Origin of the sequence: Yersinia enterocolitica (assembly GCA_002082245.2) — a bacterium.
GTDB lineage: Bacteria > Pseudomonadota > Gammaproteobacteria > Enterobacterales > Enterobacteriaceae > Yersinia > Yersinia enterocolitica_E.
Genome location: NBTC02000002.1, coordinates 173,014 through 230,684, shown reverse-complemented (window position 1 = coordinate 230,684; position 57,671 = coordinate 173,014). Strand labels below are relative to the sequence as shown.

The following is a 57,671-nucleotide window of genomic DNA, read 5'->3' as shown; positions in this document are numbered from 1 at the left end:
TTTTAAAAATCCACCATCAGTAATTAATTTAGAGACAGCAGTCGCCACCTGATCAAACTTCTCACTGTCAGCATCAATATTCGCGGCAGAAAGAACACTCATTAATTCCCGCTGTAAGGTGTTAAACCATTCAGCCGGTAATATCGTTGGGGGAACGCCGCCGGCGACATTGCCGTCGGTAAATTCGCCATTATTGTCGGCGCGTGAATTAGGAATATCTCCAATTTTTTGCATAGTAATACCTCACCAATTAAGGCGTTTTAAATTAATAGAAATTGATTAGTTAGCTAACGTAGCCAAACTTCAGAATGCTATGAGACGGATTTAACACCGCAAACCGGCATTCAAGTTGTTTATTTCCCCATGACCGCAGCGGATCATTGCAATAAGTGAGGCCACATTGAGCATAATGAAGCGTGGTTTCGGGTGCAGTAATCAACCACGTGAATGGCCACTCGTCACCGTTCAATGCATCACGACATACCGACATACCTGCGCATGCTTGTCGGTATTGGGTGATAGCAATGGAGTAACCCAATGCCTTGGCCACACGGATAAAATAGGCCGCAGACTGGCCGCCGATGCCAAACAATTTCGACACCACTGCCCGCTGGCGCTGGATCATGCTGTCTACTTCACCAATGGCACATAGATCCGGTAGCCCCACAGTGGCTTCCCACTCAGGTAACATAGCCGTCGCCGTTGCCGGGAATGCCGCAGACAGCAAATCTTGCGCATCTTCATCGCTACGCTGATACGCATTCGCCAGCGCCCGCAAGACATCAGTCTGCACACCATCCGGTCGCCGTGGCCAGACTAATCCCATCGGCATTAATGCTTGCAAAGCGGTGGTATATTCACTGACAGAGTAGCGACTCATAGGTAGCTCACCGTACCCCTAATGGGGAGTTTGCCAGTTTGTAACTCAATATTGGCCGCCGGAGATTGCATAATAAAGCCCCCGGTTCCCGGGATCTCACCAATTGCCAGTAATAGTGATGACCACAAGATTTTGCCACCGGGTTCACCTTCGCTGAAAAACACCTCATCGATAGCGGCATTGATGGCGGTCGTGGTAGCACTGTCGGCATGCGATATCCCACTAATAATAAAATCAATGGGTTGTGCAACTGGCGCACAAACATAGACCAGCGCGATGATCGGTTGCTGTGGATAAATATTATCTGCCACCCGCTGTTGATCACCAGTGGCTTTTACCGCACCCCATGATTCCAGAGATGAAATACCGTCGCTACCTTGCGGAAAACCGTCGTGGTCGTTGTCATCGCACATAATATAAACCCCGACAGTCCCTGCCCCCATCAGCCGCCGTTTTACCCAACAACGGGTCACTCCCGGTACCCTTAATGCCCAAGATTGATAGTCGGTATCATTACCACCTTGCGGGATATTCTGGTAAGCCAATAGCATACGGGAACGAAATGCATCCTCAGATTCAATATCCGCACCGCCGGAAATTTTACTCAGTGCCGTGGCGGTGGCCTGAACACCATCAATAGCAATATCTAGCGTCAGCAGGGTGCCAGCCGCACTGTTACCCCGGCTACCGCCGCCAGTCGCATCCTCTAATGGACGGGGTAAAATGGCAGTAATAGCTCCCAGGACGTGGCCATCTGGAGAAATCTTCACTTCATTATCAAGCCGATACTGATAGCCGTCGGCCCGATTAAGCAAGCGGCCAGCAGGAATAGTTCGTCCGGCTATCCCACTAAAGCGAACGTCAGTCGCAGTAGCCGGATTTGCTGCTTTACGAAACACGTCTTTCAGTGCCGCCCAAGCCGCAAGGTACTCGTCGGTGGCATGGTATGGCGTGGCTTGCTGGGCGATATAATCCAGATAGCCATAGTGCAGGTGTGCCATCCCCGCATCTGCGTCACTGATAACGCCAATATTGGAGAAACGCAGTAAGTTGCCGCCGGTTTTCAGTTCCGATTGAATATAAGACTGATTGCGTTGTCGCAATTCACTTAACGTGGGTCGATTAAATGGCATGAATTACTCCTCCCATACCCATGAAAATTTCACTGAAGATTGGGCTTTACCCGGTTGTTGGTAAGCAATAATCAACAGCAATGTATTGGGGTAAATTATTTGTGCCCGGGTGTTTATGGCCGCCACAACACTATCCTCGGTCAGCCACGCCAATGCTTCTGCCGCGTAGTCCTCGGCTTTGATCGCAACCTGAGTGGTAAGTTTTTCCCGCCGCAATAACCACAACCGCGAACCAATAGCTGATAGCGCCCCGCTGTCCCCCCACCAGCCGCGGCGATCATCGCCATCAATAGCATCATCAATTCGCGCCAGACGGTCAGTAAACAAACTCAGTAAAATAGCGGTATGCAAATCATCGCCATCCAGCACTCCCCCGCGACCTGTCTGCCAATCCCCCAATGAGGCATCGACATCCCAAACCGTTTTAATATCTGTTGTCATTGCACCACCTTAGCGGGCGTCTCACTGGTAAGGGTCGCGCTGCCCGACTGTACATTTTTGAGTTGATGGTTGTGGCTGTTATAGGCGTCACGTAAGGTTTTCAGCGTGATGTTATTGCTGTCTGCGTTATCAACAATATCGCCGCTAACCTCGAGTAACGGCGTATTCAGCCTTACTTTTACCGATGCGTTTACCGTCACCGCGGTAGCATTATTGATTGTCACCGGCTGATTGTTAGCCTCAATGATTACCCCACTTTCCGTCAGTTTGATAAATTGCCCCCACTGGGAATAAATCACCGTTTCTCCGGCTGTTAGTCCTGAATGGCGATAAGCCGGATGGTTGGAGGCGATGATCAGGCCGTTGGATCGGTCCCCGCCCAGAAAACCGATAACCACGTCACTGCCAGCGGGCAATCCCGATGAAAAACCAAACTCAGCCAGCCTGGGGGTATCAGAGTGGACTTCCAGTTGGGTTTGATACTGCACAGTTTGTATCCCGTCACTGTCGTCAACGGCACTCACTCGCCCGAGTCCCAACAGCATTTTTATCTGCCGGTACAGGGTCGAAATTTGCCCGGTTAGGTCATTCATAGTTAGCCCCTATATCACTTAATGTTGTAAGGCTGGAATGTGAAGGCAGCAGGTGGCATCAGGGTCATTTTGCTCGTCGTCCCTTTCTCATCTTTGGCATAAACCACTTCCGAGAGTAGCCACAGCTCATCATTAAGCCCAAATGCTGGAATAGTAATGGGAATCAATGTATTAACTTCCCATAGCCGGCCATCGCGATCGCGCCAACTGTCAACTTGCACTGTCAAGACGTTGGCGCGACCAGAGCGGCGGTTCATTTCCCATTCGATGCAATCTTTCAGCAAATGTGGCGAGTTCACGGTACTTTCGACGATAATGACCCGGTTACGATGGCGGGCCGGAAATTGTTCGGCCAATAGTGTGTCTCGCGTGGTAGCTCGCACCGAGGTGTTATCCCCACCCGAGGCAGAATGCCTGGCTGCGGCATTGGAAGAGAGCACCACGCCGGTGTAATCAACAAAGCGTTGATTGATATCGGTATGAAGATTGGCACTAAGAATATTGATGCCCTGTGCCACACCACTTGCAGCTTTATGCATTCCAGCGCGGGTCAGATATAAGTTGCCATCCGGCTGGTCGTAATAGAGCAATGCAGCGGAACGCGTGACATGATCAATAACCGCTTGCGCCGTTTCCCCCCAATTCAGGGTGAATTTCGGCACAATGGTCATATCAGTAATATCAGAGGTCACTTTGATGCCGTAAGGTTCGGACAGCTTTTGCGCAATCTGCAACACCGTGGACTGGCTAATTACGCTGTTTGTCCACTCAGCGGAGCAATCCACCAGATCCTGGCACTTACCACGCCCCGAGGCACTGACTTGGTGCGTTGTGGCCGCAATGGCGCAATCCCAACTGTCAATATAGCCGTTTAACACGGCATCATTACCCAACTTAACCACGCAAGGAGCACCAGGGTTAATCCACTGCTGCCCTCCACTGGCGGGATAACGATCCATCAGCGATAACTCAAAGCTACTGGGTAATTTTTCAATGCTCCGCGTGACCTGAACTTTGCTCCAACCGGTGATCGCTCTGCCACCTACCTCCAGTGTTAAGTCATCACTTGGCATTTTATTATTCATAGATTCAATGCCCTAAATCGAATTGGCATAAATGCCGGATGAATCGGATTCGCCATTTTCACTAGTGCATCACCACGTAGCGCATCCTGATATAACCGATTCGCCAGCATCAGCGCGGGTAGTGAGCGGTTAAAACTAACCTCGTTGATGCGAGATAAATTCGCCCCGGACTGTTGCAATAGCGCCACGATAGATTCGCGCATTTGCATCAGCGCACGGTAGGTTTCATCATTGCCGCGATCGGCGGCGGCCAGTGCTGAGCTATCAATCACCTTACTGACCCTGCCAAGTACAGCGACAGCATCGTCATAACTTTCCGATTGATACTGCGCCGCCGCGATGGCCATCCCTCCGGCGCATAAAGTCATCATTAAATGATGGCTGGCGTCAGCAATTGCGATATCACTGCTATTGGCTCGGAAGGCGTCGTCGTGAGCCGCTGTCAGGCTTTCCATCATGCGGATAACATCCAGTGTGCTAAAACCACCATTTAGCAGCGTGTTAACCAGAGTGAGTAACTTGTCGGCATGCCCCTCAACACTGTTAGTCGCAAGTAACTCATTCACGGCAGCACTGATTGCCGCTCGCCCTTCGACGATAAACGCCAGCCGTTGCGCCACTAACATGGGTAAGTTGGTGGTATCACTTTGCTGGTTCACAGCTTCCGTCACGCCCGAACTGCTGCCACCGACAGTACCGTGGTTAAAGCGGCCATAACGGTTTCGGCCAAAGGTTGAGCGCAGTGCGTTACCCAGATTACTGGCCTCATTGGCAGTATTCGTTACCATTCGGCTCCAAAATTCCGCCGTACTTTTCAAGGTTTTTATTACCTGAGTGGCCGAGCGCATCTCTCCTTTTACCGTTGAGATAAAACCAGCGACTGCTTTGGCGCTCAATCCCAGCCAAGAGGAGTGCGCAGACGCGCTCATTTCAGCCATACCGGTGATGGCAAAGGCACGTAAGCCGGATTCGATAACGGTTAAGCTGAACGCGAATACCCGCTCGCTGCCAACACCTTCATCAATTTTCAGCCCCGTGTCAGCGATGCTGACAGTCATCTCACCCAAGGTTGGGTGGACCAATGTCCCTGGCCCGGCCATTTCACAAGCTGCGATCAATGAATCGCGCTGAGTCATTACATCAGGTGCGGCGTAGATCTGGCTGTTTTGTACCAAAAATCCAGTTAAAACAATGTTCCGCGTACTGCGCCCCAAATCCTCGATATAGCTGGTATCGCGATAAGGGTAAGTGTGCACTGCCTGACGACGACCAAAACTGCCCTTGCTATTCAGGACCACGAAGGGCACTCCCCGAAAGGAGGCTTGATGGAGGTGTTCCGACCATTGCCAACTGTCGTCACTTCCTCCCAAGAGCGCTGATAGTGCGTTATTGATAAGTGACATTTCGTTCTCCTGTCCAGTAGTAGACGTTAGGAAATAAAAAACCCGCCGGAGCGGGTTATATCGATATGCTGATTGGTTAATTTTTACGGATATTAATAGGGAATTACATCTGCATGGCGTGAGCTATTCTGCTGCCTCCCTGAGTTGGGATCACTAAGCTTTCACCGCTTCGACTGTCGATTAACGTCAATTCAATCTGCACCCGATTGTTCTGCATCGCGGTAGCGATAACATCAGCAATAGCATTAACGTTAAAGCCCCCCACTGAGTCAGTATAAAAAGGTGATTCAGCTGTAGGGATGCTGCCTATATTATTATCTGGTACAAGAGAAGATGAGGGGCTAAGGGAATAGGGATCTTCAGCACCGAATTCAGTTATGCGATTGTTGCTCCAGGTGTTTTGTGTTTGAGTTTCAACTTCAACCCCGGATCCCAGATTAAAAGGATCGGTTAATGGAGTGGACTCAATTTTAATTGGCCGGCGTCCGTAAATATCACCCGCATTTTCAGTCTGATAATTTATTTTCTCTGCATCATTGGGCTTAATATGATCCTGATATTTCTTACGAAATCCATCAGTCATAAGACCGCTATTAAGCATGGTTATTTCATACCAATTAAGTTGTTTTTTAAAATCTGTATTATTATATGCCCATCGCATTTTCGCCGAATCATTACCACTGATTACCCCTAAAGTACGCATTATGGCAAAATTATCTGGACCATAAGTCAGCGTGTCAGTTAAACCACCAATGCCATCAGCCACTGAGCCATCAGAGACAAGAATTTCGTATCCGATGTTAGATAGCTTATCTTTCAGACCATCCCAAGCAGCACTTAACTCATCGGTGTTCTGGTCTAACTCTGTCAATTGTATATTAAGCTCAGGATCAATAGTTAGGCCAAATAGAGTAGATTTAGCCAGCAAATCTTTTAGTTGCGCCCCCTCTCGCAGCAACTCAATAGTATTACCGTCTATTTTCAGAGCATTCGTCAGTTTACTTTGTACTTGGGGTGCCATTTGTGGAAAATCCTCGGCAATTTTAGCTATTGTTGCTGTAGCATCAACCGTGCCATTTTCATTACTGATAATGTCAAACCCATACTCATGTAGCTGCGCCAGCCCCTGAACATTATGGCCCCATAGCATATTATTCAAATTGCTGTAGAGCTGCTCAGTTGATTTTATCGCAGCCATTTGTTCAACACCTCGAATACGCATAGCGCCACTTATTTGACTAAATTGATCAATAGGTGCATTAACGTTCCTCGCCGCTGTATTTATTTTACGGGCCTCATCAGCACCGTTATTAAGCCATTCCACTCCCGCAGTTCCAACAGCAATAATTGTGTTTCCACCACCAGCTAATTTATAGTTACTGAATATTTGAGGCGATATTTTAGATAATGGAGAAACCGTATTCATATTATATTTATTAGCCATTTTTGCCAGCCTTAATTTTATTAATCCGCCCGGCCTGCTGGCACCACCACATTAAGCTACTGTAGGTCAGGGACCAGGCATCGCCCGGCCCCCAGCTATAATAGTAAGTGACGTCAGCGATTATTTCGCGCCATCGCCCCCTGTTGGGGAGTAGGCTAAAAAACCCATCATATAAACCTCACAGGCTTTATAGTCGGTAAAAGCCATTTTCTTGATAGCCTCACGCGGCACCCCTGAGACCAAGGCAATCAGCAATCCCATACCGCTGAGCGAACCTGACTTGGTTTGCTCATCGTAGAATTGCTGTACTTGCAACAGTGTCGGTTCACTAAGCTCGACCACCTCGTAGGTGGTCTTGGTTGCGTCGTGTTGAATGGCTTTCACCAGTGAAATAGTTTTACTGCGCTCCAGTACAGTCATATCAATTCTCCGTCACCGAACCGCCTTCCCAGCTCACATCAACCGTGCCTTCAGTGCTGTCAACCACCAACGTGCTCACCGACCACATGCCGCTACCAATAATGGTTTTGCCGTTCGCCAATTCGCAGACAATATTGACATTGGTCTGGTCGTTAAAATCACTGATAGAGACCCCGCCGCTGTCACGGATAGTGCAGGAAATGGACGGTGCCACCACGGTTTCTTTATAGCCATGTACCCCATCCATGCCCATGACAGTTTCACGTTTTACCTTTGAAGGGCTGTATTTGAACTGACCGGCCACCATAATAGTAATGCCATCAACGGTGACATAAGCCGTACCTGCCAGGCGGTTTGAAGTATCGCTCATAATTTATTTCCTATTTTGTTAGTGCATTAAATGGCTAAGGGTTAAACAGCCGCTTGCAGACGGAATTGATTGAGAACCGCAAAGATACGCAACTGATTAATCAGCACGCCGGTCCACAACACATCAACACGATTTGGATTACTGGCATTTTTCTCAACTATCAGGCCACGGGCGAAACCTTTGGCATCCTGAACATAGCCATTAAATTCCAGGGTCTGATACTGAGCAATCAGCTCGGCACGGATGGTATTTGGCGTGATGATGGCCGAGCCTGGTGCAAAACGGGTACCATCGGCAGCCAACTTCATGCGAGCAAACTTCGAGGTCACCTGAGTTCGTAGGTAGCGCGTGACAAACATCAATAAGAACAAGGTCTCAATTTGCAAATAACTATCATCCGCAGCACCGTATTTGTTGGTCTGATAAGTCGTAATGATATTTTCGATTTGAACTGTCCCGTCGTCCGCCACCGTCACGGTTGAAATACCGCTATGCAGCAAGTTATTCCGCTCAGCCAGGGTAAAACGGCTAGAAAGGGGCGCTGCCAATACACCACTTACGGCCAACGTTTGCAGTGGGCGGCCGGGATCATTACGCAAGCTTTGTGCAATAGCACCAACATACGCGGCTGACCAGAGGTAAGCCGGTGTCGGCGAGTTATGGATCCCGAGCAATGAGGCATGTTGGTCATTACGCAGTTCACCGGCCGCAGTCAGTTGACCATAGGTGCCGGAGTGAGCGGCAAAGCTGTGACCATACAGTTGCTGACTATAGCTCCAGCGCCCGGTGCTATCAGAAAGGAATGCCTTGATGGCATCCAATGACGCGGTATCCGTGTAAGGGTTGATAATGAAATCGAAGGTACGATCTTGTAAGTTTGCCAGGCCACTTGCCAGTTCAGGCGCGCCTGCACCGCCTGCCATCGGGGTGATCGACAACACCAGACTCTCCGGAGTGGTCTCTCCGCCGGCACTCCCCAAATAATTCAAACGCAGATCGATATTGTTGCCATGTGCTCCTTTGTTTTTGGCTGTTAGCACCACAACAGCGCCTTCCGATACGCCATCACCAGTATGGGCAACCGTTACCGGTAATTCAGGTTTACTCTCGATTGCCGCTGCCAGCGCCAGAGCGATGGTATTGGCATCATCAGTCGGCACTACCGTGGTTTGTACACGAATACCGGCGATATACAGTGAGATAACACCGGTTGCTGATGCCGGGGTCGTCACGGTAATTTTACCGATGGCAGCAACCATAGCTTCAGAGTCGCGCAATGGTAGAAGATAGATTTCGCCAGCGCTGTCATTGGCCAGATATGCTGCCATTTGCCCATGTAGCATTGAACCTGCACCACACAAACCGGCAACGGTGGCGACAGATGAAACCAGCAGCGGCACATTGACGGGCAAAGTGCTTTCCGCCAGGGTTTGCCCGATAATCAAAGTCCGTTGAGGGGTGCTCGCTGTGTTAGCTTGGGAATTATCAAACTCGGCAAAGAACAGTGGCGTACGCAGATTACTCGGGATATTAGTGAAAGGAATTGTCATAATTTTTTACTCTCCGTTGTTAACACTTAAAATGCAGGTTTCGCTGTTTTTACCGTAACCTGCACCACATCACCGTCTTGAATACGACGGTGCCAAAATGGGTTATCAGGAACCTCTGCGCCAGATTCAGGCAAAAAGGTGCCCTTGACCGGGTCACGCACTGCGCGGCCAGTCATCGGTTTTACAAACATAGGGTTACTCCGAAAGGGTGATGGCGATCAGCGGGTCTGTGGTGCCATCAGGCATATCAATCGCAATGTCGATACCTGTCAGTGGCGTGGTTTCTACTGGGAAGAAGTCTTCCGGCCCTTGGTAATACTCAAGATCGAGTTCTATTTTTACTTCAGCAAAATGTTGCTCGCTGCTGGTATCGATCCCCATCGTGGTACGCACTTTGGCAAATTGCTGAATCTGGCGAGTCAGTTCATAACTGTTAATCACTGCCCGTTGAATCTGTTCACACAAACGCTCAAGTGCCGATGCCGCTTCCGTGACTCGATTTACTGCCTCACTTAGTTGGATATGTCCGCTAATGCGTAAGGTGGTCATGGTATTAAACTGCGGTACATTGCGGCCAATAGACTCTTTTACTTCAAGTGGTGTCTGTAACAAAATGGCTGGATAAGTGGTTACCGGCCATGCATCAGTTGAATAGATACGACCTTCCGCATCTGTTTTGCCCAATAATGCGGCAGCGGCCAGTTGCCTGATTAGTGCAGCATTCATAGGCTCACCTGATAAAAAATGAGATATCTGACATTACTACCGGTCATAGTTATTCTCCTGGTAAATGGTTGCCCCGTTCGGGGATAAGCTTGTCGTCTCACGGCGGTAGTGGATTATCGATTTGGTTATTACGCCAACGAATGACCTCATCAAGCCGTCCTTTACAGAGGCGTAACTCTCGCTTGAGTGCCAACGCATATAAACTACTGTCACCCCATGTGGAACCAACAAATTCCGGGATTTCACACTGGGTCATCGCCGACTCAGGTGGCAGTAATAAGGGGGATTTCACCACCTGAAGGGCCGGCTTATTCACGCAAGATACTAATGCCAGGCTCAGGCATACGGCTGACAGCGCAGTTGTCAGTTGCGGTTGCCGCCACAAAACGCTTGAGACGATCCTCAGTTTCATGTCGCAATACCCTTTCATTTTCCAACTGCCGTGCGACGGCAGCCCGATTAGCCGCATCGTTTAACTGATAGGCAGCGATGGTGTTATCCAATGTTTGATTAACAACTCGTTCAGCCTGTAACTCCGCATGCTCCTGCACCTGTTTGGCACTCAAGCGATAGGTATTGGCCATCAGCCCCATGAGTAATATCGCGAGCAACACCGTGGTGATGGCACGCCTATTCATTTGCCCTCCCTGGCTTTCGCTTTTATTGCCGTCAGGTTCGGTGTCAGACAAAGTTCATGTTCAATCTCACGCCGATTAACCAAACCCTGCCAGCGCTTGCCACCCGCCATAATCCAGCGCCGCAACTCCCCGCATGCGCCGGTTATATTTCCGCTATTGAGTTTCTTTAATAAGGTTGAGTGGATAAATGCGGTTTTACCGACGTTATAGGTAAATGAATAGAGCGCTGCGCGGGTGTAATCTCCCACAGGTACCTGTATCGCATCATCGACCGACTTTTTCACCACCAGTAAATCCTGCTGTAATAGCGCATCACACTGTTGATCGCTATACAGTTTTCCCTGGATAATGTCGTTACCAGTGTGACCATCACACAGCGTCATGACGCCCACTACGTCGTTGTAGGCGATGTATTTACGTCCTTCAAAACCATCGTGCCCACCCAGCAATGTTCCGGCAATGGCTACTGCTCCACCGGCTGCGGCACCCAAAACTTTCTTACGCAGTGAAGGCGTCATGTCAGCTCTCCATTTTGTGTAGCGCGTCATTACATACCGCAATTGCGGCTGGAATATCGGCCACTGTTTTATTACGCAAAAAATCCCGTAGAATTTCTGTTCGTCTCTGCTCTTCTTTAATTATTGCGTCCTTTTCCCGTAAATTAACGTAATAAGTTTTGATGGTAAATATTACGCTAATAATAGTACCCAGAATAAAGATGTAATCCTGTAAACTCAGCGCTGAAAATAGAGCAAGCGATCCTGCCCACCAATACGGCAGTGGATTTTGTTCACTCATTTAATACCTCCCAAGCCGATACACTTGCGCGTATGACTAACAGAAAGAGGAAAGCCCCAACCATGCGGGGCTTTCCTCTTTCTTAATCAGTATGTAACGAACCAGTGATATCAAACTAATATACTTTTTGCGGACCGCGTTAGTGTTTTTTTATAAAAAATAGATTTATTTTTAATTAAATACACATCAACTAAAAAACAAAAAACCTCACCAAAGCGAGATTTTAAATTATGATAATTGCGTAACAAACTAACCAGTAATGTCAGACTAATACACTTTTTGCGGACCGCGTGAGTGTTTCTTCATAAATATGTAAATTCTCTATTAAAGGGTCCATAGTTAATTTCACATTCAACATTGCCAGGCAGCCATCAACAAAGCCTTCCGCCATTTGCATATTAATTCGCACCAGTTTTTCATCTCTTTTCTGCTGACGAGCAATTGCTCGCTTGGATTGATTAAGCACATAGTGACGGATGATCAATTCATATTCATCTGGCCGGTATTGTTTTAATCGAGCAACGCAACCATCGACAACCAGACCGTCATCATCACAACAGGAGGCTTTACTCTTAGACGTATCAGGCAATAACCCCTTAAAGCCCGCAGCGATAGATGAATAATCCAGCCCGGAGCTATATCTTACCCATACTCCCCAGCGCGCCAGGACTAATTGAATATCTCTCATGTTTTGGTTCTGCTTACTGTGGCTTCCGGTTTGTGTACCGTTTATTGAACTCATAAATAATTACTCCACAAAAGGCAGGGCACCGTGATGACACCTCAGCCTATCGATTGCTCAACAACGGAAACCACCGTAAGTCTGGCCGCCGTCTTCTTGTGATAAACAGGAACAACCCATGCTACATATCTGGATAGCAGTGATGCGTGCCAGAACGATCTCATACGTTTCCCTGATATATTTTGATTGATTATTACCGCAAGTGATTTTATAGTCAACACCGCAGATGATTGGATATTATTGCTAACGGTAATAAAATTGACTGATGAAAAAGAAGCCATTGACGCCAGAACAGTTAGACGACGCTAAGCGGCTGAAAGAGCTGTTTAATGCCAAGAAAAAAGTACTGGGTATATCCCAAGAGTCTGTCGCGCACGAATTAGGGGTTGGGCAAAGTGCCGTAAACCAATTCCTTAACGGCATAAATCCGCTCAATGTGACCAACGCCGCTGCTTTTGCCAAAATACTCAATGAACCAATCAGCAGCTTTAGCCCTTCTCTGGCGAAAGAATTGGCGAAAATGGCCGAAAGTTTATCGATCTCGGCGCGTAATGGGCTAAATGATAAACCGGCCGGATCAGTTGCTAACAGCTATCCGTTAATCAGTTGGATAAGTGCAGGTAACTGGTATGAGGCAATAGAGCCTTATACGCTGCGTGATATTGAAATCTGGCCTGAATCGACCAAAAATGCCCATGACAACGCTTTTTGGCTCAGCGTTAAAGGAGACTCCATGACATCGCCTTCAGGGATCAGTTTTCCTGAAGGAATGATTATTCTGGTTGACCCGGAAAAAGAGCCGCTACCCGGTAATTTTGTTATTGCCAAACTGACTGATGATAACGAAGCAACATTTAAGAAACTCATTGTTGATGCTGGTGTTAAGTATTTGAAACCATTGAATCCCTCCTATCGATTAATCGAACTCAATGGCAACTGTAAGATACTGGGTGTGGTGGTTGATGCTCGCTGGCTGGAAATAAACTAGCTCCCATCTAGATAAACACCGGTGCTCAGTTGTAGTTGGAAAAATAAATCACTTGTATAAACAATCAGATAAGCACCCACACATAAAATAACCGCCAGTGATCCCCACAATTAATCACCTGCGGTTATTTTATTGACATTAAAAAATCAGTAATAGTCGTTTTCTCGCCTCAATCCGTGTAAAACAGCGTTGTCTGCCACTCGCCAGTGCTGTATATTAATACAGTATTTACTCATTCAGGAAAAAGCCATGCGTGTTGAATTGATTTATGACAAACGGAATGTCGCCGGCCTACCCAACGCCGCTGAAATGATTAAGGCAGAGTTAACCAAGCGGGTGCATCGGGTGTTTCCTGATGCTGAAGTTAAGGTTAAACCAATGCAAGCCAATGGCATCAATACTGATGCTAATAAACAAGAAAAATCAGTACTGAACCGGTTGGTTGAAGAAATGTTTGATGAAGCCGACGAATGGCTAGTTAATGATTTTTGAAAACCATTTAGCCGGGTAATCAGGCCCGGCTCATATTAATGCATTATAGTGCGCCATTATTAAGTAATATTTTAATACGTTTAATTTTCTTTTAATCTTTATTTTAAAAAATTAATCTCCCGTCAATGTTAACTTTTACCTTCTATTTTTAAAGGGATTAAAGGTTAATGATGGAAAAGAATAGATGGGTAAAGAAAAGTGTTGCTGTATTACCGCTGATTATCACCTGCCATACAGCAGTAGCCAGCTATCACTCAGATATAAACGATGGTCTGACGATTAGCTCCTCATTGGGGTTATTGAATGCAGAATCACAAGAGTTTGTTTATCAGCGCCAATATAATGGTCACAAACTAAGCCAGATAGATTGGAAAGCGGAAAACACGCCTATTGTAAAAATGGATATATCATGGGATCTGTTATCACGGTTAACATTAACCGCGCGCAGATGGTCCACATTATCACCTGGGAAGGGGGTCATGGATGATTATGATTGGAAGACGTTAGGGCAATCTAAGTGGACTGATTGGTCTCATCACGAAAAAACCAATTTAAATTATGCGAATGAAATCGATCTTAATGCAAAGCTTTGGCTTTTAAAGCAAGACAATTACCGTATTGGTATGATGGCCGGTTATCAGCGCAATAATAATAGCTGGACATCTTATGGTGGAAACTATAATTACAATAAAGGCAATAACCTATTTACAGGTTCCGATAGTGTTACCGGCATTGGTTATAAGCAAAAGTTTGAAATGCCCTATCTTGGCTTAGCCGGGAGCTATCATTATCAAAAATTTGAGTTTAATACCTTGCTGAAATACAGCAGTTGGGTAAATGCCTATGGTGATGATGAACACTATTTACGTCAACTTTCATTTAAAGACAGCAGCAAAGGCTCTCGCTATTACGCAGTAGTGGTTGATGCGGGCTACTACGTCACCGATAACACTAAATTATTTGTTGAAGCGTCCTGGAACAGGCATGCCGAAGGAAAAGGAGATACACAAATCATCGACACTGGTGCAGGTGTTTCTGCAAATGTAGCTAATAGCGCCGGCATTGCTCAACAACATCAAACTATCGCTATAGGTTTGCAGTATAAATTTTAATCTAACCACCCTCTTATTACTGCCATCCCTCAGCATCAATGCAGCCTGAAAACCGCTGCTTTAGCTGCATTGATGCTAATTTTACCCTTTTGATGTCACTATTTTTTTCAACTTTATTTGAATTTTTACCTTCAAATGAAGCAGAAAGGAATAATCAAGCTTATGTTTTTATTGAATATAGATGTCAATAAAATCCACCTACTTTGTCACCGTTACATAAAGAAGTATTAACAATGGCGTATTAATTACAGTTTGTTACTGTGACACAGCTCAAGTTTATCTCTGCCAAGCCGTTACTTGAATCATGCCTTCCCTCTTATTTAGGACGCTCTATGCTTGATTCCATTCGTTCACGTATCTTGGCTGCCTGTATCATCATCGTGGCAGGCTCTCTGGCCATTAACACCTATTTTAACTACTCGGTTGCCAGTAAATATAACAATAGTGCCATAGATAATACCCTGACCGCCGTTACCGCCAGTCATGGTGTCGGGATCGCCGATTGGGTTGCCTCCAAAACACAAATGATTGTGTCACTAAAAGACAGCGCACTGACGGCAGACCCGACAGCGGCACTGCGACAAGTTGCAGCCGCAGGTAACTTCATCAACGTGTATATCGGTTACGCGAACAAAACCGCGATTTTTTCTAATCCCGATGGTATTCCAGCTGGCTACGACCCCACTGGGCGGCCATGGTATCTACAAGCGGTAAAAGCGGGCAAACCCGTGGTCACCCCACCCTATGTTGATGCTGGAACCAATCAGTTAGTGGTAACGTTCGCATTGCCGATTATTCAGGACGGCAGCGTTAAAGGGGTATTGGCTGCTGATGTCACCATGGACAGCGTGATTGCAAACGTGAAATCCATACACCCGACTGAAGATAGTTTTGGTATGTTAATCGATGCCGATGGCACCATTATCGCTCATCAAGATGCGAAACTAGCCCTTAAGCCACTGAGCGATATTGCGCCGACGCTGGACCTTAAAACACTGTTAACAGCAACTGAGCCTGTCGCTGCCAATATTGGCGATAACAGTAAATTGCTGCTGGCCCAAGCAGTACCAGGGACTCAATGGTTTACCGTTGTCGCCCTGGACAAAGCTCAAGCTACCACCGGCATGCGGTCGTTACTGACCACATCACTGGTGACGCTGGTGATTATTATTTTAATCGCTGTTGTCATTATTAGCCTCATTACCAAACGTGCTCTGGCACCGCTGACCCATGTGCATAAAGCCATGGATGCTATCAGCTCCGGCTCAGAAGACTTAACTCAGCGACTGCCGGTAGAAGGCCGTGATGAAGTGGCAAAAATAGCCCTTTCGTTCAACAATTTTGCCGACAAACTGAGTGTAGTAATGGCGCAAATCCGTGATACCAGCGAATCAGTACGGATTGCAGCCAATGAGATAGCGGCAGGTAATCAGGATCTGTCGGGCCGCACAGAGTCTGCCGCCGCCAGTTTGCAGCAAACCTCGGCGGCGTTGGAACAAATCTCGGCAACCGTGGCCCACTCCGCCAGCGCAGCGCGCCAGGCCAATACTGCGGTACTTTCGGCGGCTAACGATGCTTCACGTGGTGGCGACGTGATAGCTAAAGTCATCACCACAATGGAATCGATTGAAGCGGCATCTGGCAAGATCGGCGATATCACCAGTGTGATCGACGGTATCGCTTTCCAAACCAATATTCTGGCACTTAACGCGGCGGTAGAAGCGGCACGCGCGGGTGAGCAAGGACGCGGTTTTGCTGTGGTCGCAGGGGAAGTTCGTACATTGGCGCAGCGCAGTGCACAGGCAGCGAAAGAGATCAAAACGCTGATCGAATCGACAGTCAGCAGTGTGGCATCTGGCTCCGGCCAGGTACGTCAAGCCAGTAATACCATGACCGAAATCGTCAGCAGCGTGTCGGATGTCACCACCATTATGTCTGAAATAACCAACGCAGCCGATGAACAAATGCGCGGCATCCACGAAATAAATAGTGCGGTCGCGCAATTGGATACCATGGTGCAACAAAATGCCGCATTGGTGCAGGAATCCACCGCAGCATCTGCGGCGTTACAAGCTCAGGCTGCTGATTTAACCAGTGCCGTGAATCAATTTAGGATCTAGTTCAGCATCGGTATAAATAGAGAAAATACCGATTGGTTTCAGTGGGTTGAAAACTACCCACTGAACCCCCCTACCCCAGCAATATTCGTGCACCAATTTTAATCGGTGCAAAATTGTCGTGTTTCATACCCGCTTCAGTTAATGCCTGCTTGAGTTGTTGTGGTGGTTCATCCAGTGGTTCGTCAGCCAGTTCAAACACCCCCCAATGAATCGGTACTGTCATCGGCTGCTGTAATTGTTTAAATAACTGCACCGACTGCTGTGGATCCATATGTTGGGCCTGCATAAACCACCGCGGGGCATAAGCACCAATGGGCAAGGCGGCATAATTGAATGGCCCTAACCTTTCGCCAATGGTTAATAGTTGCTGGCAATAACCTGTATCACCGGTAAAGTAAAAGTTAATATCATCACGCTTGACCACCCAACCAGACCACAAACTTTGGTTACGATCCCAGGGGGTACGCATGCTCCAATGCCGTGCCGGTACACAATGAAACTCAAATTCAGCTGCGAGGTGTTTATCCCACCAATCCAGTTCATGAACATGGCGAGCACCCTGCTGTAGTAACCAACTTTTTAACCCTAACGGTGCCAGAAAAATCAGCTTAGGAAAGCGGCGCAATAATTGGCTAATCGTTGTCACATCCAAATGGTCGTAATGGTTGTGAGAAATCACTACCACATCTATATGGGGTAACTCTTTTACGCTGGCAGGTACCGGTGTTCTCCGTGCTGGCCCGTAAAAATTGAGCGGCGAGGCACGGCCGGAGAGTACCGGATCAAACAAAACCGTTTTCCCACTGACCCGCAATAACAGTGACGCATGGCCTAGCCACCACAACGCATCCTGCTGCCCGCTAAAATCAGCCGCTTGCCACCAATCAGTGACAAACTGCGCATATCCTTGCTGCGGCGGTTTTGGTAGCGACTGGCGTTTTCGCTCTTCACGCCAACGCTTCAAATCTTGTGGATGATGAACAACCGGCTCCAGATTCTGAAATCCAAACTCAGTGTGGTGTGGCTTACTGGCATCATAATAGGGGTTTTTCTTTGCCATTCTACGTCCTTCACTGTCAGCCGCGATTGCAACCAACATTTATTCATGGGCTATGCCCGCAATAATTCGCCCTTTCACAAAAGTGATATTTTCACACTGTAAGCAATAGCGCTAATTCTAGTAATGGTCTTTCATTTTGCTGGTTAAAATCTTGCCACACGTGTCACGGTCATTATTGTCACAAAATGGCATTATCGATTATTCGCATTATCATGGATATTCTGTTTTTTGCTGAATATCCACCCTAGCTACTAATTTGATTCATATCAATTTTTACTGTAATAGGCGCCTTTTCTGGCCGAAAAACCCTTTTTCGTGATCGAACACTCATTTTTATAAACGCCATACCTTTATAAAGAAAACGATTATCCATTATTAATGAAACATTGTTTTAATTTGAGGTGGCAGTAAAAATGAGTAAACAGATTTCAACAAGGCATACGCTGGCGTACGGGAGTGCCAACTTACTGGGAAGTGGGGCACTGGCAATCAGCGGAGCCTGGCTGATGTATTTCTACACCACCTTTTGCGGGCTATCAGTCGTAGAGGCTGCGACTATTTTCTCAATCGCCAGTATTCTTGATGCGATTAGTAATCCAGTAATGGGTTATATCACCGATAACTTCTATAACACCAGACTGGGCCGCATCTTTGGTCGTCGTCGCTTCTTTATCTTACTGGGTATCCCGCTGGTACTTGTCTATCCAATGTTATGGATGAGCGGTTTTGGCTTTTGGTATTACCTACTGACCTACGCGCTGTTTGAACTGATTTATACCTCCATCATGGTGCCATATGAAACATTGGCGACCGAGATGACCACCGATTTTGCCAAACGCTCCAAATTAACTGGTTCTAAAGCCATTTTCGGTAAAGTAGCAAACTTTTTGGCCGCTTTTATTCCCGGTCAGTTTATTGCCATTTACGGTAAAGATTCTGCAACCCCCTTCCTTTATACCGGTATCGCTTACGGTCTGATTATGTGCTGCGCGATGATCTGGCTTTATAGCTCATCATGGGAACGCCCAGCGAGCGAAGTGGTCCGTGAAACCACCAGCAGTTTCGGCCAGGCGCTGAAAAAGCTGTGTGTTGATATGGCGTCTACTTTCCATCTGCGCATTTTCCGCAAGCATCTGGGTATGTATCTGTTCGGCTTTGGCGCGGAGTGGTTATTCGCATCGGCATTTACCTACTTTATTATTTTTGGTTTAGGTCAAGATGCCGCACTGGTTTCTCAGCTCAATAGTTTCAGTTCAATAATGCAGTTGATTTCCACCGCCGTCTTTATCGGTATCTGCGTCAAAATGGGCTTTGCTCGCCCGTTCCGCATCGCTCTGCAAGTGGTTATTGTCAGTGTGATTGCCTATGCTGCGCTCTATTTTACTGGCTGGTCGCAAACAACAACTGTCATTGTACTGTTCTGTATTACCGCAGTTTTCGGTTTAAGCACTGGGGGGATTTATTATATTCCGTGGACGGTTTATACCTTCCTGGCGGATGTGGACGAAGTATTGACCGGCCGTCGCCGTGAAGGGATCTACGCCGGAGCCATGACCTTTGCAGGTAAAATGGTACGTTCGATTATTGTTTTCGCCATGGGCTGGACATTAAGTCGCTTTGGTTTTGTCTCCGGGCAATCGAGCCAACCGGAAGTTGCCGTACAAGCCATCGTAGGGGTATTTGCCATCGGCGTTATCGCTCTGGCACTGGTGGCTATCTATTACACCACGCAAATGAAACTGGACCGTAATAATCACAAAATCCTGCTAGAAGAGATTGAGCGGATTAAAGGTGGCGGTGCCATGGCAGATATTCCGGCCCATGCCAGAGCGGTTGCTGAAGAACTAACCGGTTGGAAATATGAACAGTGCTGGGGCAACAACCACCTTGGCATGAAAGAATCATCCAATGTGGCTCCAAAGCCTGTGACTGAAAGCTAATTGATTTTCGGTTTTAACCACAAAACGCATCGGCCAACACCGGTGCGTTTTTTATTACGTGGAATAACCTTATGATTCTGCTCAACTAACCGCAGAATTTCATTCGTTTAACGATATCCCGCTAGTGAGCAACTCGCGATCCTAAATCACGATCCTGAGTTTCGCCGTGGATCAGATGTGTCAATTCTTCAACACACTGAATCAGCCCATGTTCGATGCGGTAAAAAGCGATAACTTTCATCAAGACCCTTTGCCCGCTCTTTTTGACCACATCAACCAGATGCACACTGGCAATCTGATCACCATCCGCCATCACTTTTTCCAGCGTGATGGTTCCACTAGCAAGTGTGCTTTTCAACACCTGCACATGGCGAATAAACGCCTCATAATCTAATTGATTACCATCAGCTTGCTGTTGATAATCGGTCGAAAAAAATGCAGCAACATCCTGGGTGCTATAGCTCGAGTCAACCAAAGCAGTAAATACCTGTTGGAGAAATTGTTTTGCCTGTTGCGAATTCATCATGGTGACTCCCGTTATCCAGCGCCAATGCTGAGAATGCCAGACTAGCAATATCCTTGTGGCCTTGATAACGTATCTGAGTCATTCAATACGGTTTTTACGCCATGCAATCTCATTTAATTGATCCTTCACAACTGATGCTGACAACGATGCCAGTATTGACCGTGGTACAGCGTCACGACAAGCTAGCGCGAATGACGCAGCCGCATCGCCACAGTGCGGGCCAATTATTAGCGGCAATAAATGGCTTGCTAACTATCGTCATACCCGAGGGTCAATGGGTGGTACCGGCAACACATGTGGTCTGGCTTCCCCCTCATCAACAGCACGGTTTCCGCTCGCACGGCCCTTTTCACGGCTGGAGTGTATATTTGCGCGAAGATGTCTGTGCGTCTTTACCGCTACAGCCGCGAACGATGCAATTAAGTGGCTTATTACGAGAAACCGTAAATCGCGCAGCGCAATGGCCCCGAGGGGAATTACTTGAGAACCAGCAGCGGATTATGGCGGTGATGCTAGACGAAATTGCATCATTACCTGCCGAACCATTTGAATTACCAATGCCACAAGATCCACGGCTGATAAAGGTCGCGCATGAGTTACTGAGTGACCTAGCTAACAAACAGAGAATGGATCAATGGTCACACTGGGCTGGAATGTCACCCCGAACACTGAGCCGTCGTTTCATCGCAGAGACAGGCTATAGTTTTAGCCACTGGCGGCAACGCGCACGTTTCATGCGCGCGCTGGAAATGCTGGCAGAGAAAATACCCGTGACCCATGTCGCGTTGGATGTCGGCTACGAAAACCTCAGCGCTTTTATTGATCAATTTCAGCGCGTTTTTGGCGTGACCCCCGGCAAGTACTTCCCGGTAATGTAAATTTTTCGTCTGTCTGAAAATTTCAGCATGTTTTATGCCAATATCCGATTACTATAAGCACACGACCACTTACTTTGTTTTTGAACATGGATAAAAGATTGTTGAAACATTTCACTGCCCCGCTACTGGCCGCTGCTCTATTCACTATTCCATTGCACAGCGATGCCAAGACAGAGCTTTTGACCTCACAAGTTGTTGATCAATATGCCGAACATATTTTCTATAACAGTGGTGCCATGGGAATGGCTCTGGTGGTTATTGATAACAATCAAGTGGTAAACCGTAGTTTTGGGGAAACCAAACCCGGTAACAACCTGCGTCCACGGCCAGACTCACTGATTCGCATTGCATCAATTACCAAGCTAATGACCAGTGAAGTGATGGTAAAACTGGCCGATGACGGCACGGTAAAATTGACCGATCCCCTGCGAAAATACGCACCTAAGGGAGCACGAGTCCCTGCTTATAACGCAAAACAGCCGATTACCTTGCTGAATCTAGCCAGCCACACCAGTGGCCTGCCGCGCGAGCAACCCGGTGGCCCACAAAAAAGGCCGGTGTTTACCTGGCCGACTAAAGATAACCGCTGGCAATGGATGAAGCAGGCCACGGTCACCGTGCCGCCTGGGGTTAAAGCCGCCTACTCCAATTTGGCCTACGACTTGCTGGCCGATGCGCTGTCACGGGCATCAGGCAAGCCTTATAGCAGTTTGCTGCGTGACAAAATCACCGCTCCGTTGGGGATGAAAAACACCACCCTGACCCCAACGGCAGAACAATGTAACCGTCTGATGGTCGGAGTAGGCAGTAGTCGTTGTGAAAACACCCTTGCGGCGGCGGGAAGTGGTGGGATTTACTCAACACCGGAAGATATGCAGCGTTGGATGCAGCAATTCTTAGCTTCTGATAACAGCGCGCGCAAAAGCTCAGCCAAACGTGAACAGGCGCTCTATTTCCAACGTCGTGATTTGGTGTCATTAAAAGGTATGGATGTTGCCGGTCAGGCAGACGCACTGGGGTTAGGCTGGGTCTACATGGCGCCTAATACCGAACTACCAGGAATTATGCAAAAAACCGGTGGTGGCGGTGGATTTATTACCTATATGGCGATGATTCCAGAAAAGAACATTGGGGTTTTCGTCGTAGTGACCCGTACCCAACTGACTAAATTTACTAATATGAGTGATGGCGTTAATCGATTAGTCGCTCAATTGGCGAAGAATAGTTAGCATCGGCTCAATTGCGGTGAACATAGGCCCGTTTTAGTTCCCAGCACTTTTTGATATACCGACCGAATAATAGCTCGGTGAGTATTGCTTCGGTATCAGATTGTTAGGCGACATATGCGGGCATTCGATGTCAGTTTGCCGCAAACCGCCCCAGCACAGCACAACCCGCGGTGCTGGTAGGTATCGGCAATGGGCAAACATACCTGCGCATAGATGTAGCCCGTAGCATCAATTATGCTGCCGCTCAATGATGCTAACTCTCGGGCCGTGAGGAAGATAAGGCGCACAGTTGCGCCATAAAGGACCTGCCGTTCTGTGGCGGGGCCGCGTTAAAGAAATCACAAACAGTGGCCCCTACATCAGACAGCGTTGTGCGGTAACCAATCTCCCCTCCGGCAATACCGGGTCGCCACACCAGTAAGGGCACATTCTCGCGAGTGTGATTACTATGCCCAATTGTCGGGTCATTACCGTGATCCGCCATCACCACCAGGCAATCATCCTGCTGCATTCGCCCCATCAAGATCGCCAGATTCTGATCCACTACCTGCAACCTTTCGGCGTAGCGCGCCACATCCTGTGCATGACCCGCCAGATCGGTTTCCTGAATGTTAGTGCAGATAAATCCATCTCCTGGTTTTTGCAATTCCGCCAAGGTGATATCCATGATGGTCTGGGTATCGACCAGATTTTGATAGTTGGTACCGTGCGGATTGAGTGCGATATCGGCCACTTTGCCCACCAGCACCGTTGGAATACCAATATCATAGAGCTGCTGTGGAACTTGAACGCTGGCATCTACGCCATAGCCCAGATGTACGACCTGAAATCCTTGTTGATAAACCCCTGAGCGTGGTGCATTAATCCCGATATAACGACCCTGTTTCTCCTCTGCGGCAGCGAGTAGCTGCTCATTGCTCGCTAGCAAGCCACCAAAAGCAATCACCCGCCCAACCTTCACACAGCTACGCACTGTCTCACCAATGGCACGGACATCAGCAAACGAAATCGCACTCAGGTTAGCGCTGATGTTAAACACCTGTCCGAGATCCGCTTCCAGGTTATCACCGACCGCCGCGGCCTGATTTACCAACAGATACTGCAACCGGCTTCCCTGACGTTCGACATGCCAACCCGCCGCGACCAGTTTTTGCTCGACCTTATCGATCACCTCGGAAAACGGCATACGCAGCGGTGACTGTGGGCGGGTACCCAGTATTTCCTGATGCCCCATAAAGGTGTCACCGCCTTCGTGTTGCAGCGCTGCCCTGCCGTACACCGCCGTTAGCGAAGGTTTCATCACGTTCGGCGCGAACCCCAGAGCGTTGATGAGCCCCAATTGTTCAAGTGTCGCTAGACTCAATTGCGGAAAACGCTCCAGAATATGCCCACAGGTATTCGCACCAAGGTCCTGCGGCCTGACCTGAGGCACATCGGCCATGCTTCCCACACCAAAGCTGTCTATGACTACCACCACGAATTTACTCACCTTGCCCCCTGAATAACATTGCCGAGTCTGTCATACAGCGCTTCGAGTACTGGGTGACCACACACAATAGCGAAAACTAGTGCCACATCGCTACCCGTGACAAAAATCTGAGTACGGAAACTGACTTACCTACACCGAATGACTTAGGTGCAAGGCCGGGAGACATAGCTTGCCGCTAGACTCCATCAGATTAAAAGCCTAATAATCATTTTTTTGAATATTTAACATGAAGGCAAAACTCACTGGCATTGACCTTTATGCGCCATCCACAAGCTGAACAGATTAGCTAATAAATACCCCTCTTCATTTGGGTGCAGGGCCAAATTAAACCGTGACAGCAGCGCCAAATGGATCTGTAAAATTTGTGGAAACGCGTCAGAGGCTCTGATTTCAGCCAACAATTCATCATCAAGTGGTCCAACTTCCTCACCACGGCGACTGCGCATTAATGCATTTGCCATATGCGTGAGCGCCATTTCCCCCTGCTCCGTGCGCACCGGCAGTGCCCATACCGTTTCCAACTGTGCGACAACCTTTTTCATGCCATCGCAGATGTCCTTATCAATAACCCCTGCCTGATATAGCACGTTTAGCCGATTCTCCATACCGCCAACTCCCTGATAGCTTTTAGTCATTGGGTTGCTGCTCGGCGTTCAACGCCCATGCTGTGATCAGCCAACAATAATTGAATATAGATAACAAGCAGAGAACAGACAAAAAGAGAATGGGATCACAAAAAATAAATAGCCCAGGAGGGGGGACAGCAGAAAATCAGCAGTGGCAGCAGTACAAAGGCAAAAACCCGCTATCTTATTCAGATAACGGGTTTTTAATTGGTGCCGGCACCAAGAGTCGAACTCGGGACCTACTGATTACAAGTCAGTTGCTCTACCAACTGAGCTATGCCGGCGAAATTTTTTGGAACGTTACTACGTTTCCTTGGCGCGCAATATAGTATAACTCAGAACAAACAATCAAGCGTTATCAACAAATTATTTGTATCCCGCTTCATAAAACAACAGATTGATGAATAAATAAGCGTAGCAGTTATCATAATCGGATTCCCATCACCAATCGATACCTTTCTGCGCCTTAATTCCATGATCAAATGCATGCTTCACTGGTCGTAACTCACTAACGGTATCTGCCAGTGCGATAATTTCCCGATGGCAGGCTCGCCCGGTGATGACCACACTTTGATGTACAGGCCGATTTTTTAACGCCGCCAACACCGCATCCAAGCTCAAATAACCGTAAGTGAGCATATAAGTGAGCTCATCTAAAACCACAAGCTGGTAACCAGGGTCAGATAACATCCGCGCGCCCTGCTGCCACACTAGTCTGGCCGCTTGGATATCCGCCGCTTTATCTTGGGTATCCCAAGTAAAACCGGTTGCCATGATATGAAACTCGACCCCGTTACGCTCCAGTAGGTTACGTTCACCACACTCCCAGTCCCCCTTGATAAATTGAAGCACACCTACCCGCATATCATGGCCAACGGCTCTGGCTGCGGTTCCAAATGCGGCGGTACTTTTCCCTTTGCCATTACCGGTAAATACAATAATGATCCCGCCGTTTTTTGTCGCGGCAGCAACCCGCTCCTCAACCTGTTGTTTAAGATGTTGCTGCCGCTGCTGATAACGTTCTTCGTACATCGTGGTTTCCTCAACACAACGTTATTTCTGACAACCGGCACAGGCCTTGATTTGAATTTGATCAAAGAATGAATTGCCTTTGTCATCAACGAGTATGAACGCCGGAAAGTTCCTGACTTCCATCTTCCACACAGCTTCCATTCCCAGCTCGGGATACTCAAGGCATTCCAGACTTTCGATATACTCCTGCGCCAGAATGGCCGCAGAACCGCCGATACTGCCCAAATAGAAACCACCGTGCTTATGGCATGATTCGGTGACTTGCTGGCTACGATTGCCTTTTGCCAACATGATTAAGCTGCCCCCCTGGGATTGGAACAGATCGACATAAGGATCCATGCGCCCTCCAGTCGTTGGCCCCATCGAGCCGGATACCAATTCATCCGGTTTTTTTGCAGGTCCAGCATAATAGACGGGATGATCTTTCATGTATTGAGGTAATGGCTGGTTCTGTTCCAAACGCTGTTGCAGCTTGGCATGCACAATATCGCGGGCAACAATTAACGGGCCATTGAGTGATACGCGGGTGGATACCGGGTAAAGTGAAAGCTGTTGACGAATTTCATCCATCGGGCGGTTAAGATCAATGTTAACTACCGTCCCTTCGTTATTAATCCGCAAATCTTCAGGAATATATCGCTCAGGGTGGCGCTCTAATTTCTCCAGCCATATGCCCTCTTTATTAATTTTGGCTTTAATGTTCCGATCAGAAGAACATGAAATTGCCATCCCTATCGGGCAAGAGCCACCATGACGCGGCAAACGAATAACCCGAACATCATGTGCAAAATATTTGCCACCAAACTGAGCACCCAAGCCAAATTCACGTGAAGCTTGTAACAGATCCTCTTCCAGCGCCTTATCACGGAAAGCCTGACCGAACGCATTACCCTCGCCAGGTAAGTTATCGTAATATTTTGTCGAGGCGAGTTTAGCGGTCTTCAAGGTTAATTCTGCGGAGGTACCTCCTATAACAAAAGCAATATGATAAGGAGGACAAGCAGCCGTTCCCAGGCTCTTCATTTTCTCAATTAAAAAGGCTTTGAGTTTTGCCGGTTCCAACACCGCTTTTGTTTCCTGATAAAGCGCTGCTTTATTGGCGGAGCCGCCGCCCTTATTCACAAACAAGAACGAATATTGCATACCCGAGGTAGCAAAAATATCAATTTGCCCAGGAAGATTGGTACCGGTATTCACTTCGTTATACATATCTAACGCCGCATTTTGTGAGTAGCGCAGATTATCTTGGCGGAAGGTGTTATAGATGCCGCGTGATAATGCTTCGGCATCATCAGTATCAGTCCAAACCCGTTGGCCTTTTTTCGCTACAATGGTGGATGTGCCCGTATCCTGGCAGTTCGGCAAAATACCTTTGGCTGAAATCTCCGAATTTCTCAATAATTGCAATGCGACATATTTGTCATTTTCGCTCGCTTGCGGATCATGCAAAATGGCAGAAACTTGCTGCTGATGTGCTGGGCGCAGGAAGAATGAGGCATCATGGAACGCTTGCTGGGAGACTAATGTCAGCGCTTCAGATTCAACTTTTAATACTTCGTTGCCATCAACCTCGATAGTGGAAACATACTTATCCGTTAACAAGTAATATTCTGTGCGGTCCTCAGACAGAGGGAAGAGATCTTGGTAAAAAAAATCATTTTTATACATTATTTTCACTCGATTAGCTGAATGGGAAATAGTAAGAAAATATCGCTGACCCTTTGTATTTAAAAAATCAAAGAATAAAAAAACCTCAGTAAGTCGCTGGTATCATCGTGCTATTATTAATAGAGTAAAATAAAAAGCAATTGTTCTATCTGCAACACATAATGCGTATTGGTGAATAACTCCAGAACAATTTCCACAGCCGAAAAAGAAAGAAAAACCAAGGTAATAACCCATTAAAAATAGGCACAAACCAGAAATGGCTGCGCTATGGTAATATGCCATAAAAATACGACAACTCAATTATCATCGTAAATTTAGAACACGACATTAATTTAATCCTACGTTCAAAACATATATTTTATTTTAAAAAATAAAATATAATTCTTTATCTGTCGCTTTGAAAAATTAATTAACCCATGCTCTTTTTAGCTCTTCCTCTTTAGATTTATCATGGAGCCAGCGACTTAATTTTTGCAAGCTTCTCAACCCTCTTTTACCTTCTTTGTAGGTCAGTACAAAGTGGTTTCCGGTGCTCATGGGTAAATCACATGGAATGACCATATCACCATTTTCCAAATCCTTGTGAATAGCAAATCGGGGCAATAACGCCATGCCAAGATTGGAGCGCACAGCAGAAATCAGCATCGATAAAAGATCAAAACGTGGCCCCATTCGTACTTTAGGGCTATTAACGCCTGATAATGTAAACCAGTCATGCCACGAATCTAAACGAGTTGTTTGATGAAGCAACGTAAGTTCATCCATCAACTGCTCTGCAAGCATCACTTTTTTCTCATCCTGCCACAACATCCGGCTGCAGACAGGCACTAGCTCTTCTTCAAACAAGTGCTCATTTTCAGCCCACGGGCTACAGAAATCCTCACGCATAATTGCCGCATCGTATTTCAAATTCAGAAAATCAGCAGGCGTAGTCAGCGCCACTAAATTAAGAACAATCTCAGGATGCTTCTCATGAAAGTCACTGAGATTTGGAATGAGCCAATGTGTGCTAAATGTTGGTGTAACCGCCAGCTCCAACACTTGCTGAGTTGACTGGTAAGACATAATGCTTTGCGTATCTCTTTCCAGTTGCTCCAATGTATCTCTGACTAAACCAAGATAATAACGACCCGCATCATTGAGGAAAATTCGCTTACGGACATGGTGGAATAATGACACATTAAGTAGCTCCTCCAATGCTGTAATTTGACGGAAAACAGCACTTTGGGTTAACGCTAACTTTTCTGCCGCTCGCGTGTAGCTTTCATATTGAGCAACAGCTTCAAATGTCACTAATAAATCAGTTTTAGGAATTTTACACCGCATTATAGCTCACCCATTATTTCATAAAACACCGATTAAATAGTTGTGTACCTGGGCACAACTAATATTCAAATATTGATAGCGACGCTTCTTTTTTTGATTTTTAAAATACACATTTCTATTTAGATAGACATGGGTCTCCGTCATTTTTGTGATAGCCCTCATGATTATCAATAGCAATATCATATTAAAGATAAAAAATAAGCGAATAAACCAAAACTATAACGAAGGACATTGCACATTTAAATATTGATGCTTTAGCGTTAACACAAATAAAATAAAACCATAATTTAATATGAAAATCATATAGTTATAAAAACAAACATCAAATGCGAAATATTTGAAAGAGATCATTCCATAAAATGATTAAATATTGGGAGCAAGGTCAAATATATAATCTCATATTTATGAATAATGATGCGGAGTTTAATAATCATATGCCGTTTTTATATAACGCATTTCTGGTGATTAATTTTAATAAAATTAAAAATCTTATCGGCCATAAAGGTTGCTCGAATGAGTAAAGGAAAAGTATTGTTAGTTGGGGCGGGACCGGGGGATGCATCTCTAATCACTGTAAAAGGATTGCTAGCCATTCGTGAAGCTCAAGTTATTGTGCATGACCGTCTGGTTAATCTTGAGTTAATTTCTCAAGCACCACCCCATTGCCAAATTATTAATGTGGGGAAAACCTCAAATCATCATCCAGTCCCACAAGAACAGATCAATAAAATCTTGGTCGAGCATGCCCTGGCGGGGAAAAATGTTGTTCGTCTTAAAGGAGGCGACCCTTATGTATTTGGCCGAGGTGGAGAAGAAGCCGAGGCACTTGCCCATGAAGAGATCCCTTTTGAGATAATTCCAGGTATCAGCTCAGCTATTGGCGGTTTAGCCTATGCCGGTATCCCCGTGACCCATCGGCACTACGCTTCCAGCTTTCATGTGGTCACCGGGCATATGTGTCAGGGAAATGAACCACAAAACTGGGATATTTTGGCCCAACTGGATGGGACGTTAATCGTATTAATGGGAATGACGCGACAAGAGGAGATCTGCCAACGCCTAATCGACGGAGGTAAATCACCCGACACCCCCGCCGCCGCCGTGATGTATGCCAGCCAGCAACGGCAAGAGATAGCAAAAGGGACACTGACCACGCTAAAAGATGAAATTGTACGTAAAAAATTACATGCCCCCGCACTGTTAGTGATTGGTCATGTCGTCAATCTTAGTGATGTTCTGGCTTTTACTGCCCACCAAATTGATATCAGTCATGAACCACTATTGCAGGCAATCTGAGTATGTTGTCAGCAATAGTTATTTGTTCCAAGGGGCCAGTAGTGCATAAGAACGGCATTCAATCCGTCAGTTATATCAGGCATCCAGACCACATCTGGCCACAGGCTGTTTCTCATGGCTGAAGCCCGTTGCCCAGCCTCTTGCGGTGAACTGATCCAAGGGTGGATTTTTGGCGGAGAAAAACTTATCTCTTGCCCGATTAACTGGTTTAGCACCGTTTCAGTTACCGAAGGGGAACCGAGCTGGCGTGAACGACCGCGTATGCGTCACATGGTCAGGCAAGTGTTGGCGCATTTTGGCGAGCCTGCCCAATATAGCGAGAATATCTGCATTGCGTTTGAATCCACTATTCCCGTGGCTAAAGGATTAGCCAGTAGCACCGCCGATATTGCCGCAACAGCTATCGCGACCAGCCGCTTACTGGGTAAATCACTGAGTGACGAATCACTGGCCAAACTCTGCGTGGCAGTTGAACCCACCGACAGCACGATATTTAAAGATCTCACCCTTTTTGATCACCAGACCGCGCAAAATCATCATCCCTTTACCTGGCGACCCGACATCGACATTCTGCTACTTGAAAGTACACAAACGCTGTTAACCGAAGAGTTCCATAAACGAAATCGCCAACCCTTGTTACTTAAACAGGCAGCCAACTTAGCCAATGCTATGCAACTGTTTCAACAGGCTAACGATACCCAGTGCCACTATCGTTTGGGCGAAGCCACCACGCTAAGTGCCGTCGCCAGCCAGTCAATGCTGCCTAAGCCTGAATTTCATCAGTTACTGGATATCGTTGAGCGCAGCGGAATTTATGGTTTGAACGTAGCCCACAGTGGCAGCGTTATTGGTTTGCTGTTCAATCATCAACGACACGATCTAGACCGCCTTATCAGCACACTGCATCAACCACAGATAATTAAGCACTATCCGCATATTCATATTGTCAAAATGGTTGTGGGTGGCGTGCGTTGATGAACATATTATTTTCGCAAACATCATTGATTTTTAATATTCAGCTAATGTGATAATAACTCACTATTATTTTTAACATTATAACTCTCACATCTATAAAATATCTCATATTAATTCATTAAATATAGCCAACCAACAGAAAACAAAACTAAACCCTAGAAATATAAATATGATCAGCATCACACAAACAGAATTAACCCATAACTTTTATATAGATCACACTTTCACTCTAAATAATCACATTCATTTTTAATTATATTTATAACCATGCATTAACAAAAAACAAATAACATAAACAATAGATTGATTTTAAATAATTTACTCAATCTAAACTGCCAATTTAAAATAATTTATTTTGCTTTTTTATTTTTTTCAAGATGTCCTGACAATAAATCAATTGTATTTAATTTGTTGGAAAAGCACATTATAAGCCAGCCAATTCCCAGTGAATTGCCATCGATACCTGAAGAATAAAATAGATAATCTTGATTTACGCGTAGAGGGCTAAAAAAATAAATTTAGCTCTCTACTCACAAAACCAATATACGGATCGTAATCTACATAGAGGACTTAACATGCAAAATCCAACAATTGTTATTGGCGTCATTGGTGCTGATTGCCATGCTGTTGGTAATAAGGTGCTAGACCGAGTGTTTACAATGCACAACTTCAACGTCATCAATCTCGGAGTGATGGTGAGTCAGGATGAATATATTGATGCTGCCATTGAAACCGGTGCTCACGCCATTGTCATCTCCTCTATCTATGGGCACGGTGAAGTGGATTGTATTGGTATGCGTGAGAACTGCATTGAACGCGGAATTGGCGAAATCTTGCTGTATGTCGGCGGAAATTTGGTTATTGGTAAACATGCATTCTCAGAAATTGAGTCAAAATTCAAAGAGATGGGATTCAACCGCGTCTTCGCACCCGACACTGATTTGGAATTAGTCTGTTCTTTAATGAAAGGCGATATTGAACATGCCATGCAACCAGAAGCAGCGGCTGGGGGCGTGCAATGATCACCGTTTCTATCGATATCGGCTCCACCTGGACAAAAGGGGCAGTGTTCGAGGTGGGAGATGATGACCATATTGATGTGAAGAATTATGCATTATCTCCTACTACGCCACACCATTTGGCTGAAGGATTTTTTTCGGTATTGAATAAGATCCTGAATGTTGCCGATGCACGCCCTTTATTAGCGTCAGGGCAGGTCAATATTGATTACTCCTCATCGGCCAAAGGCGGATTAGCGGTTGCTGCTATTGGGCTGGTGCCCAATATTACCCTCGAATCCGCCAAGGTCACCGCGCATTCTGCGGGGGCTAAAGTGTCACAACACTTCGCCTATAACCTGAATAAATCAGATGTACGGGCTTTAGAAGCATCACCGCCGGATATCCTGTTATTTACCGGTGGTACTGACGGCGGTGACTACGCTCATGGCCTGTCTAACGCGAAACTATTGGCTCAATCTAAATTGAAGTGCTCCATTATTTATGCCGGAAATCGCGACTTGCAAGATGACGTATTGGAGATCCTCGGTGATAAAGATTTAACCATCGTTAATAACGTGCTGCCCAATCTCGACAGCCCTAATCCATTTGATGCGCGTAAGGCTATTTGCAACATTTTCCTCAAAAAGATTATTAGAGGGAAAGGTTTAGACGTCATCGTTGATCAAACGGGTGAAGACCCACTGCCTACGCCCTATTCAGTCTTCGAACTGGTACAACAAATTCGCCAATACGTGCCCGATTGGGAAACGTTCATGTTGATAGATATGGGGGGCGCCACCACCGATGTTTACTCCTCCTATAACAGTCATATGCTGCCCGACACCGTGATACACGGGATCCCAGAACCGCTGATTAAACGAACCGTCGAAGGTGACCTGGGGATGCGCGTTTCAGCGATGAATGCCGGCGAAACCGGTATGCCGATGATTGCTCATTACTTCTCACATCAACAAAACCAAATTGATGCTTTTTATCGATATTTAACCCATATCACTGCGCATCCGGGCTATTTACCCCGTAGCGACGAAGAAGTTGTTTTCGACCAATTGTTGGCTGGGATTTGTGTCGGATATGCCACTGAACGTCATGCGGGCAAAAAAACACAGGTTTGTACCTGCGCAGGCAATATTGACCTACAGGTCGGTCGCGACTTAAGCCTGGTTAAAAAGGTGATTGGCACTGGCGGGTGGCTATCCCGAGCAGAATCATTCGATATTCATAACTGGCTGAAATATCGCAATTTAGATGATGAGGGCAAGCAGGTTCTGCTCCCCGGCAAGTTTGAATATTACAGAGATACACAAGGTTTACTTCCCCTGCTCGCCAATGTCGCCCGTCGCTTTCCTAAAGCTGCCGCCCAAACTGGCGTTCGAATTTTGAACAAGTAAAAACTGGAGTCATGATGGAACTTCGCAACAAAAAGATTTCTTTAGATCACTTTATGTCAGAACGTTTTCACGTCTTACAAACGTGGCACACCGGCAAAGACGTTGAGAAATTTGAAGATGGCGTTAAGTATCAGCAAACAATTCCTGAGTCGAAAAATTTTGCCCGGGCATTATTTGAAGCAGACCGCCAAGGCATTACGTTGAGCCAACCTCGTGCTGGGGTCGCATTAATCGAAGAACATATCGCACTGCTGACAGCGTTGCAAAAAGATTGCGACCTCCTACCCACCACGATTGATGCCTATACCCGCCTTAATCGTTACGAAGATGCAGCCATCGGCATCCAAAAATCTATCGAAGCAGGGACATCAAAACTCAATGGTTTACCGGTCGTCAACCACGGTGTAACAGCTTGTCGCAGCATTACTGAAAGCTTATCTAAACCATTGCAGATCCGGCACGGAACACCTGATGCACGGCTGCTGGCCGAGATAGCAATGGCCAGTGGGTTTACCAGCTACGAAGGCGGCGGGATCTCCTACAACATTCCTTATGCAAAACGCGTAACGCTGGAGAAATCCATTCGTGACTGGCAGTACTGCGATCGCTTGATTGGGGTATATGAAGAGCATGGTATTCGTATTAACCGCGAGCCATTTGGCCCATTGACCGGCACCTTAATCCCGCCGTTTGTGTCCCATGCGGTCGCGATTATTGAAGGTTTACTCGCGCTGGAACAAGGTGTCCGGTCTATCACCGTGGGCTACGGCCAGGTGGGTAATATTGTGCAAGATATCGCGGCTATCCAATCATTACGCGAGCTGGCTCATGAATATTTCCACGCTAATGGCTACGACAATTACGAGTTGAGTACCGTGTTCCATCAATGGATGGGGGGATTCCCAGAAGATGAGTCCCGTGCATTCGCGGTTATCTCTTGGGGGGCCGCAGTAGCGGGGATGGCCGGTGCTACCAAGGTGATTACCAAAAGCCCACATGAGGCCTACGGGATCCCAACTGCCGAGGCAAATGGTCAAGGATTAAGAGCCTCGAACCAAATGCTGAACATGGTTCGTGACCAAAAATTCCCACCTTGTCTGGAGGTCGATCGCGAGGTTGATCTGATTAAACGTGAAGTTCGCGCCGTTATGAACAAAGTGCTGGAACTGGGTCAGGGCGATATTGCGATAGGTACCGTACGTGCCTTTGAAGCGGGAGTCCTTGATGTGCCATTTGCCCCCGCCACCTGTAACTCCGGCAAAATGATGCCTATCCGCGATAACCATGGCGCCATCCGCGTCTTCGATCCGGGTTCAGTACCCCTGCCTGAAGATGTACTAGCACTCCACCATGATTTTGTTGCTGAACGCGCTAAAGAAGAAGGCCGTGTACCTTCATTCCAAATGATTATTGATGACATTAACGCTGTATCCCACAGTAAATTAATAGGAAGACCATAATGAAAATCAAACACGCTCTGTTCACCGCAGGTTACTCATCTTTCTACTTCGATGACCAACAAGCAATCAAAAATGGCGCGAAATTGGATGGGTTTATCTATCAAGGCAAGCCGGTGACTGAGGGATTCACGTCAATTCGGCAGGCAGGTGAATGCGTCAACATCCAATTAATTTTAGAAAATGGGGCCGTGGCAGTGGGTGACTGTGCCGCAGTGCAATACTCAGGCGCTGGTGGTCGTGATCCTTTGTTTATCGCAGCAAATTTTGTTCCTTTCTTAGAAAAACATATCAAACCCCTACTGGAAGGGCGCGATGTCAGTGAGTTTCGTCTGAATGCCCGTTTCTTTGACGACGTGACCATTGATGGCAAACAGCTACATACCGCCATTCGTTACGGCCTTTCTCAGGCATTGCTGGATGCCACTGCGTTAGCTACCGGGCGTTTAAAAGCCGAGGTAGTGTGTGACGAATGGCATCTGCCGCTGGTTGCCAAACCTATTCCGCTGTTTGGTCAAAGTGGCGATGACCGTTATATCGCTGTGGATAAAATGATCGTTAAAGGCGTCGATGTTCTGCCACATGGTCTTATCAACAACGTTGATGAAAAACTGGGCCGCAATGGCGAAAAACTGCGTGACTATGTGAGTTGGTTAGCCAAACGCGTGGCTGAACTGCGCGTTGATCCTAACTACAAACCGAATCTGCATATTGATGTTTACGGCACCATTGGCCTGATTTTTGACATGGACCCAATGCGGTGCGCTGAATATATCGCCAGTCTGCAAGAACAAGCCGGCGATCTGGATCTGTATATCGAAGGGCCGGTTGATGCGGGCAATAAACCAGACCAAATCCGCCTGTTAACTGAGATTACCCGCAATCTGGCAAAACTCGGTTCGAAAGTCAAAATTGTGGCCGATGAATGGTGTAACACCTATCAAGACATCATCGATTTTACTGATGCGGGTAGTTGTCACATGGTGCAGATCAAAACCCCTGATTTGGGCAGTATTCACAACATCGTGGACGCGGTTCTTTACTGCAATAAAAAAGGGATGGAAGCGTACCAGGGGGGGACTTGTAACGAAACCGATATCAGCGCTCGCACCTGTGTGCATGTCGCTATCGCCTCCCGTCCGATGCGGATGCTAATCAAACCGGGGATGGGTTTTGATGAAGGGATGAACATTGTGTTCAACGAGATGTCTCGCACCATCGCGCAACTTAATGCAAAGGCTAACTGATATGTCTAAGACCTTTAAAATTCTCTCACCAACGGCCATCTTGGGGTACGGATTCCCGGAAGAGAGCTTTATGAAAGCGATGGAGGAGTCACCTGATTTAATCGCCGTAGATGCTGGATCCTCTGACCCCGGCCCTCACTATTTGGGTGCCGGTAAACCTTTTACCGACCGCGCTGGAGTAAAACGCGATCTGCGCTATATGATAACCGCAGGGGTGAAAAATGGTATTCCTGTGGTTATCGGTACTGCGGGTGGTTCAGGGGCTGCACCGCACCTGGAGTGGTGTCGCCAGATAATTTTAGAGATTGCCAAAGAGGAATCGCTCAACTTTACGCTGGCTGTTATCCCTGCCGACGTCAGTAAAGAAGTGGTGCACGCCGCCCTTGATGCCGGCAAGATTCAGTCGCTGGATTTTGTCCCTGAACTGACTCATGAAGCCATTGATGCCACAACCTATATCGTTGCTCAAATGGGGATCGAGCCTTTTCAGGAAGCATTGCAAGCGGGCGCACAAGTGGTGTTAGGTGGCCGTGCTTATGATCCCGCCTGCTTTGCGGCGTTACCGATTATGAGGGGATTCGATGAAGGTCTGGCGTTGCATTGTGGCAAGATTTTGGAATGTGCTGCTATTGCAGCAACACCGGGATCAGGCTCCGACTGCGCAATGGGTATTCTGGACGAAACTGGCTTTACCTTAAAAACCTTCAACGAGAAACGTCAATTTACCGAAACCTCGGCCGCGGCACATACCTTGTATGAAAAATCTGACCCATATTTCTTACCCGGCCCCGGCGGCGTGTTGAACCTGAAAGCCTGTCGCTTTGAAAATGTCGGCAACGGCCAGGTTCGTGTCAGCGGGTCAGTACATGAAAACACGCCATACACCGTGAAGTTGGAAGGCGCACGTCCGGTGGGCTATCGTACCCTGAGTATTGCCGGCACCCGTGATTCCATTATGATTGCCGGTATTGATAATATTTTGGTCGAAGTACGCAACAGTGTCGAAAAAAACCTCAAAATCGATCCTGATGCGGTGAAGCTCAATTTTCATCTGTACGGCAAGAACGGTGTCATGGGCAAAATGGAGCCAGAGCCGGATACCACTTCTTATGAATTGGGTATTTTGCTGGATGTTGTCGCCCCGACTCAAGCCATGGCTGATAGCATATGTTCACTCGCCCGCTCTACTCTGCTTCATTATGGTTATGCCGGGCGAATAGCTACTGCGGGTAATTTGGCCTTCCCATTCTCTCCGTCAGATATTCGAGCGGGACTGGTTTATGAATTCTCCATTTATCATTTGATGGAATACACACCAGAAGTTGCATTTAAATTCCGCCTGGAAAATGTAACAACCGAAGGAGTGGTAGCATGAAAAAATCAATTTTAGATTTGGCACACGTTGTCAGATCGAAAAATGCCGGTCCTTATGAATTAGTGCTGGACATTTTATTTAAGGATAAAGAGATATATTCAAGCATTAAAGCATCAGGGCAATTTAAAAAAGAACTGATTGCGCAACTCTATAAAATTGACCCCAAATTTGTACACCGCATTGTTTGGTTCGATCCCGCCAATGCTGTCAAGGTAGTCATGCCGCGCAGCCTGGTATCGGGTGCAGTAGGCGATACTGACGTCTATGGTGCTCAGCAACATGCACCATTATTGAAACTCGAGTTTAGCATTTAGTATTTCATTAACTGTAGCAATAGAAAAAACACTCTAATAATCCGGTGCACTGCGCTGCGTCATTCGCTTCGTCCTGCACCGTGATTAATATAGAGGCAAATACAACATCAGCACTGTTATTAATTAAGTTTAGAGCAACGATACCACCCTACTTATAAATGGAATCCTTATGAAATCAAAAAATTTGACCACAATGATCATATTGGGTCTGATAATAGGTATTATTGTCGGATTTTTAATTAATTCCTTTAGCAGCCCTGAGTTCGCTAAATCATACTCATCTGAAATATCTATTTTCACCGATATTTTCCTGCGATTGATCAAAATGATCATTGCTCCATTAATCATCTCAACATTAGTGGTTGGGATTGCCAAAATGGGGGATGCCAAAACCTTAGGACGCGTTTTCTCAAAAACGCTGTTCTTGTTCATTTGCGCCGCATTCATTTCCATTCTGCTCGGGTTGGTGATTGTTAACCTGTTAAGACCCGGTGATGGGATTAACTTCGTGGCGGAAACTGCCAGCGCTGTTGACGGTATCGCACCAGTACCATTCTCGGCTAAGGTGTTTATCTCACACGCTATCCCAACCAGTATTGTGGATGCGATGGCACGCAATGAAATCCTGCAAATTGTTGTGTTCTCTATATTTATGGGAATTAGCCTGTCCGCCATCGGTGAAAAAGCTACCCCTATCGTTTCGGTATTAGATTCGTTGGCACACCTGATGCTAAAACTCACAGGTTACGTCATGTTGTTTGCCCCTCTGACCGTATTCGCTGCCATTTCAGCCATGATTTCTGAGCGTGGCTTAAGTGTATTAGTCAGTGCCGGTATCTTTATGGGCGAGTTCTATCTCACCCTCGGCCTGCTGTGGCTTATTTTGATTGGTTGTTCGATACTTCTGATTGGCCGCTGCACGCTGCGCTTAATTAAAGGCATCAGCGAACCCGCGCTGTTAGCTTTTACCACCTCAAGTTCTGAAGCGGCCTTCCCTGGTACGTTAGAGAAATTAGAAGAGTTTGGCGTATCCAACAAAATTGCCAGTTTTGTGTTGCCGATTGGTTATTCCTTTAACCTTGTAGGCTCCATGGCATATTGTTCGTTCGCGGTCATATTTATTGCTCAGGCATGTAATATCCATTTGAGCATGGGTGAGCAAGTCACCATGTTATTGATTCTAATGCTGACTTCTAAGGGCATGGCGGGGGTTCCACGTGCTTCATTAGTGGTTATTGCCGCAACGTTGAGCCAGTTCAATATCCCGGAAGCAGGGTTGATTCTACTGATGGGTGTTGATCCCTTCCTCGATATGGGCCGTTCTGCCACTAATGTGATGAGTAACGCAGTTGGTGCAGCATTGGTTGGGCGTTGGGAAGGTGAACACTATGGTGAAGGCTGCCGTGGCGTGGCAAAAGCGCGCACGGAAACTATCATGGTTAAAGAGATGGCGGTGATTCAAGAGACATTTACTCTCGAGGCGCAGGCCAAGTAATAGCCGTTCTCTGTTTGTTCCCGCTGAAAAAGCAAAAAGCCCAAGCTTGCAATAAGCTTGGGCTTTAAATTTGGCGGAAGGATAGAGATTCGAACTCTAGGACCTGTTACAGTCGACGGTTTTCAAGACCGTTGCCTTAAACCACTCGGCCATCCTTCCAATGGGCAGCATTATCATCTATAGCGCGATGATATGTCTAGTGTTTCATTTAGAAAAAATTGAAATTCGATTCGTTTGGTTAAACTTCACACCAAAATTGGTCAAAAAAAGTCTGTGCGGCTAAAAATGGCGCGCCTTTTGATAAACCATCGGCTGTTTTCAATGCACGTAAGAGCTGCCTTCGGCGGATAAACATCCTGTCCTAACAATACCAGCCTGATGACCGACACAAAAAAACGCGGCCAGATTGACCGCGTTCTGCCTCAGAACTTATCCTGTAATCAGAATTAGAACTGGTAAACCACACCAACAGCTACGATATCATCAGTGTTGATACCGGCGTTTTTGGTAAAGGTATTTTCATCCAACAGGTTGATTTTGTAATCAACGTAGGTGGACATATTTTTGTTGAAGGCATAAGTTGCGCCGACATCAACGTATTTCAACAGATCCTGGTCACCATAACCGTTGCCAAGGTCTTTACCTTTGGATTGCAGGTAAGCCACGGATGGGCGCAGGCCGAAATCAAATTGATATTGAGCCACTAACTCAATGTTTTGCGCTTTGTTAGCATAACCTGCATCGGCATTGTTATTGCCGAAATCACCGAAGCGGGTCAGGTTATAAGTCTGAGTATAGTTAGCCGCCAGATAGACATTGTTGGCATCGTATTTCAAACCACCGGTGTATGCATCTGCACGGTCACCGTGACCAAATTTCAGGTTATTTTGATCAGTAGTACGCAGAGAACTGGCCATCGCCGCAGACGCACTCACACCCCAGCCCAAATCGTAAGATACGGACATACCGTAACCATCACCATTCTGCCCTTGTACATCACGGCCATTATTGGTTTCAGTACCGTTACCATTTTTGCCCTGATATTGCAGCGCAAAGTTCAGGCCGTCCACCAGACCAAAGAAGTTGGTGTTACGGTAAGTCGCCATGCCGTTACCACGTTGAGACAGGAAGTTATCCGCACCATATGTATCGCCACCAAACTCTGGCAGCACGTCAGTCCATGAAGTTACGTCGTACAGCACACCATAGTTACGGCCGTAATCCAGAGAACCGTAATCCGCAAATTTCAGACCCGCAAAGCCAACACGCGTGAAGTTGCCTTGATCCTGACTTTCAGCTTTATTCAGGTTTGCCTGATATTCCCACTCGCCATAACCGGTCAGTTGGTCATTAATTTGTGTTTCGCCTTTTAGGCCGAAACGCATGTAGGACTGATCGCCATCATTGCTTTTATTGTCAGAGAAATAATGCAGACCATCAATTTTACCGAACAAGTCCAGTTTGTTGCCGTCTTTGTTGTAAATTTCAGCTGCACCTGCACTACCTGCGACTAATAAAGCCGGAACCAGCAGAGAAAGAACTCGAAGTTTCATCGTTATTATCCTCTATTATTAGATTTGATTATGCCACTGCTCTTTCGAGCAATTACTCCCAATGGGGTTTCTCTATTGTGGGAATAAGATTAGGATTAATCTATACAGAAAATGCTACTAAGTGACGGATAATGTTTCATATACCCAGCAAAGTATTTCAAAATGTAAATACTGGCGAACTTTAACAAATATTAAAAACACTAAAAATATAGCACTTATAATCAAGAATAAATATAATTCACATATAAAACAACATGTTGAAAAAATACATCAGCAGCACAAATTGATAAGTAAAATACAATAATCGAGGGCTATAATACATCCGCTATCATCATTATTTTTACTTTTATTCACATTGTGGCTTATGTGGCCAGATAATTAGTTAGTGTTACGGCCGGTCTTTGACCGGCTTTTTTATTGCCAATAATATATAGTTAAGTATATTCATAGTGAGCACGTATTAACAAGATGAAATAGTAGCCGAATAATATAGTTTCATGGTTTTATTTAAGCACAAATAGCTTAAAAATATCTAATCAGTGATTATAATGCCCTATGGATGACCGTTCAATTATTCATCAACGATGAATAATTGAACGGTTCACTCTCTACTAGAAATAATCCTCGGCTAATCATTTTTGATTTTAAGCCACAATCTTATTGAGTGATACGGTTATCCTGCGGTGTATTTAGGATGATAAAAACCACATTTTAGCCTAATGAGTAGCTAAAGAGAGGCCAGCTATGCCATGCATATATAGGGCTTAGAGTCATGGGGTGCCCGCAAGCAACCGTATATAAAAAGCAACTATTCTACTAATCCAGACAAATCCCTTCGACCCGCATTTCTCTTTGTGATAGAAACATCTGTCAATATCACTTGTTCGTTTCAATCGCAGATCTGATACCTCATGACCACCAAAGTACTCCAACAAACATTGCAGCCAGGTGTTGCACAGCAAGTCTCGACCCGACTGGCATTCTTTATTGCAGGATTGGGTATGGCCGCTTGGGCCCCTCTGGTGCCTTTTGCCAAAGCGCGTATCGGTCTTAACGATGCGTCGTTGGGCTTACTGCTATTGTGTATTGGTATCGGTTCGATGCTGGCAATGCCCCTGACCGGGGTACTAACGGCAAAATGGGGTTGCCGCCCAGTGATTTTACTGGCAGGGGCAGTGCTGTGCCTCGATCTTCCCTTGTTAGTCCTGATGAATACCCCGGTGACGATGGCTCTCGCTCTGCTCGTATTCGGTGCTGCTATGGGCATAATAGATGTCGCCATGAATATTCAGGCGGTTATTGTTGAAAAAGCCAGTGGCCGGGCCATGATGTCCGGTTTCCACGGTCTGTTTAGTGTCGGAGGGATTGCCGGTGCTGGTGGCGTGAGTGCTTTATTATGGTTGGGGCTAAGCCCATTGGCGGCGATTATCGCTACCGTGGTGCTAATGATTGTTCTCCTGCTCACTGCCAATAAGAATTTGCTACGAGGTAGCGGAGAAGCCCATGACGGCCCACTGTTTGTTTTGCCGCGTGGTTGGGTGATGTTTATTGGCTTCCTGTGCTTTGTTATGTTTCTGGCCGAAGGCTCGATGCTTGACTGGAGTGCGGTTTTCCTGACTACACTGCGCGGTATGGACCCCTCACAAGCGGGAATGGGATATGCGGTATTTGCCATCGCCATGACACTCGGGCGTTTGAATGGCGATCGGATTGTCAACGGATTGGGCCGATACAAGGTATTATTAGGTGGCAGTCTGTGTGCTGCGCTTGGGATTATCATTGCGATAAGCGTTGATAGCTCAATTGCCGCTCTTTTGGGCTTTATGCTCGTAGGGCTTGGGGCATCCAATGTCGTGCCTATCTTATTTACCGCCGCCGGTAACCAAACCGTGATGCCAGCCAATTTGGCGGTAGCATCGATTACCACCATCGGATACGCCGGGATTTTAGCCGGGCCTGCGGCAATTGGGTTTGTCGCACAATTAAGCAATTTATCGGTGGCTTTTGGCTGTGTGGCGTTACTATTACTGACCGTCACTGCCAGCGCCAGAGCCGTCACGCGCTAATCAAGGAATATGCATTATCGTTATGCAAAATAACTCGTTATCTACCAGTTCTGCGAATATCACTCGCTGTTTCTGGCTGTTTATCGTCCTGCTGCTCGTCACGATGGGCCTGTATAGCTACAACTATACCAATGCCTATCTGGCAGAAAAAAAATACGCGCTAACGACTATCGCCGCAGGCCTGCAACAACGTATCGATGATTACCGCTATCATACCTATCAGATATACGATTTAGCCAATAACCCCAATATGTCTGAGAAAAGTATCCTCTCCGCACAAGAGGTCCGGCTACGCCCTGATATTTACTATATCGAAAAGCCGCGCAGAAAAACTGACTCGGTCATTTTTGGCAATCACGAGCCAGCAACACTGCCGATGATCTTGCAGATATCTGACTATCTTGATAGCCATTGGGGGTCACAAAATGATACTTACTCGATGTATTATCTTAACGGCCAAGATAATAGTCTGACACTCATCACCACCCAGGCATTAAAAGAAGTCACTTCGCGTTTTAAAGAAAGTTACCTGACCGTTGCTGCTGAATCTCGGCGCGCGGAAATGTTGCAACAGGCCAATACCTTAGATGAACGTGAGAGTTTCTCACCGTTACGTAAATTTCGCTTTCAGAACGCCTACTATTTTACGCTGAGAACCACATTTAACCATCCTGGGCATTTGGCTACCGTTATCGCTTTTGACTTACCAATTAATGACTTAATACCTTCCAACATGGCGCGTTCTAACTTTTTGCTGCAACAAGATAAGACTCCCATTAATGAAGGTATGGCGCCCGAGGACATTGTAGCAACCAGCGTGGCATTGAATGGTTCCTGGCTAGAATTTTCAGCCCCTCTGGCGAATGCCGCGCTGAAAATTGTCTATCGTGTCCCGGTCGGGGGGTTAGCCATTGATTTGCTGAGAAACAACTTTTGGCTCCTTTTGTCCAATATATTGTTGCTAGTACTGGCTGTTTTAGGCATCTATTTTGTGCGCCGCCAATATGTGCGCCCAAGTGCAGATATGGTCGAACAGTTAGAAACACAGAAATCACTGAGTCAGGAGATTATTACCAGCCTGCCACAAGGGTTATTGGTCTATAACTTCAGCAACAGCACTGTAGTCGCTAGTAACCAGATTGCCGATAACCTGATGCCCCATCTAAATCTGCAAAAAATTGCTCATATGGCAGAACAGCACCACGGGGTGATTCAGGGCACGGTAAATAATGAAGTTTATGAGATTCGGATGTTCCGCAGCCAGATTTCACCAGAAACCTATCTGTTCCTGCTTCATGATCAGGATAAAGAGGTACTGGTAAATAAAAAGCTGCAACAAGCAAGGCGTGAATACGACAAAAACCTGCAAGCCCGCAAATTGATGTTGCACAACTTGGGGATTGAGCTGAATCAACCTATCAACAACCTCAATCAGATAGCCCATGAGCTCCAGAACACCACCGACTTACAGCAACAACAGAATCTGAAAGCCAAATTGGTAGCGCAAACTGACACTATCGCCGAGTTGATAGATAACATTACCCTCCTGACGCGGCTGGAGACTCAGGACTGGCAGCCTGAACAGGGGGCCTTCTCTCTATCAGCATTAATCGATGCGCTACTGCTGGAGGTACTGCCTGCGATAAATCAGAAAGGTTTAACGCTGTTTAATCACTATCATGTCAATATCGATCAGGATTACATCGGCGATGAAAAAATCTTACGTAAAATACTGTCGCTGCTACTGCATTATTCTGTTATCACCACAGCTTATGGGAAAATCACGCTCAATGTTGGCCACGAACCCGGGCATCCAGAACAACTGATTATCCAGATAACCGATACTGGTGTCGGTATTTCTGATGAAGAGATCAGTAATCTTAATTATCCTTTCCTCAGTCAAACATTGGTTGACCGATACAACCATGGCTCGGGGTTAACATTCTTTTTATGTAACCAATTATGTAAGAAATTAAACGGCCAACTTGAGATTCGCAGTAAAGTAGATATAGGTACTCGCTATACTATCCGTGTAACCATGGCTATCCAAAATGAACAAGTAGAGGAGCAAGAAAAATTATTGGACGGAGTTACGGCGCTATTAGATATAACTTCAGAAGAAGTACGTTCAATTATCACCACGTTATTGAATTCATTCGGCGCCAATTGCATTGTCGCGGATGATCGTTTGCCAGGGCGGGATTACGATGTAACCTTAACGGATAACCCACAACAGTATGATAACTTTACCTTATTGCTAGTCTCAGACGAGGTGGGTTTACAGCAGTTGCAGGATAATTATATTCGGGTAAATTATAATTTGGGCAGCGCTGTCATTGATGCAATATTATTATTAATCGAGCAACGAATCTTATCAGATGAGTCACCTGAAGAGTCTGAATCCATTGCTGCTGATGATATAAATACCTACGAGCAACAACTAAAGTCCAGTGACTATTATTCCTTATTTGTTGAGACAGTACCGGTAGATCTGAAGAAACTGTATACTGAAGTTCAGCAACGTGATTTCATATCGCTTTCGCAGACCGCACATCGATTGAAAGGCGTATTTGCTATGTTGAACCTGATACTTGGCAAACAGCTATGTGAAACATTAGAACAGCATATCGCAGATGGCGATCGGTTGAAGATCGAAAATAGCATCAGTCAAATTGATTCTTTCGTCACCAGACTGTTGCAGCAAGGTAACCCATAACCATGAACAACCTTAATGTAATTATTGCTGATGACCATCCAATTGTGTTGTTTGGCATCCGAAAGTCGCTTGAGCAAATTGAATGGGTAAACGTTGTCGGGGAGTTTGAAGACTCTACAGCGCTTATTAACAGTTTGTCTAAACTTGATGCCAATGTGCTAATTACCGACCTCTCCATGCCTGGGGATAAGTACGGTGATGGCATCACTCTGATAAAATATATAAAAAGGCATTACCCAGATTTAGCCATAATTGTTCTGACCATGAATAATAATCCCGCTATTCTTAGTTCAGTTTTGGACTTGGATATTGATGGGATAGTATTAAAGCAAGGCGCACCAGCCGACTTGCCTAAGGCATTGGCCGCACTACAAAAAGGGAAGAAATTCACCCCAGAGAGCGTGGCTAAACTGCTAGAGAAAATCAGTGCTAATGGTTACGGTGATAAACGTTTATCACCGAAAGAGAGTGAAGTTTTACGGTTATTTGCTGAAGGTTTCTTAGTGACTGAAATCGCCAGAAAACTCAATCGCAGCATTAAAACCATCAGTAGCCAGAAGAAATCGGCCATGATGAAGCTGGGCGTAGATAATGATATCGCGCTGTTAAACTATCTTTCATCTGTAACCATTAGTCAGGTTGATAAAGAACAATAATCTTTATCTACCGATATAATCTCAAGCCCGGTGTTGCTCAGCAAAATTTGCTCAGTGACCTCGGGCTTATTTTTATCCATTTTTCCATTCATGCTATTAATGCATTAACTCTCGTTATAACAACCAAACGACCTAAACAGCTAACCCCTGCGGCTTCAAGACCAAGATATAAGCCAAAGTAATTGGAGTTGCAGGTAGGCTGCAAACGAATAAATCCCGAGGAGCTTACTCACGTAAGTGATTCGGGTGAATGAGTGCAGCTAACACCCCTGCGGCTTCAAGACCAAGGCATAAGCCAAAGTAATTGGAGTTGCAGGTAGGCAGCAAACGAATAAATCCCGAGGAGCTTACTCACGTAAGTGATTCGGGTGAATGAGTGCAGCTAACACCCCTGCGGCTTCAAGACCAAGGCATAAGCCAAAGTAATTGGAGTTGCAGGTAGGCAGCAAACGAATAAATCCCGAGGAGCTTACTCACGTAAGTGATTCGGGTGAATGAGTGCAGCTAACACCCCTGCGGCTTCAAGACCAAGATATAAGCCAAAGTAATTGGAGTTGCAGGTAGGCAGCAAACGAATAAATCCCGAGGAGCTTACTCACGTAAGTGATTCGGGTGAATGAGTGCAGCTAACCCCTGCGGCTTCAAGACCAAGATATAAGCCAAAGTAATTGGAGTTGCAGGTAGGCGGCAAACGAATAAATCCCGAGGAGCTTACTCACGTAAGTGATTCGGGTGAATGAGTGCAGCTAACACCCCTGCGGCTTCAAGTACGAAGGCTTTAACGTGAACGGCGGACTTTGTCACTATAGTAAACCAACATCTGGCGCAATGTATCCAGTGTCACTGGCTTGGACAAACAGTTATCCATCCCTGCTTCAATACAGCGTTGTTTGCCTTCAGCTAATGCATTGGCGGTTACGCCAATGATCGGGAAATGATGGTTTAACTGCCGCAGGCGCTGAGTCAGACGATAACCATCCATATTTGGCATGTTCACGTCAGTCAGTACAATATCGACATTATTGGCACTCAATACTGCCAGAGCATCCAACCCATCATTCGCGGTAATCACTTGGTAGCCCAGAGTGGTGAGCTGATCGGCTAACAAGCGGCGATTAATGGGATGATCGTCCACAACCAGAATTTGCAAGTCTGCATTCTCATCCTGATTTGCTTTCGGTGCTGGCAACTGTAATGGCGCGCACTCAACCAATTGTTGTTCCAGCAATATCTGGTCCAATAGCGGGATAATCTCGAGTAGGGTCGATGTGCTCAGTAACCAATAGCCTGGACGCGTCTCTTGTGGCAGACCAATGTGCTCAATGGAGATTTGAATCCACGTCGATAGAGGTGCGTTTATTTGCGGTAAGTAATCACAAATCAGCACTTGATCCTGCAAGGTCTGTTCATTACTGTAACGCCGGATCGTGGCTCCAAAATGACGCAATAAATCAAGTAAATAGCTTTCCAACCGCGCATTGCGGATATCCAACCACAAGGTTTTCCCTTGCCAACGGTCGCTTTGCGGTAACACGGCATTTTTAGCCCGATTGCCATTTTCGGCAAAATATAATGGAATGCGGATAGCAAAAATACTGCCCATTCCTAGCTCTGAAACCACTTCAACATCGCCATCCATCAGGTTGACCAACTTCTCACAGATAGCCAGGCCTAGCCCCGTCCCTTGAAAATGGCGCTGCACTCCAGTTCCAACCTGGAAGAATGGATCAAATAACTGGTTAATCTCACGTGAATTAATCCCCACGCCGGTATCTCGCACTCGGAATTCCAGATAATCACCGCGCACCCGTACTTGCAAGATAATACAGCCAGTATCTGTAAATTTTATAGCATTATTCAACAGGTTAGAAATCACCTGTTGCAAACGGACAGGATCGCCGAGCATCTGTCGTGGCACATCAGGCTCAATAAAGCAGTAGAGACCTAAGCGTTTTTTGACCACCAGCGGTAAATAGTTAGCCGTAATATGGGTTATCACCTCCACGGTAGAGAACTCACTCGGCTCAATTTTCAGTTGTTCAGATTCTATTTTAGAAAAATCGAGGATGTCGCTGATAATTTTGAGTAATAAGCCTGACGAATTATTCATCGCCGTCACCAGCCGCTCAACACCGTGAGGTAACTCTTTGGTTTGCAACAAATCGAGGTTACCGATAATCCCATATAGCGGCGTGCGCAACTCATGGCTGACCGTGGCTAAAAACATCGATTTTGATTGGCTGGCCTGCTCCGCCGCCGCCGCCATCTCTTGCAGTGACTCTTCCATTTTGACCCGCGAGCTGACGTCAACCAGCACACAGATAGCCACATCTTCATTACGATAACGGGAGTGAACAAAGCTAATTTGTAGATTATTGTTATTGCTGGTCATGACATCGACAAAGTTCGCCTGCTGCTCACAAATAATGCGTGTAATACGTTCGCGATCCTCATTCGTCAGCAAATTAATATAATTATGTGCCAATTCATTGCTGAGGATATTGGTCCCGTCACTAATGCGCAGAATAGAAATGCCCACAGGAGCCGAAGCGACAATTTTGCGGTTGAACTGTTCATGTTCCTCCAGCCTCAAAGCGTTATCTTCTGCTGGATGGAACATTTTTCGCTCAAATAGCCACGCCAGAGTAAAGATCACAACACCAGAAAGCGCATTCAGAAGAAATGCATTAAAAATTAATAACTTGAATGTATCTATTATCGTTCTAACCGGCAAGGAATAAGCGATGCTGAGGGTTGATGGCAGTAAATTCTTTTTTAGAATAAGCGAGTTGTAGTCATCAACGTAGCCAAAATAAGACGGAGAATCAGGGTAATCGTCTAACATCGAAGCATACCGTTCCCCTGTTGCTAACCGTAATACCGGCTCATTATCCTGATCAAGTAATGTCACGCCGACAGGCAATGTCCCGGAAGAGATAAAATCCTCCAGGCGGATAGTTTGCTCAGTACCCACCATTGCCTCTAGCTTGTTGCCCACATAGAGGGGGGTCAGGACATATAAGGTACCAATTTCAGGCCGCACACCCGGTACTATCCAATACAACGTGCTGTCTTTATCCTGATTTTTTGCATCTCGATATTTTAAAATATTTTCATTCAATGACTTAAGCAGACTCTCCTGCTCCATCGGGGTATTGCGAATATCGAAATCCACCATGCACAGCGTGTCGCTGCCAATAAAGAATATCCGGTTAAGGTCATAAGCTGCGGCAAAGTTCTCTTTCCAGTACAGAATCAGGTTACTAAGAGAACTTAATGAAGAGTGGCGCGACGAATTAAGTGCAGCACAATCCGCACCGGTATTAAGCGGATAATATTGTGGTGTCGTTTTGTTTTTGATAAAAGCGCCAGCAGCGATATCACTGCTCGCCGAATCCTGATTTAATCTGTTTTCCGCCATATATTTGATATCGCGGATGATATCGGCAGAGTGCCTGATGTAGCTCTGAGCCTGCTCAAAGTTAGTATTATATTCCTGACGGATGTCAGATTTTTTCTCGTTGAGGATGTTCAGGATATAAAAAGTGGTCAACAGTGCACCAAGTGACCATAACATAATGGCCAATACCCGAAACAAGTAACGGGATATTTTCAGTGTCGTGCGAAATGAAGAGAGATATTTCAATCTGATTCCAGGGTGGAAAGTAGGGCCAGACAGGCTGCATGAGCAACAGAATACACTACCAATAGCCCATAAAAAAGCCAGCTCGTAAGCTGGCTCTTGTTTTCAACAACGCATTATACGTTGTCGTCCTCATCTTCAGCATCGCCTTCTTCTGCTTCATCAGCAGCATCTTCATCTTCTGGTGTATTCAGTGCAGCATCGTCTTCGCCGCCCTCTTCACCTTCTAATGATTCGCCATCAAGGATTTCATCATCCTCTTCTGGCTCAGCAACACGTTGCAGACCAACGACATGCTCATCTTCTGCGGTACGGATCAGCGTCACACCTTGGGTATTACGCCCCACGACACTCACCTCAGATACGCGAGTACGTACCAGAGTACCCGCATCGGTGATCATCATGATCTGGTCAGTCGGAGCCACCTGAACAGCCCCCACAACCTTACCATTACGCTCACTGACTTTAATGGAGATAACACCCTGAGTCGCACGGGACTTGGTTGGGTACTCTTCCACTGCGGTACGCTTACCATAACCGTTTTCAGTCACAGTCAAGATTTCGCCATCACCACGTGGGATAATCAGAGAAATAACCCGATCATCACCATTGAGGTTGATACCACGTACACCGGTCGCAGTACGGCCCATCGAACGGACCTGTGACTCAGGGAAGCGAACCACTTTACCCAATGCAGAGAACAGCATGACTTCATTGCTGCCATCGGTCAGATCCACACCAATCAGCTCATCGCCTTCATTCAGATTGACGGCAATAATACCGGCGCTGCGTGGACGACTGAACTCGGTCAAAGCGGTTTTCTTCACAGTGCCGCTGGCGGTCGCCATAAAGATGTGACGGCCTTCTTCATATTCCCGCACTGGCAGAATGGCGGTAATACGCTCATTTGGCTCAAGCGGCAATAAGTTGACGATCGGACGACCACGTGCACCACGGCTGGCTTCCGGCAACTGATAGACCTTCATCCAATAGAGACGGCCACGGCTGGAGAAGCACAAAATAGTATCATGGGTATTGGCAACCAACAGACGATCAATGAAGTCTTCTTCTTTGATACGGGCAGCCGACTTACCTTTACCACCACGGCGCTGAGCTTCGTAATCCGTCAGCGGTTGATATTTGACGTAGCCCTGATGGGACAGCGTCACAACCACATCTTCCTGATTAATCAGATCTTCGATGTTGATGTCGGAAGTATTAGCCGTTATCTCAGTACGACGTGCGTCGTTATATTGCTCTTTGATAGCAACCAATTCTTCACGGATAACCTCCATCAGGCGATCCGGGTTTTCCAGAATAAAGATCAACTCACCAATTAAGGTCAACAGCTCTTTATACTCATCCAGCAGTTTTTCATGCTCCAGGCCCGTCAGTTTCTGCAAACGCAGATCCAAGATTGCCTGAGCTTGTTGCTCGGTGAGGAAATATCTGCCGTCACGGATACCGTATTCAGCTTCCAGCCACTCAGGGCGGGCAGCGTCATCACCGGCACGTTCCAACATTGACGCCACGTTGCCTAATTCCCATGAATTGGCAATCAAGCCCGCTTTGGCTTCAGCAGGAGTGGCGGCACGGCGGATCAATTCGATAATCGGATCGATGTTAGCCAGTGCAATTGCCAATGCTTCAAGGATGTGTGCGCGGTCACGTGCTTTACGCAGTTCAAAAATGGTACGACGCGTCACCACTTCACGACGGTGGCGCACAAATGCAACCAGAATGTCTTTCAGGTTAAGCAATTTAGGCTGCCCTTGAGACAGAGCCACCATATTGATACCGAAAGTCACCTGAAGTTGCGTCAGTGAATAGAGGTTATTTAGAACCACTTCCCCGACGGCGTCACGTTTAATCTCAATCACGATACGCATGCCGTCTTTATCAGACTCATCACGTAACGCGCTGATGCCTTCTACGCGTTTCTCTTTGACCAGCTCAGCGATTTTCTCAATCAACCGTGCTTTGTTCACCTGATACGGGATCTCGTGAACAATAATGGTTTCACGGCCGGTTTTCGCGTCAGCTTCAACTTCAGCACGGGCACGGATATAGACCTTGCCACGGCCAGTACGATAAGCCTCTTCAATACCACGGCGACCATTAATAATGGCGGCTGTTGGGAAATCTGGACCTGGAATGAACTCCATCAACCCTTCAATGGTGATGTTTTCATCTTCGATCAGAGCCAGACAGCCATCAATAACCTCAGACAGGTTATGTGGCGGAATATTGGTTGCCATCCCTACGGCAATACCTGACGAACCGTTAACCAACAGGTTAGGGATTCGGGTTGGCATCACTGCGGGGATCTGTTCCGTACCATCATAGTTAGGCACGAAGTCAACGGTATCTTTTTCTAAATCCGCTAACAATTCGTGAGCAATTTTAGACATACGGATTTCGGTATAACGCATCGCCGCAGCAGAATCGCCATCGACGGAACCGAAGTTGCCCTGCCCATCCACCAGCATATAGCGCAGTGAGAACGGCTGGGCCATACGCACAATTGTGTCGTAGACCGCGCTGTCACCATGCGGGTGATATTTACCGATAACGTCCCCGACTACACGGGCCGATTTTTTGTATGGTTTATTCCAGTCATTACCCAGTACATTCATCGCATACAGTACGCGACGGTGCACCGGTTTCAGTCCATCCCGGACATCTGGTAAAGCACGTCCGACAATAACGGACATCGCATAATCCAGATAGGAGCTTTTCAGCTCTTCCTCGATGTTGACCGGTGTTATTTCTCTGGCAAGGTCGCTCATTGAGCCGCTATCCCTCTACTAATTACCGGATTTAAAGGTACGAAACTATATCACAAAACCCAGATTTTGGCGAAACTACGTGATGTTTGTCGAAACGACTTTATGTCGGGCTTATCCGCCTAACTTAACGGTATTATTCTGCGTCAATTGGAAGGGAACATGTATAATCTGCGCAAAGAAACAGAACAGTGAGAACTCTCCATGTGTGTAGATAACACAGCTAGCCATCAGAATGTCGACGAGCAAGAAATCGCTAAATTTGAGGCAGTTGCCTCTCGCTGGTGGGATTTAGAAGGTGAATTCAAACCTCTTCATCGCATTAACCCGCTGCGTCTTGATTACATTTTACAGCGCTCTGGCGGTATTTTTGATAAGAAAGTGCTGGATGTCGGCTGCGGTGGTGGAATTTTGGCCGAAAGCATGGCTCGGGAAGGAGCACACGTCACCGGTCTGGACATGGGCTATGAGCCGTTGCAAGTGGCTCGCCTACATGCGCTGGAAACCGGTACCAAACTGGATTATGTACAAGAAACAGTTGAAAGCCACGCGCAAGCACACCCACAACACTACGATGTGGTGACCTGCATGGAGATGCTCGAACACGTGCCAGATCCCGCCTCGGTTATCCGCGCCTGCGCTCAATTGGTCAAACCCGGTGGCCACGTATTCTTTTCAACTATTAACCGCAATACCAAATCCTGGCTGATGGCCGTGGTCGGTGCAGAATATATATTGAAAATGGTTCCGAAAGGCACCCATGATTCGAAAAAATTTATTCGCCCATCAGAACTTATCGGTTGGGTTGATCAAACCCTGTTGCGTGAGCGCCACATTATCGGGCTACATTACAATCCGATAACAGATCGTTTTAAGCTTGGCGGTAATGTTGATGTGAATTATATGGTGCATACTCAACGAGATAGCGAATAAATTCATCGCGTGGGGAGTATAAAAATCAAACAATACCCAATAGATTTCGCGTTGTAGCAAGGCGGAAACCGAACAAATTCCCAGGAGCTTATTCCACTAAGTGACTGGGGTGAGTGAGGATAGCCAACACCGCTACGGCGCGAAAGATGAAGGGAATTTTTCTAATGTTTAATAAACCGGCAAACGATCCACTTTTTAAGGTTTTCAGTAAAATCTTATCCCCCAAAGCGACAGTAGGTAAGATCCAGTGATGGCGCAGTCTGAGAGCGTTTCGTAACAATTCACCCCCAAGTTATCCACACAATTAAGCGATCTTGTTCACTTGCCAAAAGCCGCAATACTCACTATCTTGTTATCTATCCACTACCCACCCCCTACATATAGTGTTTACATACTGAACAATACACTACAGCCTCAATGATTTTCGTAATCATAGAGAGTGTAAATTTGTGCTGTTTGTGCATGAAGAACGGGGATAAAAGGTCAAGAACACATGAACCAAAGCCTACTTGTTACTAAACGCGATGGCAGCAAAGAACGCATCAATCTGGATAAAATCCACCGGGTCATCGACTGGGCCGCAGAAGGTTTACATAACGTCTCGGTCTCTCAAGTAGAATTGCGTTCACACATTCAGTTTTATGATGGCATTAAGACTGCCGATATCCATGAAACTATCATCAAAGCAGCGGCCGATCTTATCTCGCGCGATGCGCCTGACTATCAGTATCTGGCTGCGCGTCTGGCTATTTTCCATCTGCGCAAAAAAGCCTATGGCCAGTTTGAACCGCCAAAACTCGTCGATCATGTCGCGAAAATGGTGGAAATGGGTAAATACGACAAGCATCTGCTGGAAGATTATACCGCAGAAGAATTCGAACAGATGGACACTTTCATCGACCATTGGCGCGATATGAACTTCTCCTACGCTGCAGTTAAGCAGTTGGAGGGTAAATATCTGGTGCAGAACCGCGTCAGCGGTGAGATCTATGAAAGTGCCCAATTCCTGTACATTCTGGTTTCCGCCTGCCTGTTCTCTAACTACCCGCGCGAAACTCGTCTCGATTACGTGAAACGCTTCTATGATGCGGTTTCAACCTTTAAGATTTCGCTGCCGACACCGATTATGTCAGGGGTGCGTACCCCAACTCGTCAGTTCAGCTCTTGTGTGTTAATCGAGTGTGGTGACAGCCTGGATTCTATCAATGCCACCTCCAGTGCCATTGTTAAATATGTGTCACAGCGTGCCGGTATCGGTATCAATGCGGGTCGTATCCGTGCGTTAGGTAGCCCAATCCGTGGTGGTGAAGCTTTCCATACCGGTTGTATCCCGTTCTATAAACACTTCCAGACTGCGGTGAAATCCTGTTCACAGGGTGGCGTGCGTGGAGGTGCTGCCACGTTGTTCTACCCAATGTGGCATCTGGAAGTTGAAAGCCTACTGGTGTTGAAGAACAACCGTGGTGTTGAAGGCAACCGCGTGCGCCATATGGATTACGGCGTCCAAATCAACAAACTGATGTATCAACGCCTGCTAAAAGGTGAAGATATCACCCTGTTTAGCCCATCAGATGTACCGGGGCTATATGACGCGTTCTTCGCTGATCAGGATGAGTTTGAACGCCTTTATACCCAATACGAACAAGACAGCAGCATCCGTAAGCAACGGGTAAAAGCGGTTGAGTTATTCTCTCTGATGATGCAAGAGCGTGCTTCGACTGGCCGTATCTATATTCAGAACGTTGACCACTGCAACACCCACAGCCCGTTTGACCCGAAAATTGCCCCCGTGCGGCAGTCAAACCTGTGTCTGGAAATTGCATTACCAACCAAACCACTCAATGACATCAATGACGAGAATGGCGAAATTGCGCTCTGCACCCTGTCTGCCTTCAACTTAGGTGCCATTGATAGCCTTGACGATTTAGAAGAGTTGGCGGTACTGGCTGTACGTGCGCTGGATGCCTTGCTCGATTACCAAGATTACCCTATTGCCGCCGCGCAGCGTGGCGCGATGGGCCGTCGCACCTTAGGTATTGGGGTGATTAACTTTGCTTATTACTTGGCGAAGAATGGCGTGCGTTATTCCGATGGCAGCGCTAATAACCTGACTCACCGCACCTTCGAAGCGATTCAGTACTACTTGCTGAAAGCCTCTAACGCGTTGGCTCGTGAGCAAGGTGCCTGCCAGTGGTTCAATGAAACCACCTATTCGCAAGGTATTTTGCCGATCGATACCTATAAGAAAGATTTGGATGCCATCAGCAACGAGCCACTGCACTACGATTGGGAAACGCTGCGTAACGATATTAAGACTCACGGCCTGCGTAACTCCACACTGTCTGCGCTGATGCCATCTGAAACGTCTTCGCAGATCTCGAATGCCACTAATGGTATCGAGCCACCGCGTGGTTACGTCAGTATCAAAGCCTCGAAAGATGGCATTTTACGCCAGGTTGTGCCTGAATATGAGCGTTTGAAAGATGCTTACGAACTGCTGTGGGATATGCCAAATAATGATGGTTACCTGCAACTGGTCGGCTTAATGCAGAAATTCGTCGATCAGGCGATTTCAGCTAACACCAATTATGACCCAACCCGCTTCCCATCTGGCAAAGTGCCGATGAAGCAATTGCTGAAAGATTTGCTGACCACCTACAAATTTGGTGTGAAGACCCTTTACTATCAAAACACCCGCGACGGTGCTGATGATGTGCAGGAAGATATTCAAAGTCAGCCGGGTGATGATGACTGTGAAGGCGGCGCATGTAAGATCTGATTTATAGTTCTGGCCCTACGCGATAATCGCAAATACGGTTATCGCCGGGCCATTCTTCATTTGCCCTTGCATTGTTGTCCCCTGAGGAAATCATGGCCTATACCACTTTTTCGCAAAATAAAAATAACCAGTTGCTTGAACCGATGTTCTTTGGTCAATCCGTTAACGTGGCGCGTTTCGACCAGCAAAAACACGCTATTTTCGAAAAACTGATTGAGAAGCAATTGTCATTTTTCTGGCGTCCAGAAGAGATAGATGTCTCCCGTGATCGTATCGATTACAACGCACTGCCAGATCATGAAAAACACATTTTTATCAGCAACCTGAAATACCAGACCTTGCTGGACTCAATTCAGGGCCGCAGCCCTAACGTTGCCTTACTGCCGCTTATCTCAATTCCAGAACTGGAAACCTGGGTGGAAACCTGGTCATTCTCAGAAACCATCCACTCACGCTCGTACACCCATATCATCCGTAATATCGTGAATGATCCGTCGATAGTTTTCGATGATATCGTGACCAACGAAGAGATCCTCAAACGCGCAAAAGATATCTCAGCCTATTATGATGATTTGATCGAAATGACCAGCTACTACCACCTGCTGGGGGAAGGCACCCATCAAGTTAATGGTAAAACTGTCGTCGTCAATTTGCATGAGCTGAAAAAACAGCTTTATCTGTGTCTGATGAGCGTCAATGCGCTAGAAGCCATCCGTTTTTATGTCAGTTTCGCCTGCTCCTTTGCTTTTGCGGAGCGCGAATTGATGGAAGGCAATGCCAAAATCATCAAAATGATTGCCCGCGATGAAGCCCTGCATTTAACCGGTACCCAGCATATTCTTAATTTGATGCGTTCTGGCGAAGATGACCCGGAAATGGCCGAAATTGCCGTAGAGTGCCAACAGCAGTGTTATGACCTGTTCGTTCTGGCCGCCCAACAAGAGAAAGAGTGGGCTGAATACCTGTTCCGTGACGGTTCCATGATTGGTCTGAACAAAGAGATTCTGTGTCAGTACGTGGAATACATCACCAATATCCGCATGCAGGCGGTGGGGCTGGGTGTGCCGTTTGCTACTCGAACCAACCCTATTCCGTGGATCAACTCCTGGTTAGTGTCTGATAACGTGCAGGTGGCACCGCAGGAAGTTGAAGTCAGCTCTTATCTGGTCGGTCAAATTGATTCAGAAGTCAGTGCTGACGACCTGAGCGATTTCGAGCTGTAATCCATGAAATCCATTATCAAGTTGAGCACCACCGGTGT

The 57,671-nt window shown here is 46.6% G+C and carries 50 protein-coding genes, 2 tRNA genes and 1 pseudogene (1 of these 53 running past the window's edge); 23 read left to right on the top strand and 30 right to left on the bottom strand.

Annotated features, from left to right (window positions below; all coding sequences use genetic code 11):
- Positions 1-12: 12 nt before the first annotated feature.
- The 18 genes and pseudogenes from A6J66_002405 to A6J66_002320 all read right to left on the bottom strand — a co-directional run bounded on the left by A6J66_002405 (position 13) and on the right by A6J66_002320 (position 12,223).
- Positions 13-234 (bottom strand): annotated as a pseudogene (locus A6J66_002405) (hypothetical protein).
- 49 nt (positions 235-283) lie between these two features.
- Entirely contained in the window at positions 284-880 is a 597-nt protein-coding gene (locus tag A6J66_002400) for a DUF2313 domain-containing protein (protein PNM23139.1), read from the bottom strand.
- On the bottom strand, positions 877-2,013 hold the full coding sequence (locus A6J66_002395) for a phage baseplate protein (protein ID PNM23138.1): 1,137 nt from the start codon (positions 2,011-2,013) through the stop codon (positions 877-879). Before A6J66_002395 ends, A6J66_002400 begins: the two co-directional genes overlap by 4 nt.
- Before the next feature lie 3 nt (positions 2,014-2,016).
- Positions 2,017-2,454, bottom strand: coding sequence for a hypothetical protein (locus A6J66_002390; GenBank protein PNM23137.1), 438 nt, complete (start codon positions 2,452-2,454; stop codon positions 2,017-2,019).
- Positions 2,451-3,047: a baseplate assembly protein gene (locus tag A6J66_002385; GenBank protein ID PNM23136.1), complete on the bottom strand. Its 597-nt coding sequence runs from the start codon at positions 3,045-3,047 to the stop codon at positions 2,451-2,453. The genes A6J66_002390 and A6J66_002385 overlap by 4 nt, the downstream gene beginning before the upstream one ends.
- 14 nt (positions 3,048-3,061) lie before the next feature.
- On the bottom strand, positions 3,062-4,132 hold the full coding sequence (locus A6J66_002380; protein PNM23135.1) for a phage tail protein: 1,071 nt from the start codon (positions 4,130-4,132) through the stop codon (positions 3,062-3,064).
- Complete coding sequence (locus A6J66_002375; GenBank protein PNM23134.1) at positions 4,129-5,535, bottom strand: hypothetical protein; 1,407 nt, start codon at positions 5,533-5,535, stop codon at positions 4,129-4,131. Before A6J66_002375 ends, A6J66_002380 begins: the two co-directional genes overlap by 4 nt.
- 103 nt (positions 5,536-5,638) lie before the next feature.
- The gene (locus A6J66_002370) at positions 5,639-6,979 is read right to left on the bottom strand and encodes a chemotaxis protein (protein ID PNM23133.1); all 1,341 of its coding nucleotides are present in this window, start codon (positions 6,977-6,979) and stop codon (positions 5,639-5,641) included.
- 120 nt (positions 6,980-7,099) lie between these two features.
- Positions 7,100-7,399, bottom strand: a complete 300-nt coding sequence (locus tag A6J66_002365; GenBank protein PNM23132.1) for a phage tail assembly protein — start codon at positions 7,397-7,399, stop codon at positions 7,100-7,102.
- 1 nt (position 7,400) lies between these two features.
- Positions 7,401-7,769, bottom strand: coding sequence for a phage tail protein (locus tag A6J66_002360; GenBank protein ID PNM23131.1), 369 nt, complete (start codon positions 7,767-7,769; stop codon positions 7,401-7,403).
- 41 nt (positions 7,770-7,810) lie between these two features.
- Positions 7,811-9,319: a phage tail protein gene (locus tag A6J66_002355; GenBank protein ID PNM23130.1), complete on the bottom strand. Its 1,509-nt coding sequence runs from the start codon at positions 9,317-9,319 to the stop codon at positions 7,811-7,813.
- 26 nt (positions 9,320-9,345) lie between these two features.
- Complete coding sequence (locus A6J66_002350) at positions 9,346-9,510, bottom strand: DUF2635 domain-containing protein (GenBank protein ID PNM23129.1); 165 nt, start codon at positions 9,508-9,510, stop codon at positions 9,346-9,348.
- Between the two features lie 4 nt (positions 9,511-9,514).
- Positions 9,515-10,045 carry an ATP-binding protein gene (locus A6J66_002345; GenBank protein ID PNM23128.1) on the bottom strand — a complete coding sequence of 177 codons (531 nt, stop codon included), beginning with the start codon at positions 10,043-10,045 and terminating at the stop codon, positions 9,515-9,517.
- A gap of 97 nt (positions 10,046-10,142) precedes the next feature.
- Positions 10,143-10,361, bottom strand: a complete 219-nt coding sequence (locus tag A6J66_002340; protein ID PNM23127.1) for a hypothetical protein — start codon at positions 10,359-10,361, stop codon at positions 10,143-10,145.
- The gene (locus A6J66_002335) at positions 10,354-10,683 is read right to left on the bottom strand and encodes a DUF2570 domain-containing protein (GenBank protein ID PNM23126.1); all 330 of its coding nucleotides are present in this window, start codon (positions 10,681-10,683) and stop codon (positions 10,354-10,356) included. The genes A6J66_002340 and A6J66_002335 overlap by 8 nt, the downstream gene beginning before the upstream one ends.
- Positions 10,680-11,201: a lysozyme gene (locus tag A6J66_002330; protein PNM23125.1), complete on the bottom strand. Its 522-nt coding sequence runs from the start codon at positions 11,199-11,201 to the stop codon at positions 10,680-10,682. The genes A6J66_002335 and A6J66_002330 overlap by 4 nt, the downstream gene beginning before the upstream one ends.
- Position 11,202: 1 nt before the next feature.
- A complete protein-coding gene (locus A6J66_002325) occupies positions 11,203-11,481 on the bottom strand; it encodes a hypothetical protein (protein ID PNM23124.1) in 279 nt (92 codons plus the stop codon).
- A gap of 262 nt (positions 11,482-11,743) precedes the next feature.
- On the bottom strand, positions 11,744-12,223 hold the full coding sequence (locus A6J66_002320) for an antitermination protein Q (GenBank protein ID PNM23123.1): 480 nt from the start codon (positions 12,221-12,223) through the stop codon (positions 11,744-11,746).
- Positions 12,224-12,488: 265 nt separating this feature from the next.
- Between A6J66_002320 and A6J66_002315 the strand changes: the two genes are divergently transcribed.
- The 4 genes from A6J66_002315 to A6J66_002300 all read left to right on the top strand — a co-directional run bounded on the left by A6J66_002315 (position 12,489) and on the right by A6J66_002300 (position 16,935).
- The gene (locus tag A6J66_002315) at positions 12,489-13,211 is read left to right on the top strand and encodes a helix-turn-helix domain-containing protein (protein ID PNM23122.1); all 723 of its coding nucleotides are present in this window, start codon (positions 12,489-12,491) and stop codon (positions 13,209-13,211) included.
- Positions 13,212-13,460: 249 nt separating this feature from the next.
- The gene (locus A6J66_002310; protein PNM23121.1) at positions 13,461-13,703 is read left to right on the top strand and encodes a DinI family protein; all 243 of its coding nucleotides are present in this window, start codon (positions 13,461-13,463) and stop codon (positions 13,701-13,703) included.
- 167 nt (positions 13,704-13,870) lie between these two features.
- A complete protein-coding gene (locus tag A6J66_002305) occupies positions 13,871-14,815 on the top strand; it encodes a protease (protein ID PNM23120.1) in 945 nt (314 codons plus the stop codon).
- Between the two features lie 332 nt (positions 14,816-15,147).
- Complete coding sequence (locus tag A6J66_002300) at positions 15,148-16,935, top strand: methyl-accepting chemotaxis protein (protein ID PNM23119.1); 1,788 nt, start codon at positions 15,148-15,150, stop codon at positions 16,933-16,935.
- 70 nt (positions 16,936-17,005) lie between these two features.
- Here the strand turns inward: A6J66_002300 and A6J66_002295 are convergent, their stop codons facing one another.
- Positions 17,006-18,034: an MBL fold metallo-hydrolase gene (locus A6J66_002295; protein ID PNM23118.1), complete on the bottom strand. Its 1,029-nt coding sequence runs from the start codon at positions 18,032-18,034 to the stop codon at positions 17,006-17,008.
- Positions 18,035-18,408: 374 nt separating this feature from the next.
- On the opposite strand from A6J66_002295, the gene A6J66_002290 reads away from it, so the two are divergent.
- Positions 18,409-19,935, top strand: coding sequence for an MFS transporter (locus A6J66_002290; protein ID PNM23117.1), 1,527 nt, complete (start codon positions 18,409-18,411; stop codon positions 19,933-19,935).
- Positions 19,936-20,056: 121 nt separating this feature from the next.
- On the opposite strand, the gene A6J66_002285 is transcribed toward A6J66_002290, so the two are convergent.
- Entirely contained in the window at positions 20,057-20,461 is a 405-nt protein-coding gene (locus tag A6J66_002285) for a nuclear transport factor 2 family protein (protein ID PNM23116.1), read from the bottom strand.
- Positions 20,462-20,607: 146 nt separating this feature from the next.
- Here A6J66_002285 and A6J66_002280 point away from each other — a divergent pair, with 146 nt between their 5' ends.
- Both A6J66_002280 and A6J66_002275 read left to right on the top strand, forming a co-directional pair.
- Entirely contained in the window at positions 20,608-21,339 is a 732-nt protein-coding gene (locus tag A6J66_002280; GenBank protein ID PNM26869.1) for an AraC family transcriptional regulator, read from the top strand.
- A gap of 86 nt (positions 21,340-21,425) precedes the next feature.
- On the top strand, positions 21,426-22,568 hold the full coding sequence (locus A6J66_002275; protein PNM23115.1) for a D-alanyl-D-alanine-carboxypeptidase/endopeptidase AmpH: 1,143 nt from the start codon (positions 21,426-21,428) through the stop codon (positions 22,566-22,568).
- 253 nt (positions 22,569-22,821) lie between these two features.
- Here A6J66_002275 and A6J66_002270 read toward each other — a convergent pair whose 3' ends face one another.
- From A6J66_002270 to A6J66_002245, 6 genes are all read right to left on the bottom strand, one after another.
- Positions 22,822-24,057, bottom strand: coding sequence for a phosphopentomutase (locus A6J66_002270; GenBank protein PNM23114.1), 1,236 nt, complete (start codon positions 24,055-24,057; stop codon positions 22,822-22,824).
- A 239-nt stretch (positions 24,058-24,296) separates the two neighbouring features.
- Complete coding sequence (locus A6J66_002265) at positions 24,297-24,662, bottom strand: PRD domain-containing protein (protein PNM23113.1); 366 nt, start codon at positions 24,660-24,662, stop codon at positions 24,297-24,299.
- A 229-nt stretch (positions 24,663-24,891) separates the two neighbouring features.
- Positions 24,892-24,967, bottom strand: a tRNA-Thr gene (locus tag A6J66_002260).
- A gap of 157 nt (positions 24,968-25,124) precedes the next feature.
- Positions 25,125-25,715, bottom strand: a complete 591-nt coding sequence (cobO, locus tag A6J66_002255; GenBank protein PNM23112.1) for a cob(I)yrinic acid a,c-diamide adenosyltransferase — start codon at positions 25,713-25,715, stop codon at positions 25,125-25,127.
- 21 nt (positions 25,716-25,736) lie between these two features.
- Positions 25,737-27,383, bottom strand: a complete 1,647-nt coding sequence (locus tag A6J66_002250) for a fumarate hydratase (GenBank protein ID PNM23111.1) — start codon at positions 27,381-27,383, stop codon at positions 25,737-25,739.
- A 405-nt stretch (positions 27,384-27,788) separates the two neighbouring features.
- Positions 27,789-28,709 (bottom strand): LysR family transcriptional regulator, encoded by a 921-nt coding sequence (locus A6J66_002245; GenBank protein PNM23110.1) that lies wholly within the window; start codon positions 28,707-28,709, stop codon positions 27,789-27,791.
- A gap of 513 nt (positions 28,710-29,222) precedes the next feature.
- Here A6J66_002245 and cobA point away from each other — a divergent pair.
- From cobA to A6J66_002200, 9 genes are all read left to right on the top strand, one after another.
- Positions 29,223-30,005 (top strand): uroporphyrinogen-III C-methyltransferase, encoded by a 783-nt coding sequence (cobA, locus tag A6J66_002240; GenBank protein ID PNM23109.1) that lies wholly within the window; start codon positions 29,223-29,225, stop codon positions 30,003-30,005.
- A 114-nt stretch (positions 30,006-30,119) separates the two neighbouring features.
- Positions 30,120-30,980, top strand: coding sequence for a GHMP kinase (locus A6J66_002235; protein ID PNM23108.1), 861 nt, complete (start codon positions 30,120-30,122; stop codon positions 30,978-30,980).
- Between the two features lie 575 nt (positions 30,981-31,555).
- Positions 31,556-32,002, top strand: a complete 447-nt coding sequence (locus A6J66_002230) for a methylaspartate mutase subunit S (protein PNM23107.1) — start codon at positions 31,556-31,558, stop codon at positions 32,000-32,002.
- Positions 31,999-33,390 carry a glutamate mutase gene (locus A6J66_002225; protein ID PNM23106.1) on the top strand — a complete coding sequence of 464 codons (1,392 nt, stop codon included), beginning with the start codon at positions 31,999-32,001 and terminating at the stop codon, positions 33,388-33,390. The genes A6J66_002230 and A6J66_002225 overlap by 4 nt, the downstream gene beginning before the upstream one ends.
- 14 nt (positions 33,391-33,404) lie before the next feature.
- Positions 33,405-34,850, top strand: coding sequence for a methylaspartate mutase subunit E (locus A6J66_002220; protein PNM23105.1), 1,446 nt, complete (start codon positions 33,405-33,407; stop codon positions 34,848-34,850).
- Positions 34,850-36,094, top strand: a complete 1,245-nt coding sequence (locus tag A6J66_002215; protein ID PNM23104.1) for a methylaspartate ammonia-lyase — start codon at positions 34,850-34,852, stop codon at positions 36,092-36,094. Before A6J66_002220 ends, A6J66_002215 begins: the two co-directional genes overlap by 1 nt.
- A 1-nt stretch (position 36,095) precedes the next feature.
- Complete coding sequence (locus tag A6J66_002210; GenBank protein PNM23103.1) at positions 36,096-37,469, top strand: acyclic terpene utilization AtuA family protein; 1,374 nt, start codon at positions 36,096-36,098, stop codon at positions 37,467-37,469.
- A complete protein-coding gene (locus A6J66_002205; GenBank protein ID PNM23102.1) occupies positions 37,466-37,783 on the top strand; it encodes a DUF4387 domain-containing protein in 318 nt (105 codons plus the stop codon). Before A6J66_002210 ends, A6J66_002205 begins: the two co-directional genes overlap by 4 nt.
- 169 nt (positions 37,784-37,952) lie before the next feature.
- The gene (locus A6J66_002200) at positions 37,953-39,278 is read left to right on the top strand and encodes a dicarboxylate/amino acid:cation symporter (protein ID PNM23101.1); all 1,326 of its coding nucleotides are present in this window, start codon (positions 37,953-37,955) and stop codon (positions 39,276-39,278) included.
- Between the two features lie 71 nt (positions 39,279-39,349).
- On the opposite strand, the gene A6J66_002195 is transcribed toward A6J66_002200, so the two are convergent.
- Together A6J66_002195 and A6J66_002190 are read right to left on the bottom strand one after the other, a co-directional pair.
- Positions 39,350-39,437, bottom strand: a tRNA-Ser gene (locus A6J66_002195).
- 287 nt (positions 39,438-39,724) lie between these two features.
- Positions 39,725-40,831: a porin OmpC gene (locus tag A6J66_002190; protein ID PNM23100.1), complete on the bottom strand. Its 1,107-nt coding sequence runs from the start codon at positions 40,829-40,831 to the stop codon at positions 39,725-39,727.
- Between the two features lie 911 nt (positions 40,832-41,742).
- On the opposite strand from A6J66_002190, the gene A6J66_002185 reads away from it, so the two are divergent.
- From A6J66_002185 to A6J66_002175, 3 genes are read left to right on the top strand one after another with little or no spacing between them, the layout of a single operon-like run.
- Complete coding sequence (locus A6J66_002185) at positions 41,743-42,897, top strand: MFS transporter (protein ID PNM23099.1); 1,155 nt, start codon at positions 41,743-41,745, stop codon at positions 42,895-42,897.
- A gap of 22 nt (positions 42,898-42,919) precedes the next feature.
- Positions 42,920-45,613, top strand: a complete 2,694-nt coding sequence (locus tag A6J66_002180; GenBank protein PNM23098.1) for a phosphotransferase RcsD — start codon at positions 42,920-42,922, stop codon at positions 45,611-45,613.
- Positions 45,614-45,615: 2 nt separating this feature from the next.
- Positions 45,616-46,269 carry a transcriptional regulator RcsB gene (locus A6J66_002175; protein PNM23097.1) on the top strand — a complete coding sequence of 218 codons (654 nt, stop codon included), beginning with the start codon at positions 45,616-45,618 and terminating at the stop codon, positions 46,267-46,269.
- Between the two features lie 778 nt (positions 46,270-47,047).
- Here A6J66_002175 and A6J66_002170 read toward each other — a convergent pair.
- Positions 47,048-49,915 carry a two-component system sensor histidine kinase RcsC gene (locus tag A6J66_002170; protein ID PNM23096.1) on the bottom strand — a complete coding sequence of 956 codons (2,868 nt, stop codon included), beginning with the start codon at positions 49,913-49,915 and terminating at the stop codon, positions 47,048-47,050.
- 113 nt (positions 49,916-50,028) lie between these two features.
- Positions 50,029-52,701, bottom strand: a complete 2,673-nt coding sequence (locus A6J66_002165) for a DNA topoisomerase (ATP-hydrolyzing) subunit A (GenBank protein ID PNM23095.1) — start codon at positions 52,699-52,701, stop codon at positions 50,029-50,031.
- A gap of 201 nt (positions 52,702-52,902) precedes the next feature.
- On the opposite strand from A6J66_002165, the gene A6J66_002160 reads away from it, so the two are divergent.
- From A6J66_002160 to A6J66_002145, 4 genes are all read left to right on the top strand, one after another.
- Positions 52,903-53,631, top strand: a complete 729-nt coding sequence (locus A6J66_002160) for a bifunctional 2-polyprenyl-6-hydroxyphenol methylase/3-demethylubiquinol 3-O-methyltransferase UbiG (protein ID PNM23094.1) — start codon at positions 52,903-52,905, stop codon at positions 53,629-53,631.
- 493 nt (positions 53,632-54,124) lie between these two features.
- Entirely contained in the window at positions 54,125-56,410 is a 2,286-nt protein-coding gene (locus tag A6J66_002155; GenBank protein ID PNM23093.1) for a ribonucleoside-diphosphate reductase subunit alpha, read from the top strand.
- Positions 56,411-56,502: 92 nt separating this feature from the next.
- Positions 56,503-57,633 carry a ribonucleotide-diphosphate reductase subunit beta gene (locus A6J66_002150; protein PNM23092.1) on the top strand — a complete coding sequence of 377 codons (1,131 nt, stop codon included), beginning with the start codon at positions 56,503-56,505 and terminating at the stop codon, positions 57,631-57,633.
- 3 nt (positions 57,634-57,636) lie between these two features.
- Positions 57,637-57,671, top strand: partial view of a 2Fe-2S ferredoxin gene (locus tag A6J66_002145; protein ID PNM23091.1) — the start only. It continues 223 nt past the right edge of the window; only the first 35 of its 258 coding nucleotides appear in the window; it begins with the start codon at positions 57,637-57,639; its stop codon lies off the right edge, out of view.

What these genes read in the sequence shown, in the direction of transcription:
- A6J66_002200 (PNM23101.1), top strand. Translation starts at nt 37,953, where the DNA reads ATGAAATCAAAAAATTTGACCACAATGATCATATTGGGTCTGATAATA.
- A6J66_002155 (PNM23093.1), top strand. Translation starts at nt 54,125, where the DNA reads ATGAACCAAAGCCTACTTGTTACTAAACGCGATGGCAGCAAAGAACGC.
- A6J66_002165 (PNM23095.1), bottom strand. Translation starts at nt 52,701, where the DNA reads ATGAGCGACCTTGCCAGAGAAATAACACCGGTCAACATCGAGGAAGAG.
- A6J66_002375 (PNM23134.1), bottom strand. Translation starts at nt 5,535, where the DNA reads ATGTCACTTATCAATAACGCACTATCAGCGCTCTTGGGAGGAAGTGAC.
- A6J66_002275 (PNM23115.1), top strand. Translation starts at nt 21,426, where the DNA reads ATGGATAAAAGATTGTTGAAACATTTCACTGCCCCGCTACTGGCCGCT.
- A6J66_002235 (PNM23108.1), top strand. Translation starts at nt 30,120, where the DNA reads ATGGCTGAAGCCCGTTGCCCAGCCTCTTGCGGTGAACTGATCCAAGGG.
- A6J66_002205 (PNM23102.1), top strand. Translation starts at nt 37,466, where the DNA reads ATGAAAAAATCAATTTTAGATTTGGCACACGTTGTCAGATCGAAAAAT.
- A6J66_002225 (PNM23106.1), top strand. Translation starts at nt 31,999, where the DNA reads ATGATCACCGTTTCTATCGATATCGGCTCCACCTGGACAAAAGGGGCA.
- A6J66_002295 (PNM23118.1), bottom strand. Translation starts at nt 18,034, where the DNA reads ATGTTGGTTGCAATCGCGGCTGACAGTGAAGGACGTAGAATGGCAAAG.
- A6J66_002280 (PNM26869.1), top strand. Translation starts at nt 20,608, where the DNA reads ATGCCAGTATTGACCGTGGTACAGCGTCACGACAAGCTAGCGCGAATG.
- A6J66_002285 (PNM23116.1), bottom strand. Translation starts at nt 20,461, where the DNA reads ATGATGAATTCGCAACAGGCAAAACAATTTCTCCAACAGGTATTTACT.
- A6J66_002350 (PNM23129.1), bottom strand. Translation starts at nt 9,510, where the DNA reads ATGTTTGTAAAACCGATGACTGGCCGCGCAGTGCGTGACCCGGTCAAG.
- A6J66_002265 (PNM23113.1), bottom strand. Translation starts at nt 24,662, where the DNA reads ATGGAGAATCGGCTAAACGTGCTATATCAGGCAGGGGTTATTGATAAG.
- A6J66_002370 (PNM23133.1), bottom strand. Translation starts at nt 6,979, where the DNA reads ATGGCTAATAAATATAATATGAATACGGTTTCTCCATTATCTAAAATA.
- A6J66_002210 (PNM23103.1), top strand. Translation starts at nt 36,096, where the DNA reads ATGTCTAAGACCTTTAAAATTCTCTCACCAACGGCCATCTTGGGGTAC.
- A6J66_002230 (PNM23107.1), top strand. Translation starts at nt 31,556, where the DNA reads ATGCAAAATCCAACAATTGTTATTGGCGTCATTGGTGCTGATTGCCAT.
- A6J66_002175 (PNM23097.1), top strand. Translation starts at nt 45,616, where the DNA reads ATGAACAACCTTAATGTAATTATTGCTGATGACCATCCAATTGTGTTG.
- A6J66_002380 (PNM23135.1), bottom strand. Translation starts at nt 4,132, where the DNA reads ATGAATAATAAAATGCCAAGTGATGACTTAACACTGGAGGTAGGTGGC.
- A6J66_002185 (PNM23099.1), top strand. Translation starts at nt 41,743, where the DNA reads ATGACCACCAAAGTACTCCAACAAACATTGCAGCCAGGTGTTGCACAG.
- A6J66_002150 (PNM23092.1), top strand. Translation starts at nt 56,503, where the DNA reads ATGGCCTATACCACTTTTTCGCAAAATAAAAATAACCAGTTGCTTGAA.
- A6J66_002290 (PNM23117.1), top strand. Translation starts at nt 18,409, where the DNA reads ATGAGTAAACAGATTTCAACAAGGCATACGCTGGCGTACGGGAGTGCC.
- A6J66_002315 (PNM23122.1), top strand. Translation starts at nt 12,489, where the DNA reads ATGAAAAAGAAGCCATTGACGCCAGAACAGTTAGACGACGCTAAGCGG.
- A6J66_002325 (PNM23124.1), bottom strand. Translation starts at nt 11,481, where the DNA reads ATGAGTGAACAAAATCCACTGCCGTATTGGTGGGCAGGATCGCTTGCT.
- A6J66_002395 (PNM23138.1), bottom strand. Translation starts at nt 2,013, where the DNA reads ATGCCATTTAATCGACCCACGTTAAGTGAATTGCGACAACGCAATCAG.
- A6J66_002355 (PNM23130.1), bottom strand. Translation starts at nt 9,319, where the DNA reads ATGACAATTCCTTTCACTAATATCCCGAGTAATCTGCGTACGCCACTG.
- A6J66_002320 (PNM23123.1), bottom strand. Translation starts at nt 12,223, where the DNA reads ATGAGTTCAATAAACGGTACACAAACCGGAAGCCACAGTAAGCAGAAC.
- A6J66_002310 (PNM23121.1), top strand. Translation starts at nt 13,461, where the DNA reads ATGCGTGTTGAATTGATTTATGACAAACGGAATGTCGCCGGCCTACCC.
- A6J66_002345 (PNM23128.1), bottom strand. Translation starts at nt 10,045, where the DNA reads ATGAATGCTGCACTAATCAGGCAACTGGCCGCTGCCGCATTATTGGGC.
- A6J66_002385 (PNM23136.1), bottom strand. Translation starts at nt 3,047, where the DNA reads ATGAATGACCTAACCGGGCAAATTTCGACCCTGTACCGGCAGATAAAA.
- A6J66_002245 (PNM23110.1), bottom strand. Translation starts at nt 28,709, where the DNA reads ATGCGGTGTAAAATTCCTAAAACTGATTTATTAGTGACATTTGAAGCT.
- A6J66_002250 (PNM23111.1), bottom strand. Translation starts at nt 27,383, where the DNA reads ATGTATAAAAATGATTTTTTTTACCAAGATCTCTTCCCTCTGTCTGAG.
- A6J66_002160 (PNM23094.1), top strand. Translation starts at nt 52,903, where the DNA reads ATGTGTGTAGATAACACAGCTAGCCATCAGAATGTCGACGAGCAAGAA.
- A6J66_002360 (PNM23131.1), bottom strand. Translation starts at nt 7,769, where the DNA reads ATGAGCGATACTTCAAACCGCCTGGCAGGTACGGCTTATGTCACCGTT.
- A6J66_002365 (PNM23132.1), bottom strand. Translation starts at nt 7,399, where the DNA reads ATGACTGTACTGGAGCGCAGTAAAACTATTTCACTGGTGAAAGCCATT.
- A6J66_002300 (PNM23119.1), top strand. Translation starts at nt 15,148, where the DNA reads ATGCTTGATTCCATTCGTTCACGTATCTTGGCTGCCTGTATCATCATC.
- A6J66_002400 (PNM23139.1), bottom strand. Translation starts at nt 880, where the DNA reads ATGAGTCGCTACTCTGTCAGTGAATATACCACCGCTTTGCAAGCATTA.
- A6J66_002220 (PNM23105.1), top strand. Translation starts at nt 33,405, where the DNA reads ATGGAACTTCGCAACAAAAAGATTTCTTTAGATCACTTTATGTCAGAA.
- A6J66_002305 (PNM23120.1), top strand. Translation starts at nt 13,871, where the DNA reads ATGATGGAAAAGAATAGATGGGTAAAGAAAAGTGTTGCTGTATTACCG.
- A6J66_002335 (PNM23126.1), bottom strand. Translation starts at nt 10,683, where the DNA reads ATGAATAGGCGTGCCATCACCACGGTGTTGCTCGCGATATTACTCATG.
- A6J66_002180 (PNM23098.1), top strand. Translation starts at nt 42,920, where the DNA reads ATGCAAAATAACTCGTTATCTACCAGTTCTGCGAATATCACTCGCTGT.
- cobO (PNM23112.1), bottom strand. Translation starts at nt 25,715, where the DNA reads ATGTACGAAGAACGTTATCAGCAGCGGCAGCAACATCTTAAACAACAG.
- A6J66_002390 (PNM23137.1), bottom strand. Translation starts at nt 2,454, where the DNA reads ATGACAACAGATATTAAAACGGTTTGGGATGTCGATGCCTCATTGGGG.
- A6J66_002330 (PNM23125.1), bottom strand. Translation starts at nt 11,201, where the DNA reads ATGACGCCTTCACTGCGTAAGAAAGTTTTGGGTGCCGCAGCCGGTGGA.
- cobA (PNM23109.1), top strand. Translation starts at nt 29,223, where the DNA reads ATGAGTAAAGGAAAAGTATTGTTAGTTGGGGCGGGACCGGGGGATGCA.
- A6J66_002215 (PNM23104.1), top strand. Translation starts at nt 34,850, where the DNA reads ATGAAAATCAAACACGCTCTGTTCACCGCAGGTTACTCATCTTTCTAC.
- A6J66_002190 (PNM23100.1), bottom strand. Translation starts at nt 40,831, where the DNA reads ATGAAACTTCGAGTTCTTTCTCTGCTGGTTCCGGCTTTATTAGTCGCA.